Origin of the sequence: Shewanella aquimarina (assembly GCF_023349185.1) — a bacterium.
Lineage (GTDB): Bacteria > Pseudomonadota > Gammaproteobacteria > Enterobacterales > Shewanellaceae > Shewanella > Shewanella aquimarina.
This window is the reverse complement of sequence record NZ_JAKIKY010000006.1, coordinates 171,852-229,522: the sequence shown is the minus strand read 5'-3', so window position 1 is coordinate 229,522 and position 57,671 is coordinate 171,852. Positions and strand designations below refer to the sequence as shown.

Sequence of the window (57,671 nt, the reverse complement as noted above, 5' to 3'; positions counted from 1 at the left end):
CGTTGGCATATGGGAGGTTATCAAACACCGCTCGCCAGTCGTCTGATACTGACTGAGGGTCCTCTTGATAGGCTTCATACATCTCTTCTACATAGGTCGAATTAGCCCCGTTTAAATGAGACGATTCGAGCCAGGCTTTCATGATGCCTTGGTGCATTTCTATTCCTTTCAAACTTTATACACGTGTTTTTAGCCAAAGTATTGAAAATGCAATTCAGTCAAATGTACTGTAATTGCAAAATATCTGCCGCCCCTAGAGTCCAGATTTCACGGCATGTGTAGTTCCATTACATAAAAGAGCCACTTCTCACATAGAAGAAGTGACTCTCAAAAGAGCTATATAATTATTAAAATCAGCTCAGTGTGTTGCATTTAGACAGCTCGCTTAAGCAGCATAGACTTGATGTGTCCAATTGCTTTAGTCGGGTTGAGTCCTTTAGGACAAACGTCAACACAGTTCATGATGCCATGGCAACGGAATACGCTGTAAGCATCATCGAGCTCAGACAGACGCTCTTCGGTGGCGGTATCGCGGCTATCGATAAGGAAACGATAGGCGTGCAACAAACCGCTTGGACCGATGAACTTGTCTGGGTTCCACCAGAATGATGGACAAGCCGTTGAACAACAAGCACACATGATACATTCATACAGACCGTCCAGGTGCGCACGCTCTTCTGGCGATTGCAGATGTTCACGGGCCGGTGTCTTGTCGTCGTTGATCAGGTAAGGCTTGATCTTCTCGTACTGCTTGTAGAACTGAGTCAGGTCAACAATCAGGTCGCGAACCACAGGCATACCAGGTAGTGGACGTATCTCCAGCTTCTTACCCTTGAAAGTAGAAATAGGCGTGATACAGGCCAGACCGTTCTTACCGTTCATGTTAACGCCATCGCTACCACATACACCTTCACGGCATGAGCGACGGAACGCCAACGTTGGGTCTTGTATCTTTAGCTGCATCAGGACATCCAGCACCATCATATCGGTACCGTCTGCCACTTCCAGCGTGTAATCCTTCATGTAAGGCTTAGCGTCTACTTCAGGATTATAGCGATAAATAGCAATCTTCAAATTCATCTTATCTTCCTTAGTAGGTACGCTTGATCGGCGGGAAGGCTTCACGAAGCTTAGGCTCCATGTTCACCGCACGCTTGGTCATCTGCTCAGTCTCAGGATTGAACAGACTGTGGCACAACCAGTTCTCATCATCACGCTCGAGGAAGTCTTCACGTGAATGCGCACCACGACTCTCTTGACGGAAGTTCGCAGCATAAGCTGTTGCAATCGCTGTCGCCATCAGGTTGTCTAGCTCTAAACACTCGATACGCTGAGTATTGAACTCTTTCGAGTTGTCAGACAGCTTGGCGTTAGCCAGACGCTCACGAATCGCCTTAAGCTCTTCGAGGCCTTCTGCCATCGCCTCACCGGTACGGAATACCGAGAAGTTAAGCTGCATACAAAGCTGAAGATCTTTACGGATCTGCGCAGGGTCTTCGCCGTCTTTGTTGCTTTCCCAACGATTGAGACGCTCAAGTGACTTAGCGATGTCGGCATCGCTCGCATCTTTCGGTGTTGCAGTCTCATCCAACGCCTTACCCAGGTGCTGACCGGCTGCCCGGCCGAAGACCACGAGGTCGAGTAGTGAGTTACCACCCAGGCGGTTCGCACCGTGTACCGATACACAGGCAATCTCACCCACGGCAAACAGACCAACCACATCGCTTTCGCTGCCATCTTCGTTCTTACGGATCACCTGACCGCTAACTTTAGCAGGCAGACCACCCATCATGTAGTGACAGGTTGGCAGTACAGGGATTGGACCGTCGGCCGGATCGATGTGCGCGAAGGTACGAGACAGTTCGCAAACGCCTGGTAGACGTGCTTCTAGGGTCTCTTTACCTAAGTGATCTAGCTTAAGTAGACAGTGAGGGCCTAGTGGACCGTCAAGGCCGCGACCTTCACGGATCTCGGTCATCATAGAACGTGCTACCACGTCACGTGATGCCAGATCTTTCGCGTTTGGCGCATAACGCTCCATGAAGCGCTCGCCATCTTTGTTCAGCAGGTATCCGCCTTCACCACGACAACCTTCGGTTACCAGTACACCCGCGCCGGCGATACCGGTTGGGTGGAACTGCCACATCTCCATGTCTTGCATCTGCACGCCAGCGCGCATCGCCATACCAACACCGTCACCGGTATTAATGTGAGCGTTGGTAGTAGAGGCGTAAATACGACCCGCACCACCAGTAGCCAGAATAGTGGCCTTAGACTTGAAGTAAACGATCTCGCCGGTTTCGATTTCGATTGCAGTACAACCTACGATGGCGCCGTCTTCGTTCTTCACTAGATCAAGTGCATACCACTCAGAGAAAACTTCAGTCTTATGCTTAACGTTCTGCTGGTATAGGCAGTGCAGCAAGGCGTGTCCGGTACGGTCAGCCGCCGCAGCGGTACGTGCCGCCTGCTCGCCACCGAAGTTTTTCGATTGGCCGCCGAAAGGACGCTGATAAATTTTACCGTTTTCGAAACGAGAGAATGGCAGACCCATATGCTCTAGTTCGATAATGGCTTCAGGACCGGTTTGACACATAAATTCGATCGCGTCTTGGTCGCCGATGAAATCGGAACCCTTAACGGTATCGTACATGTGTTGTTCCCAATGGTCTTCATGGGCGTTGCCTAGGGCGACGGTAATACCCCCCTGGGCCGAAACCGTATGAGAACGGGTTGGGAATACTTTAGATAACAGCGCGCAGCTCTTACCTTCTTTAGAAATCTGTAGTGCAGCTCGCATACCCGCGCCACCGGCGCCAATTACGACTGCATCAAACTCACGTACTGGAATACTCACTTAAACACCCCACACAATAACAATGCCAGCAGCCAAGTAAGAAAGTGCTGCTACGACGAAGACGAATTGGAGTACGCCACGAAGGGCTACCGGCTTAACATAGTCGGTAAGCACCTGCCAGATACCGATCCAGGCGTGAACCAGGATGGCCACCAGGGCAAGAAGCGTAAACACTTTCATCGGCAAAGCACTGAACAAACCGTGCCATACGTCATAAGTGAGAGGCGAACTAGCTGCGATGAATCCTACTAAGAAAATGGTGTAACAAGTAAGGATCACGGCACTAGCACGAAGAAGAATAAAATCATGAACGCCACTGCGTCCAAGACTCGCTGCATTTGTTACCATACCCAAATCCCCGCAATGATTGACCATGCCGCAGCAATAACGAAGGCGGCTTTCGCTGAAGCGTTACCCGATTCCAACTCTTCCCAACGACCGGTATCCATGATCAGATGGCGTACGCCAACAATCAGGTGGTAACCCAGTGCGGTCAGAATTCCCCAGACAACGAACTTAACGATAAAGGTATCAAATAGAGATTGAATGCCTGCGAAACTCTCAGCAGATGCGAGTGATTCACTCAACATCCAGATAAGAATGCCGACGGCAAACAGCATGATGACACCGGAGACACGGTGTAGGATTGACGCAATCGCTGTTGCAGGAAAGCGAATGGTCTGCAGATCTAGATGGACAGGTCTTTGCTTTTTCACGTTCTGCTCACTCTGCTCCATTGAGCATTATTTTTGTTATTGAACCTCTTTCGAACGAAATTTGACCAGCAAGCAAACTTACCACCTCCTCTCGCCTCAAAAGGAAAGTTGAAACAAACAGTTAACTAATTCAAAAATCACTAAATAAGTATGTAAATAATGGTCTTCGAATTGGTTTGTTTGCAGCTCTTTCGAGCCGAAGCAAGTATACGCCCCACAAATGTCAAATACAAACATCACATTATGCAAATTTTGTTTTTTTGGTAAAAAAATCTGCCAAGTCGCTGTATTGGCGGGCACTTACGTCAAATTAAGACCATGGTCTAACGAATTTAAACGCTTATTTAAATTGAAATGTGATCTAGATTCACTGTAAAGTATTGGCGTTTGACAAAGCCGCACTCACATAAGAATGAAGTAAGGAGAACGGGGTATGGCTGATAATATAGCCAAATTGGAACTACCAGGGAACGATTCGATTGACCTGCCTATCAAGAAAGGAACGGCGGGATTTGATGTTATCGACATCAGCAAACTCGGTAGCAAAGGTCATTTTACATTTGACCCAGGATTCCTAGCGACAGCATCCTGCGAATCAGCTATCACTTACATTGATGGCGCCCAAGGTATACTTTTACACCGTGGTTACGCGATCGACGAACTTGCCGTCGATTCAGACTATTTAGATCTTTGTTATCTACTGCTTTACGGTGAGTTACCTAACAAGGCTCAATACGACAAATTTGTTTACACGGTTAAGACTCACACTATGGTTAACGAGCAACTGGCTTCGTTCTTCCGTGGTTTCCGCCGTGACGCACACCCAATGGCCATGCTGTGTGGTGTGACAGGCGCATTGTCTGCATTCTACCAAGACTCTCTTGACGTTAACGACGAACATCACCGCGAAATTGCGGCGTTTCGTTTAGTCTCTAAGATGCCGACTATCGCCGCTATGTGTTACAAGTATTCAATTGGTCAGCCATTTGTATACCCACGTAACGACCTAAGCTATGCGGGCAACTTCCTAAGCATGATGTTTGCGGTACCTTGTGAAGAGTACAAGGTTAACCCAATCATCGAGCGCGCCATGGACCGTATCTTTATTCTGCACGCGGATCACGAGCAAAACGCCTCGACTTCTACCGTGCGTCTAGCCGGTTCATCGGGTGCCAACCCATTTGCATGTATCGCAGCGGGTATCGCTTCACTATGGGGCCCTGCACACGGCGGCGCTAACGAAGCTTGCCTGAACATGCTGGAAGAGATCGGTACTGTCGATCGTATTCCTGAGTTCATCGCTCGTGCTAAAGATAAGGAAGACCCTTTCCGTCTGATGGGCTTCGGTCACCGGGTCTACAAGAACTTCGACCCTCGCGCCAAGGTTATGCGCGAAACCTGTCACGAAGTACTTGCAGAGCTTAAGGTTAATGACCCACTACTGGATGTGGCGATGGAACTTGAGCGTATCGCACTGGAAGATGAGTACTTCGTATCGAAGAAGCTCTATCCAAACGTCGATTTCTACTCGGGCATCATCATGAAGGCTATCGGCATTCCAACCAGCATGTTCACCGTACTGTTCGCCCTTGCGCGTACCGTTGGTTGGATTGCTCACTGGAAAGAGATGCTGGATCAGCCTGGTCACAAGATCAGCCGTCCACGCCAGCTCTACACAGGTTCGGCAGAACGCGACTTCGTCAAACTGGACCAGCGTTAATCACTGCGGCCTAATCTTAAAAAGCATCCCTAGGGGTGCTTTTTTTATGCCTCTCTTTCATCCCTCCTTCTTCCATTTCATCCCACATCGTTCTGACTTCCGCGCCTTCTGATGCCGACCCTTCTGTCGCTGACCTTTTATATCCAGCCTTAAACGCCGAAGCTTATATGAGGAGTGTTAACCCCCCTACTTTATATGACTAAAGTTATATGACTAAAGTTTGGTGCCTTGAGTTTTTATCGACGACCGACTCCCTTGCGCCCTTTGGTTTGTGTCATCGTCGCCATGCAAGATAGGGTTAATACTTGAGATACATTTTGTATCAAATCCAATTTGCACTGACCTTGGCAATAGGTCTTAACTGTAGATTAGTCAAAAGCATCACATGTTAAACATTTTCGCTACAAACCAGTTAACAAACTCACCGCGCCCGGGCAGGATTTGATGTAAGCAACTGATATAAATAGGTTTAACTTTTTGGCACGCGTTGTGCTTACTAAGGCTAATTGGATAAATAACATAGGTATCTTCACATGGAATCTTTTTCAAAGTTTAAGTTGGCACTCCCCCTACTTTTTGTTGCCGTACTCAGTGCATGTGGCAATGAGGAAACAAAGAAAGAAGAAGAAAAGTACGCCGTCCCCGTCGAAACCACGACCGTCATACAAGGTGATGTTTCCTCTTTTTATAGCACTACAGCTACCCTGGAAGCCCCTCAGGAAGCAGACGTGGTCAGTCGCATTGCCGGGCTTATCGAATCCATTAAGGTAGAAGAAGGCGATCGCGTCACCAAGGGACAGCTGTTAGCGGTTATCGATGCCAAGCGCCAACGCTACGACTTAGCCCGTTCGCAGGCCGAAGTGGAGATCATCGAGCAGGAGCTCAACCGTTTGAAGAAGATGAGCAATAAAGAGTTCATCAGCGCCGACTCCATGGCCAAACTCGAATATAACCTACAAGCGGCGATTGCCAAGCGCGACCTTGCCGCGCTGCAAGTTCAGGAGAGCATGGTGCGCTCCCCTATCGACGGTGTGGTCGCCAAGCGCTACGTGAAGGCCGGCAACATGGCTAAAGAGTTTGAACAGCTATTCTATGTGGTCAATCAAGACGAGCTATACGGCATAGTGCACCTGCCAGAGGCACAGCTTCAGAGCCTGCGTTTAGGCCAGGAGGCCGAGCTTTATGCCAACAAGCATACCAAAGAGACCATACATGCCAAGGTGCTGCGGATCAGCCCCATAGTGGATCCCCAAAGCGGTACCTTTAAGGTCACGCTATCGGTTCCCAACCAAAACGCACAGCTTAAGGCGGGTATGTTTACTCGCGTAGAGCTGAGATACGACACCCACAGCAATGTGATCACAGTGCCCTACAACGCCGTAGTCAATCAGGACAACCAATACGCCCTGTATGTCGTCCAGGGTGAAAATGCCCTGCGCCGCGAAGTTGCCCTAGGTTATCGCGAGGCCGATACCGTTGAGGTAGTCTCAGGGCTAGAGCCGGGCGAGCAGATAGTGATCCGCGGTCAACAAAACCTGAAAGATCAATCCTTAGTTGAAGTGATCAGCCAACTAGACGTTGCTCGCGCACAACAATAACGGGAACTTAACTTATGTCGATTATTAATACTTCCGTTAAACGGCCGGTATCCGTGTGGATGTTTATGCTGGCGGTGATCCTGTTTGGCATGGTGGGCTTCTCTCGCCTGGCGGTGAAACTCCTGCCGGATCTCAGCTACCCCACCATCACCATACGCACCCAATATGAAGGCGCGGCACCGGTAGAGGTAGAGCAGCTGGTCTCTAAGCCTATCGAAGAAGCCGCCGGTATAGTGAAGGGGCTGCGCAAGATTAGCTCCATCTCCCGCTCAGGCATGTCCGACGTGGTGCTCGAGTTTGAATGGGGCACTGACATGGATATGGCCAGCCTGGAGGTCAGGGAAAAGCTAGATACCATAGAGCTACCACTGGATGTCAAGAAGCCACTCTTGCTACGCTTTAACCCTAACTTAGACCCAATCGTGCGTCTGGCGCTCTCCCTGCCCGACGCCGATGATCAGTCACTCAAGCAGATGCGCACCTTTGCCGAGGAGGAGCTTAAGCGTCAGCTGGAGTCACTCAGCGGTGTCGCCGCCGTCAGGCTCTCGGGCGGTCTGGAGCAAGAGGTGCATATTCAGCTGAACCAGGAGAAGCTGACTCAGCTTAACCTGAACGCCGACAAGATCCGCGAGCGTATCGCCGCCGAAAACATCAACCTCTCTGCCGGTAAGGTAGTACAGGGCGAGAAAGAGTACCTGGTTCGTACTCTGAACCAGTTCAACTCCTTAGATGAATTGGGTCAGATCATCGTCTATCGCGATAACCAGACCCTGGTACGTCTGTTCGAGGTGGCGGACATCATCGACGCCCATAAGGAGCGCAACGACATCACCCGTATCGGCTCGGCCGAGTCTATCGAGCTGGCCATCTATAAGGAAGGCGATGCCAACACGGTTGCCGTGGCCCGCAAAGTCACCGCTAAGCTCGATACCCTGAAGAAGCTAAACGAGAAGGCGGAGCTTAAGGTGATCTATGACCAGTCAGAGTTTATCGAGAGCGCCGTGAGCGAGGTGACCTCGGCGGCGCTGATAGGTAGTCTGCTGTCTATGCTGGTGATCTACCTGTTCCTCAGGGACATAGTGCCGACCCTTATCATCTCCATCTCGATCCCGTTCTCGGTTATCGCTACCTTTAACATGATGTATTTCGCCGACATCAGTCTCAACATCATGTCGCTGGGCGGTATCGCGCTGGCGGTGGGCCTTTTGGTGGATAATGCCATCGTGGTGCTGGAAAACATCGACCGCTGCCGCAAGCTGGGCATGAACAAGCTCGACGCCGCGGTGACAGGCACTAAAGAGGTGGCTGGGGCTATCTTCGCCTCCACCATGACGACGCTGGCGGTATTTGTACCACTGGTATTTGTCGACGGTGTTGCCGGCGCCCTCTTCTCTGACCAAGCCTTAACAGTGACCTTTGCCCTACTCGCCTCGCTGCTGGTTGCGCTCACCACGATTCCTATGTTGGCATCGCGAGAAGGCTTTAAGGCCCTGCCACATCTGGTGCAGAAACGCGAAAAGCCGGTTCTCGACACTAAGTTTGCCAAGGTAAAGCACTATGGCGCCACCGTCTGCTCTTTCCCCTTCGTGCTATTGTTTAGCTACTTGCCATCACTGCTGCTGACACTGGTATTAATGCTTAGCCGCGCATTATCCTGGCTTGCGGGCCTGATCATGCGCCCCATCAGCGCGGTATTTAACTGGTTCTATAAGTTGCTCGAGAGGGTTTATCACAAGCTGCTGCGCCAGGCGCTGAAATTCAGCTGGCTAACAATGGCCATCGCCCTCACTCTCACTATAGGTACCATGAGCCTAGTGCCAAGACTGGGCATGGAGCTGATTCCGCCGATGAACCAGGGTGAGTTTTATGTCGAGGTCTTGTTGCCTCCGGGCACTGAGGTGAGTGAAACCGACAGAGTCCTACAGAAGCTGGCCTTGTCCATCAAGGACAGAGAAGATGTTAAACATGCCTACAGCCAAGCCGGTAGCGGCGGCCTGATGACCTCAGATACATCGCGCGGCGGCGAAAACTGGGGCCGTCTGCAGGTGGTACTCGCCGATCATCAAGCCTTCGATGCGGTCACCCGAGTGCTGCGCATCACGGCTATGCGTATCCCTGAGCTGGAGGCCAAGATCCAACATCCGGAGTTGTTTAGTTTCAAGACACCACTGGAGATTGAAGTGATTGGTTATGATCTGGCCCAACTTAAACAGACCGCGGATAACCTCATCAGCGCCCTGTCGGACTCAGATCGTTTCGCCGACCTCAACACCAGCCTGCGTGATGGCCAGCCAGAGCTTAGCATCCGCTTCGATCATGCTCGTCTCGCCGCGTTGGGCATGGACGCGCCAACCGTCGCTAACCGCATCGCCCAGCGCATCGGTGGCACTGTGGCCAGCCAATACACGGTACGCGACAGAAAGATCGACATCCTGGTGCGCAGCGAACTCGAGGAGCGCGACCAGATAAGCGATATCGATTCGATGATCATCAACCCCAACAGCAATCAGCCTATTCCACTGAGCGCCGTTGCCGATGTCTCCTTGAATCTGGGCCCCTCTGCCATCAACCGTATCAGCCAGCAACGCGTGGCTATCGTGTCAGCTAACCTCGCCTATGGCGATCTTAACGACGCCGTGCTGGAGGCGAGAAGCATCATAGACCAGCAGAATCTGCCTAGCTCGATTCAGGTGCGCTTCGGCGGCCAGAATGAAGAGATGGAGCACTCGTTCCAGTCGCTGCAGATCGCCCTGATCTTGGCCGTCTTCCTGGTGTACCTGGTTATGGCGAGTCAGTTCGAGTCCCTGGTGCATCCGCTGCTTATTCTTATCGCCGTACCTATGGCGGTAGGCGGCAGCATCTTTGGCCTGTTCATTACTCAGACCCACCTGAGTGTAGTGGTCTTCATCGGGCTTATCATGCTGGCGGGTATCGTCGTTAACAACGCCATCGTCCTGGTCGATCGCATCAATCAGCTGCGTCAACAAGGCATCGAAAAACTCAGCGCCATCGAAGAGGCCGCCAAGTCACGTCTGCGCCCTATCGTCATGACCACGATGACGACGGCTCTGGGTCTGGCGCCGATGGCACTGGGCTTAGGCGATGGCAGCGAGGTACGTGCGCCCATGGCGATCACCGTTATCTTCGGTCTGTCATTGGCCACCCTGCTGACACTCGTGGTGATCCCAGCGCTATACGCCCTGTTCGATCGCAAGGCCTTTAACGCGCCGGCCGAAGTGGCTCATGAGGGAGAATCAGCATGAATATCACCCGGTTAGCCCTTGCCAGACCCGTGACCACCAGCATGTTCTTCGTGGCCATACTGCTCTTTGGTCTGGCCTCGAGTCGCCTGTTGCCGCTTGAGATGTTTCCCGGCATCGAGATGCCCCAGGTGTTGATTGAAGTCCCCTACAAGGGCTCAACCCCTGCCGAGGTGGAGCGTGAGATCACCAACGTCCTAGAAGAGTCCCTCGCCACCATGGGGGGGATCGAGGAGTTGAGATCCCGCTCGTCGCAAAACGGCGCCGAGATCGAGCTTAGAATGAAGTGGGGCGAGAATGTCTCCACCAAGAGCCTGGAGGCCAGGGAAAAGGTGGATGCGGTGCGCCACCTGCTGCCTAAAGATGTCGAACGCGTCTTTATCCGTCAGTTCTCGACCGCCGACATGCCTGTGCTGACAATACGTATCTCAAGTGAACGAGAGCTCTCTGGCGCCTTCGATCTGCTGGATAAACAGCTGAAGAAGCCGTTAGAGCGAGTCGAAGGTGTCTCTCAGGTGACCCTGTATGGCGTCGAGCAGAAGCAGATAGAGATAAGAATCGATGCCGATAAGCTCAGTGCCACAGGAATAAGTAGTGCCATGCTGCAGCAAAGATTGGGACAGGAGAACTTCATCGTCAGCGCGGGGACACTCAGGGCGAACACCCGAGTGTATCAGGTATCGCCAAAGGGTGAGTTTCGCGATCTCGACGATATTTCTGCCCTAGTGCTGATCCCTGGCGTCACCCTGGGCGATATCGCCAGCATTCGCTATGCCCTGCCCGAGCGCCTAGACGGTCGACACTTAGATCAAAAGTACGCAGTTGGCCTGGATGTGTTCAAAGAGTCTGGTGCCAACCTGGTGGATGTCTCTGAGCGTGTGCTCAAGGTGATCGAGGCGGCCAAACAAGATCAGCAATTCAACGGCATCAAGCTGTTTATCATGGAAGATCAGGCCTATGGGGTGAAATCCTCGCTATCGGACCTGCTAGCGGCAGGTCTTATCGGCGCCCTGCTCTCCTTTGCCGTGCTCTACCTGTTTTTACGCAACCTTAAGATGACCCTGGTTGTGGTCTCTTCTGTGCCCATCTCCCTGTGTATGACACTGGCGGGCATGTATTTCTTAGGTTACAGCCTGAACATCCTCTCCATGATGGGGCTACTGCTTGCGGTGGGCATGCTGATAGACAATGCGGTGGTGGTCAGTGAGAGCGTGCTGCAGGAGAAACAGCATCAAGGCAAGGCCTCGACATCCGAAGCCGTACTCACAGGGGTGAACAAGGTTGCCCTGGCGGTACTGGCCGGTACACTCACCACGGCGATTGTGTTTCTGCCCAATATCTTCGGCGTCAAGGTAGAGCTAACCATCTTCCTGGAGCATGTGGCCATCGCCATCTGTATCTCGCTGGCGGCATCGCTGTTAGTGGCGAAAACATTGATCCCCTTGATGTTAACTAAGCTGCATTTCGACATCGACACTAACCCAAAGCAGAGCAAGCTCGAGTCTTTCTACGAACGCAGCCTGGCGTGGATCTTACACAGACCCAAACGCTCAGGGCTGATTGCCGTGATCATCCTGGCCTCGACGGCACTGCCGCTGAGCATGGTCCAACAAGATCAAAACGACGGCGAGGGCAACAACCGTCTCTACATCAACTACCAGGTGGAGGGGCGTCATAGCCTAGATGTCACCGAGGCGATGATTAACCGCATGGAAGATTACCTCTACGCCAATAAAGAGGAATTCTATATCGATTCTGTCTACAGCTACTTCTCGGCCGACAGAGGCCAATCAACCCTGCTGCTACAGGAAGATTCCGACATAGATATCAAGGCGCTTAAGCGCAAGATCCGCGACGGTTTCCCCAAGTTCTCCATCGCCAAGCCACAATTTGGCTGGGGTAACGACAACAACGGCATACGTGTCACCCTCACAGGCCGTTCCACCAGCGAACTGATCACCATCAGTGAGCAGGTGGTGCCGCTGCTGGCCAAGATAGACGGTCTTATCGATGTGCGCTCTGAGCTTAACAGCACACAGCAGGAGGTGATCATCGAGCTGGATCGCACCATGGCAGCGAGACTGGATCTCAGCCTGAGTGAGCTTGCCCGCAGCGTGTCCATGGCTCTTAGGGGGTCGCCGCTGCGCTCCTTCAGACACGATCCCAGCGGTGAGCTACGTATCGAGCTGGCCTACGATAAACAGTGGCGTGAGTCGCTCGAAAGACTGAAAGAGCTGCCCATAGTGCGTCAGGACAATCGCGTCTATACCTTGCAGAGTCTGGCCGAGATCTCGATTCGTCCGCGCTTCGATACTATCCGTCACTATGATCGTCAGACCGCGCTTTCTATCGGTGCCAACCTGGATGAGATGACCACGGAAGAGGCCCAAAAAGCAATCACCCAGGTGATGGATGCGGTGCAGTTCCCCGCAGGCTATGGTTACTCGCTACGGGGCGGTTTCCAGCGTCAGGATGAAGATCAGGCCATCATGGCAACCAATATGATCTTGGCCATCGCCATGATCTATATCGTCATGGCCGCCCTGTTCGAATCCCTGCTGCTGCCAACGGCCATCATCACCTCTATCCTCTTCTCCATCACTGGGGTGTTCTGGGCGCTGCTGCTGACGGGCACCAATATGTCGATCATGGCGATGATAGGGATTCTGATCTTGATGGGTATCGTAGTGAACAACGGCATAGTGTTAGTCGACCAGATCAACCAGAAGACACCCGAGCTGGATCGCCTGTCGGCCACCATAGAAGCCGTGTGTATCACCCGTCTGCGTCCCGTACTCATGACTGTAGGTACCACGGTGCTGGGCCTTATCCCTCTGGCCATGGGTGATACCCAGATTGGAGGCGGTGGCCCACCCTATTCGCCTATGGCGATCGCCATCATTGGCGGCTTGAGCTTCTCGACGCTTACCAGTCTATACCTGGTGCCACTCTGCTATCAGGCCTTGTATCGCATGCGCCATCAGGCGGCGATCAAGCTAGGCAACGCCGACAGGTTCACCCGGCGCATCATGCCCTGGGCACACTAAAGACTCCCCAAATCAAAGGCTGCATCTTGCAGCCTTTTTATTATGCAACTATATAAACTGAATCGGTAATAAAGAAGAAGGTCCACTTATGAACAACATCTTACGTCTCGCCCTTGCAGGCTTGCTCATCGGCAATTACGGCACAAGCCTAGGCTGCCTGGCCGCCGATGATAAATTTGCCGAGGTCGAAATCACAGCAACTAAACTGACTGAACAGGTCTACATGCTAAGTGGCGCGGGCGGCAACATAGGCGTATCGGCGGGGGAAGATGGCCTGCTGATCATCGACGATCAATTTGCGCCACTGGCAGATAAAATCAGCGCTGCTCTGGCCAACATTCAGCCCGGTAAGCCCAAATATATCGTCAATACCCACTACCATGGGGATCATACAGGCGGTAACAGCATCTTTGGCCAACAAGGCATTATTTTCGCCCATGACAATGTGCTCAAACGGCTAGCAAGTGACGAAGACTATAGCAAACAGGCCTTACCCAGCATCACTTATGATCAGGGCATTAAGATCCACTTCAATGACGACACCCTCTCCCTGATGTATCTGCCAGCGGGCCATACAGATGGTGATAGCGTGATCTTCTGGCGTGATGCCCCAGTGGTACATATGGGTGACCTCTTCTTTAAGGACAGATTCCCCTTTATCGATCTCAAGGCCGGCGGCTCTGTGGGCGGTTTTCGCGACAACGTTGCCACACTCCTCGCCAAGATCGATGACGAGGCTAAAATCATCCCAGGCCACGGCGGTCTCGCCAACAAGCAGGATCTCATCAAGTTCAAGCAGATGTTAGACACCTCTATCGACTGGATGAACACCCAGCTGAAATCGGGCAAGTCGCTCGGCGCGATCAAGCAACAAGGCCTACCCGAGGCACTCAAGCAATGGGAGTGGCAATTTATCTCTCAGGAAACCTGGATAGAGACTCTCTATAACGGCCTTAAGGCGAACTAACCTATAAGAGGTAGTAGTTCTGGCAACAGCAAACCAGTCCCAACCTGACAAATTAAAGCGCAGCTGTAAGGGCTGCGCTTTTTCATGGTAAAACCTGCCACCACTTCATGAGCCAACATAATTCCACCTCAATAACAGCGCAGTTATCAAGACACACAATGCACCCATTCTAGGAAAAAACACATAAAAACAAGCACACATGAGCTTGATGAGAACTCGGAGCAAAGCGCCATTAAAACCAGGCTGATAATCCCCGCGATTCTACGCACCACAAGGCATCTTCGGTGGCATTGACTGCACATGGAAATAATCATAATTAGATACACTATCAACTTGCGTTCGCACCAAGCTTTCCTAAAATTTAAGCATCCTATATAGCAAATGCATTGGCTGTCTTGGGGCCCCGGCTAAGGATTCAGCGTGAGTAACCGTAAGAGGAATTTAACTCACAAGGAACGTAACATATTGGTATTAAACCTCACGGATGAGGCATGTCTTGCCGATAAACAAACTAACGCTTCCCAGTGGCATTTCAATCATGCTGGCACCCTTAGTGCGGCCTACAAGGCGCTAGAGTCGTTCCCTTGCCAAATCGCCATCGCCATCATAGATCTCCCCCATCAGCAGGTTGTGCTGCGCGCAATAGAACTACTCTCAGCGCGCCAACCCGGCTTACTCTGGCTGGCGATCTCCTTAGACAGTCCTAAGAAGATGGATAATCTGTGTTTCTGTTTTACAGATTACTTCCTGGATTTTCATCACCTTCCTATAGATTGGCAACGACTCAACCACACCTTGGGCCACCTGTGTGGCATGGCTCAGTTAAATGAACGTTGGAGCAAAGAGCAGACTACACACCAGTCAAAATCTTTCTTCTTTGGTGAATCTAAGGTCATGCAAACCCTGCGTGACAACCTTTATAAGATCGCCAAGTCAGATGAAACTGTGTTGATAGGTGGCGAAACCGGTACGGGAAAAGGCCTGTGCGCCAACTTAATCCACTCACTCTCGTCTCGTAAAAATGGCCCCTTTATCACGGTTAACTGTGGCGCCCTGCCGCCAACGCTGATCCATTCAGAGCTGTTTGGTCACGAGAAAGGCGCCTTCACCGGCGCCGACCGGCAATACATAGGCCGAATCGAGCGCGCCAACAAAGGCACTCTGTTTTTAGATGAGATTGGTGATCTGTCACTCGAATTGCAAATCAATCTGCTGCAGTTTCTTGAAGAGCACTACATCGAGCGTATCGGTGGTCAAAAGACCACAGAAGTGGATTGCCGCATCATATTCGCGACCCATGTTAATCTCGAGAATGCCGTCGAAGAGGGCAAATTCAGAGAGGATTTGTTTTACCGAATCAATATCATACAAATTGAGTTACCCAGCCTGAGAGAACATAAGCAAGATATTCCTCTCTTGGCTCAAGACTACTTAACTAAACTTGCTCCACCCAATCGTCAATTTCAGTTTCACCAGGACGCATTACTCGCCATGACCAACTACCAATGGCCGGGCAATGTGCGCGAACTTAAAAACCGCATTCAACGCGCCATCATCATGACCGAAAGCGACATCATCACCGAAGCCAACCTGGGCATTAAATTCGCATGTTCGGCAAACGATGACTCCGATGTGGTCGATCTGGCGCAACACAGAACCGAAATTGATACCGAACTGCTATTGGCCGCCATTAAGCGCAATAACCACAACATCTCGGCGGCGGCCCGTGAACTCAACATCTCCCGAACGACTTTCTATCGCCTCATCAAGAAGTGCAAGATTAAGCTATAGCCAAGTCAGTGGCACCAAACGAGGATCGACTTATGCCATCAACTCATTCGACAGTGATAGTCTGCCTATCTTTACTGTTTTTCGCTGCAGCCTGTCAGCAAACAAATGATGACAAACAAGAACAGGAGATTGCCTATCTGAAACAAGAGGTTGGCCAACTTCAACAACAAGTGGCCATCATGGGCAGTCAGATCAAAGAGATACACACAGTAGTCATGAGAGGCCAGAAGCTGCAACATCGCAATCTACCGACACAAAACAACCCAGATGAGGATGGTAAACTCCCCTCCATAGGAAAAGCCACGGCTCGAATAGCCATCATTGAATTTTCAGATTTTCAATGCCCCTACTGCAAGCGATATATGGACAATACCTTCACCAAGATCAAGAGCGACTATATCGACACCGGCATGGTGAAGTATATTGCTAGGGACTTCCCTTTAGGTTTTCACCCTAAGGCCAAAGGGGCTGCCATTGCCGCCAACTGTAGCCTGCAACAAGACGCCTATTGGCCTATGCGCGATGCGCTGTTTAAAAACATGCGACAGCTAGGGGAAAAACTCTACCAAGACACGGCGACACAGCTCTCTCTGGACATGACTAAATTCACTGCCTGCCTGAAAGATCAAGCCATCATGAATAAGATTAAGCAAGATATAAGCTATGGCTCATCGGTAGGTGTTCGTGGCACCCCAAGCTTCCTCATAGGAAGACTGGAGAACAATCGGCTGCTCAAACCTAAGCTTCTTATCGGGGCGCAAAGTTTTGACGTCTTTAAAGCCAGCATAGATGCCCTGGAACCGTCTCCCCAAGCCAACTAACTCAAATAAATCGCCGCAAAGTGTTTTTGAACGAAGGACCTTTAATTTGCTCACTTTTCAACTTTGCGGCGCAACAACCAGGCTCGCACAATATCTCTCATTTAGCTTTGCCAAAAATTGACGAATCCGAAACTCTTTTCGCCCATCACTAGGCTCTTGTCCACCTCAAGTTTGAACTTTGCACTGTGTTCCACATTTGTAACACACCGGCTCCCCCACCTAAACCATAAACCACACAAAGCACTGAATATCATTGACTTACCCTTTTGGCCTAATGCTTGCTGTTAATAGAACATCGATTTGGATACTGCATATGGACAGCCTTTTTTTCACATCCTCTGCAGTTACTAAAAAGCGGCATACGCCGAACAAGTAAGTCTAAGTAAACACTTTTGAGAAAATGATCCTGGTTTTGATGGCAGAAGTTAAGCCATAGCAACAAGGAACAGAAGTCATCAAATTTGTAGGAGATACGACAATGAGATTCAATAAACTTGCAATCATGTGTTGTGCAGCCTGCTTTACCGCTGCGAGCGCATTTGCCGCCGACGATCAACTCGAACTCGACGGTAACGTAAAATATGACAATATGAATGACTGGGAGCAAGTCATTGAGAACGGCGCTGGAGCAATAGCAATTTCAGTCGATAGAGAAACAGGTCAAGCAGGCGTTATACCGGATCTGCCACCCAAGACAATCTTCTGGAAAGGGGGCTCGAAAGATATCAACGATGTCACCGAGTGGTGGTACAAGGACGGTTCCGTCCCCGATAAAGATGATATTAGAAACGGTATCGCCGCGGCCTATCGTGACGGTAATAACGATCTCATCTTCTATTTTGGCGCCGACCGTTATGCCAACAGTGGTGACGCGATCTTCGGTTTCTGGTTCTTCCAGGCCGATGTTGGCCCTGACGGAGCCAATCGATTTACCGGTCAACATACAGATGGCGACCTATTTATTGTGATGGAGTATCCACAAGGCAGTAATGCAGAACCCTTCGTCCAAGTCATGGAATGGCTTGAAGGCGGCGGTGATGTGTCAGACAACCTGAAAGTGCTCTACAACTCTGAGGCCGATGCAGCCACCAGTGCTAAATGTGACGCGCTAAATGTGGCGGAAGAAGCCTGTGCGATCACCAACGAAGACGACTCACAGATGACAGTGTGGGACTATATGGCCAAAGATGGCTCAACAGCTACTTATCCCCACGAATCATTCTTTGAGGGTCGAGTGAACGTTAGTGAGATCTTGGGAGATAATATCCCATGTTTTAGCAGCTTCTTAATTGAAACGCGTTCCTCACGTTCTGAAACCGCTCAGCTTAAAGACTTCATCGGTGGTGAATTCCCACTATGTAGTATCATGGTCACTAAAACCTGTAAGGTAGAAAGACTAGCGCTAGCCAGTGACAACACAACGAAAACCTATGTCGCTTCATTCGAAGCAACCGTTACCAATGACGGTTCGGGTGCTTATGATGCTGACTTCCCACTCATGCTAGTGGATGATGCTGGTACACCTCTAGACACAAGCGATGATGTTGTCATTGACGAAACAGTTGGTTATTTCAACGGCGGACTAGGACTCCCAGGTGGAGAATCGTTCACCTATTCAGGCACTTTCTTTACCGATGACAATCCACCAATGAACACCATAGAGGCAACTGTAGACTTTGGTAGCTCCTCAGCTAGCGACGAATATACTATCGAATGTAGCTCTTTGGATCTCAACCCAGCGATTGATTTAACCAAAGTCTGTACATCAGAGCTGGTTGAAGATGGTGGCGAGGTAATATTGAGTGTCGACTACGATATCGTCTCTTGTAACTTAGGTGATGTCCCACTAGACGCAACCATTACTGATGCGACCGTTGATCTATTGGCATCTTATACATTAGACATAGCACAAGCCTGTGAACTCGATACAGACTGTGCAGTCGGTAGTTGTGACAATGGTCTATGTCTAGAAGCACCGGGCCTAGTCAATGGCGATCCAGTTTGTGCAATAATATCTGATACTTACAGACCTAGCACGCTACCTACTGGCAATAGACTGAATTCTCAAAATACAGTCACTGTTTCTGCATACTCAATATTTGATGTAAATGAAACTGAAGAATTGACAGATGAGGTAACGGCAACCTGTCCATTATGCCCAATACAACCTGAACCTCAACCTGAATAGAGATTTATTCGGAGTAATGACACAGCCACCTGCTTTCGCAGGTGGCTTTTTTTAGCCAGCATGATAAAAGACGTGTTGGCATTGGTGATAATAATCGTAAAGGCTTAGACTTAGTCGAGTCTTTGTCTCCCCAAGGTATTACCATTCACCTCGACGAAATCATCTCTCGACCAATATCCACCTAACAGGCGAAATGTCACTCTGCCACTCTCGATTTCCCATCCTCGGCACCTCAAGAATGGGCACTTTAGGTAACGGATTCTGGGATGCATAGCAAATAGCGGCGGCAAGCCATAAAGCCCTGAAAGAAATCACAGCACAATTGCAGGAAGCCTTGTTGTGACTACTTGTCAACGCCAACAAAAAAGGGCCTTATGGCCCTTTTTTGTTAAGAATACACTCTAAAACTATTTGTTCTTGCCTTTACCACCAGGCTTTCCACCACCGTCGCCAGAACTAGTTGTCAGGCTGACTTTAACGGTTGCCGTGGCCTGCAACTCACCATCGCTTATCGTATAAGTAAAGCTATCGCTCGACTTAAATGACTTAGCAGGTATGTAAGTGATAGTGTTATCGCTATTAATCACCACACTTCCCTTAGCCGGTGCGCTAACCGTAACAACAGTAAGCTGATCACCCTCGGCATCGCTATCATTGCCTAATACGCTAATAATGCCACTTGTCTTACTACTGAGTGTCAGTGTATCTGCCAGGGCAACTGGTGCCGTGTTAACACTCGTCGCTTCTACCGTGATAGTTTGCAACAGTTCAGCATTCGTCTTACCGTTACTAGGTGTTGCAACCAAGGCGAGCTGCTGAGCACCTACATCACCATTAACTGTCAGGGTATAATTAACGGTAACAGTCTGCTGTGGTGCCAGCGTCATGGCAGATTGCTCCCACTGACCAGTCCATCCTGTTGGCAGAGTCGCGGCAAGTGACACATTGGTGCTTGGACAATCTGCAGAATCGTTGTTAGTCAGGCTATAACTTAAGCTTTTTTGCTCCCAGGTTTGCATACTACCCGAAGACATAGCGGTTAAACTTGGCGCCTTGGCGATACAAGTGGTTGCGCTTGAGTGACTAATGCCTACTGTTGCCTGATAGCCGTCAACTGCCAGCAGCTCAATTGTCACACCATTATCTGCATCATAAAAAGTCTGGCCAACACCTATGGTACTATCGGTCCAATCGCTGCTGGTGCTCATGGGCGTACTATCGAGTAGGTAGCTGCTACCAGGCGTGTTTTCAGTCCCCTCACGCAGAATAATTGAATCTGCTAGGTTGGCATATTTGTCGAATAAAAATGCATCAAATCCCGTTGGAGTGCGATATTCCAAGTAGTAGTAGCGTGCATTACCATTCGCGTCGTTACCAAGATAGACTTTTGCAGCAAGGGTGCTGTTGCTTTCTAAAGATTCGTAATAATCTAAGGTGATCACTTGGTCACTGGTCACAGTGGTAACTTGATTATTTAACCAACCCAGGCGTTCCTTTTGGAATGCATTGAAATGGGCTCCCTCATCGGCTCCCCCCATTGCATCGTAGATATCACCGTACTCAGTTGTTGAACAAGTCCCTTCACTAACAGACTCACCACAATCTTTGCTGTGCGAGTGATGTAACCCAAGGTTGTGGCCAAGTTCATGTACAACTGTCTTAATCTGGAAATTTTTAATCCAGGTACGCCCTGGGTAACCTGCCACAGTGCCCTGACCAGACCAACGACAACCCAGATTTGCTTCGATCACATACATCACGTGATCATAGTCATTTGGCTCAAAGCCTTGATCACGGGCTATTATGTCGGCTTCGTTACCGATAGCTGTGGTATCACATACAAATTTATCAAGCGGAAGGGTCAAATATCCTATGGTATCGCCGCTCAAACTGACGTTCCCATTTGAGTTTTCCAGATAGAATGCATTACCTTGATTAAAAACCAAGTCATTCGCTTGTTCGACACTTGCATATTCACTCGAAGAGTTTTCAAATTTCACCAGCATCACTAGCACGCTGCGGTCACCGGTCACGGTGATGGCATCTAAACTGCTAGTCGTCGAAGTCGCAGAGCTGACTCCGCCGTCAAATAAGGTAATTTGCTCAGGATAGAGATTAGGATTTTTAAGCACGCTATTTGGCAGCGTAACTTCCTGGCCATTTCTCAGCTCGAGGTTTTTCCCAACAAGATTGAAAGGCACGACACTGCCGTCGTCCAGCGTCAACTTATGATGTAATTCTGGGAGTTCTCCATCCTGATAGTCGGTATAGGCAACACTCAAGACACCTTTTAGTTGATGTTCACCGACTTCGCTTTGAGCAACTGATATAGATGAATGAGTATCAGCATGAACAGGCATAATAGCTGACGCAGACAGTAAGCCAGCCCCCATTAAGCCAAAACCGAGGGTTTTCAGGAAAGTAGATGTAGAATTGGTACGCGCAACAGCGCAATGAACTGAACTCATAGCTAGGACCTCTCAAAGTCAACATCACTTCGAAAGCTCCAAGTACAAGTACAAGGCTCTATCAACGCTCATTCGGTAGCCCAGCCACCCTTTTGCTATGCAATTAGGGCCTGTGGCTTTGCGTACATTAATTACTTAATGCTTGCCGTTTCGAGAGTGCTTTCGAACTAAACCTCCAGGCTGCTTCAGCCCAGAGAATTCGGGCATTCTAGCAATTAATCTCAGTCAATCTCAACCAAAAATTGATCATTTTTTAATCAATTTTTAAAACCCCATGAAAATCAATGCGCAACGAATAGCTAAAAGTTGTCAAAACAACAAACCTTGGTGTAAAACTCGACGCAGAATTACATAAAAAGTTGATTGCACCAAATTATCAACGAAGCTCAGAATTAAAACCCAAGACAGCAAGTTTTACCTCATCATGCACAAGCGATCGCGTCGTTCTGACATAGAATTGACTGCTGGAGGGATGAAAAGCGGGAGAAAGCTTAGGGTCTGTTTATCTTTTGAGAACAAATTTTGTTCTAATTGAGCACGTTCAAATCGCGGCATGAGGCTTGAAGTATAGTTATTCTATATAAAAGCCGAGTAACAAAGAGTTGAACGTACTCAAGACGAACCCTGCGGGCAGCGTCTGTATCATTTTTCTACTGGGTTATCACTCATTGATGTAGTGCACTACATTACAATCGCTCTGCCTTATATAAAAGCGATACAGAATGCTGCAAAAATGAACGCGAAAGATAAACAGGCCCTAGTAATTAATGGGTCTGTTTAAAGTGACGCAGAAGCCAATAGACAGGACGAAGATCCTTTCCACCGATAGATTTTAGCGGCGCAATAAGATAGTTAAGCCACTGCCACTTCTTCATCTCTTGCTTTGAAGCCTGCCAGAGCGACTCTCCCCCCGCAGCACGGTAGGCAGCAATCACAGGTTCAACAATCTCTGGATGGGGTCCTATGTAGCGATACAGGCTATGGATATAGACGAGGAGATCTCTGATCTGCTGCCTATGCATATCGCAGTCTTGCTGATTTGCCTCGAAATCGATAAAGGAAACATTACCCGCTTGCCAACAAATATCCCTTAGGGCAGGCCTGCCGTGAGCCAAACCTTTTAGATGCAATTGAGCCAACCCGGTTGCACTATCTTGTAAAATCTTGAGCTTCTCGGCCTCATCGATCTCAGCATTTAACCAAGCATTAATCGGCATGCCTACGTCGGCCACGACCAGAAACCCTTCACCGCTGGCAACCAGTTCGGGCACGGGAGCCCCTTTCTTGGCGAGTTGAGTAAGGGTTGCTATCTCAAGCTGCAGTGCCGCCTGGGGCTGGGACTTTAGCCAGCGCATGGCGCCGGTGAGACGCTCTGCCTGTTTAAGCCAATACTTGCGACCTTGGTATTCGAAACTAACTATTCGTTCGCCCTGATGTTCGACAAGCAGTTTATCAATCACATGTTGAAGGCTAGAAACAGTCACACAAGATACTCCGGTAAAAGTGAAAGGGGATTATGTGTGCAAGCTTGCGCAAATGCAATCTTCAGGGGCGTAAGCGGGGAAACTATGAGCGGCACCAGACTGACTGATAGGTGGCGCCTATGAGGAGAAAGCGAGAGACGTATCGACCGACACGTCTCAAGAATGCCACGCGATAAACAGCGACACTTTTTACACCAAGCGGCTTAAGCTTCTTCGTTCCAAGGGGTCGCCTTGTTTTCAAGCAATACGGGGATCCCTTCGTTAATCGCATAGACCAAACGGTCTGCCTTACAGATAAGCTGCTGATTAGCCTTGTCATATTCAAGCTTCCCCTTACATACAGGGCAGGCAACTATCTCTAAAAGTTTCTTATCAAACGCCATGTTAATTTCCTTGTTGTACGTTTTAGCGCCGCTCAAGCAGCGTTAACAATTGCTGTTCAAATTCTGGTGCTATCTTGGCATCTACCGGCAGATACCACCAGTTAGACTTTGCAAAATCGCGACATTTAACCGCATCTTTCTCTGTCATTAGCACGCCTCGCCCCGCCGCGACCGTCTCTATGGCTGCTAGGCTGTAGGCCTGATGATCGTCAAAGGCATGTTGGTGAACGGGATGAACCCCAAGTTGGGTTAGGGTATCGAAAAATCGCTGTGGATTGCCTATCCCGGCGATAGCCACATTGTCAGAAAGCGGATTATCGGCTAGGCTCTCAGTTAAATTAGCTGAGACCAGCTCGCCGTCGGCCACCCTGCGCCAATTGCCGGGGGACAGCGCCATCTCAAACTCTTCCGAATGGGCTCTCTCACCATTGACTAAGGTAAAATCGACTGTGCGCTGACGCCAGCGTCCCTCTCGCAGGGGGCCTGCAGGTAACAGCAGACCATTACCGAAACGGCGCTTGCCATCGAGCACTAAGATCTCGACATCTCGCTCGAGTCGATAATGCTGCAGTCCGTCATCGCTGATGATGACGTCCACCGCTTGCCATTCGAGCAGGGCTTGACCCGCGGCCACACGATCGCAGCCTATCACCATAGGCACCTGAGTTCGCGCTACTATCATGGCAGGTTCATCGCCGACTTCACTCGCTGGCATACCAGCAATAACCCGCTTGCAGCCGGAAAACTCGACGCCGTAGGCGCGGCTGATCACCCCAGGGCGATAGCCATTACGGCGAAGCAGTTCGATGAGATAGATGACCGTGGGGGTCTTGCCGCTGCCACCGACCGTGATGTTGCCCACCACAATCACAGGCACATCGAGCCGCGCGCTTGCCTTAAGCCCCAAACGAAACAGCTGTCGTCTGAGGCTCGTCAATAGATAAAACAAGCCACTGAGTGGCAGAAGCAGCAGTACAAGCAACCAGTGAACACCGGGCAGCCTGTCATACCAGAGACGATTAACCAACGCCTGCATTGTGCTTAGCTACCAAACTGCATCTGGTACAGGTTGTAATAGATCCCCTGCTTGGTCAGTAGCTCGCTATGGGTGCCGCGCTCGACCACCTTGCCCTGATCGACCACCAAGATCTGGTTGGCATTTTCAACCGTCGACAAACGGTGAGCGATCACGATCGAGGTGCGGTTCTGCCTGAGGTTATCCAGCCCCGTCTGAATCGCCTTCTCCGATTCGGTGTCCAGCGCCGAGGTCGCTTCATCGAGTATCAACAGGGGCGCATCTCGCAGTATCGCCCTGGCAATGGCGATACGCTGACGCTGACCACCTGAGAGCATGACGCCGTTCTCCCCGACCTGGGTATAGATCCCCTCGGGCATGTTACTGATAAACTCCCAGGCATTGGCGAGCTTAGCGGCATCTATGATCTGCTCCTCACTCACCTCACCCGGGTAGGCATAGGCAATGTTAGCTGCAATGGTATCATTGATTAGGGTGACCTGCTGGGACACCAGTGCCACCTGACGACGCAATGACGCCAGCTTATAGTCTCTCAGGCTCACATCATCCAGGCGAATATCACCGCTTTCGAGATCCGAGTAGAAGCGGGTGATCAGGCTGGCTATGGTCGACTTACCGGAACCGCTGCGCCCCACCAGGGCCAGTGTCTCGCCAGGATTGACCTGAAAATCTACATCTTTCAATGCCAAGCCTTCCTGATTGTCATAGCGGAAGTTAACCTTGTCGAAGCTCAGCCGTCCCGCCACTCTTTGCGTCTCATAGGTGCCATTGTCCACCTCGGCCGGCGTGTCTAACACCGCAAAGATGGTACTACAGGCGGCGATCCCCCGCTGAAACTCGGCGTTGACACGGGTCAGGCTCTTAATTGGCTGCAACATGGCGAGCATGGCCGCCAAGATGGTCGCAAAGGTACCTGCGGTAAGATCTGCACGCATGCTCTCAAGGCTTGACGCATAGAGCACGAAGGCCAGCGCCAGGGAGCCTATCACCATCACCAAAGGCTGGCTGATTGCCTGGGCCAGGGCCAGTTTCATGGTGCGCGAGCGGTTATCGTCGTTCACTTTGGCAAAACGCTGGGACTCGGCCTGCTGACCACCGAAGACCAACACATTCTTATGGCCTTTAATCATCTGCTCGGTGACCGAGGTCACCCCACCCATGGCGGTCTGGATCTGTTTAGAGACCTTACGGAATTTACGGCTGACCACGGCAATCACCAGGCCAATCAAGGGCCCGACAATCAGGATACAGAGCGAGAGTTTCCAGGAGTTGTAAAACATCACCCCCAACATACCAATCACAGTAATACCGTCACGCACTATGGTGATCAACGCACTGCCGGACGCTCTGGCGATCTGCTCGGTATCGAAGGTGACCCGGGAGATCAAATTACCGCTGCTCTCGGCATCGATATAGCTGACGGGCAGCTTGAGATAATGTTCAAACACCTGCTGACGCATATCCATGATCATGCGCGCGCTGATGTAGGAGATGCCGTAGGTAGATAAAAAGTTAGCCAGTCCCCTGAGGGTAAACAGGCCAATCACCACAAAGGGCGCGGTTTTTAACACATCACTGTCGGAGTTAAAGCCGCCACTCATGCCGAGATCGACGCCTTCCACCAAACCGGGAGTGGTCGGTACATTGCTGGCAAAGCCCTGATCGATAAAGGGTTTAATTGAATAAATAAAGGTTGCGTCCACCAAGCCATAAAGCACTAGGCCGAACACAGACAGAAATAACACCCCTTTAAGCGGGACAAGATAGGTCAGCAGTCTAAGAAAAACGCTGCTAACTTCACTTTTCGAAGCATTTGTCATTCGGGATTCTATCAATAGATGCAAAAAAGCGTATTCTACTCTGGATTGCCAAACTCACCAAATTCAAAGCGTTGATTATACCAAAATGGCGCCAAATCCCGGCGATAACCCGAGACTAAAACGCCCTCTTCGTCCAGCGTTAAACTGAGCTGACCATTGTCTCCAGTGCTGTATTGGCGCGCCTTTGTCTCGCTGAAGCGCCTAACCACATCGGCCTTGGGAAAGCCATAACGATTGTTGAACCCAGCCGCATAGAGCACTATGTCTGGCGCACTTGCCTGAATAAAGGTGCTGCTCGATGAGGTATTGCTGCCGTGATGCGCAGCGATCAACACGGTACTGGTCACCTCTGGCGTCTGCGTCAGGAGCGACTGCTCACCCTCACGCTCGATATCCCCGGGGATAAGCACGCTTCGACTGCCGTCACTTATCCGAACTATGCAGGAAGCATTGTTGCCAACGCCAGCCTCTCGCGGCCCCAGTAGCTCGACGGTTAGTCCCCGCCAGTGCATGCTCTTGGGGCGACAGTCCATGGCACCAGGATAGTCGAGGTCAGTCACAAGCTTGACCTCAGGATGCTGGGACAACAAATAGTTGGCGCCGCCGGCGTGGTCGTTATCCCCATGGCTCAACACCAAGTAATCAAGCTTGCCTATACCACGGTAATGCAAGAAGGGCTGGATCACCCTTTCTGCGTAGCTAAAGTGCTCACCGAAGGCGGCGCCGGTATCATAGATTAATCCATGCCCCTGTTTCTCGACCACCAGGCTCAGCCCCTGCCCCACATCTAACAGATGGACCTGCCAACGGCGAGGATCTGTCATCCCTTGAGGTAAACACCACAGACAGAGTGGCATGAGAAGCACCAAGGGCATCCAGCGCCAGGCGCCTGAGGCAAGTCGCCAACAGATAAAAGCAAGCAGGCTAAACAGTAGGGCCGAAACAAGCTGCATCGAGGCTGGCAACCAGTGAACAGGAAGTTTGCCTAACCAGTCGAAAGCTAAGGTCATGGGTGAAATGGCAAGATCTAGCAGATAGAGGGGTAAGCTCACGGGCATGCCGATATAGATGCTAGTTATCCATGTTATCAAGGCCAAGAAGCTTAGCGGGATCACCACCAGACTAAACCAGGGTACGAAGATTAGGTTAAATATCAGGGCGTAGGGCGCAAAGCCGCCAAACAGCAGCCCCTGCAAAAGACCCAAGGATAAACTTAACCGCCACTGAATCTGCCACAACTGGCCAAGGCGGTATGTCAGCTTCTGCAAAGACGATAAGCGCTCATCAGGCTCGGACGCTGATTGGCCGAACCAGAGAATGATCGCCAGCGCGCCGAAGGAGAGCCAGAGCCCGGCACCGAGAATACTCAAGGGGTCCAGCAACAATACGATGAAGAGCGCCCATAGCAGCCGCTCGAATGGCGAGGCATAGCGCCTGATAAGCCCAAGCCAAATCACCATAACCAACATGATAAGCGCTCGCTGGGTCGGCAACCCCAGTCCGGCAAGAAAGGCATAGAGGCCGCAACAAACCAAGGCCACTAAGGCGATGGCTTGGCGATTGCCAAGTCCCAGACGAGGACGCAAGCACCCTAAAAGATAGCCTCCCAGCCCCATAACCCAGAGCGCCAGTACGGACAGATGCAGCCCGGAGATGGTCACCAGATGGCCGGTTCCACTCTGCCTTAGCCCCTGCCAATGCGCCTCGCTTATCTGCTGCTTATCCCCCAGCATGAGCGCCAGCATCAGATCGCCATTGGCGAATGTGGCCACGGCCTGCCGCAATGGTGTCAGTAGCCCTGCCCGCATCCCCCGCGGCGGCGATAGACGCTTGGCCGCTATTACCCTGCCCTTGCCTATGATGTGCTTAGACAACAGATAGGCCTGCTGATTAAATCCCCCCTGATTAAGCACGCTGGTGATCGGCTTAGGGGCAAGCGTGAATAGCCACACCTCACCTATGGCGACTTTTTGTTCGCTTTGCCAGCGCAAGCGCAAATATTTATCAGGAAATTGAAGAGGATGGTCGGTCAAAATACGAATATCGGCATTTATCCAGTCGCCGTTTCGATAAACTAGTGATATGATTTCGCCCCTTACTGTTGGCGGCTCGCTGGAATTTTCAGGCGTAAAAACCAAAAGTTGGTGGCAAAATAGACTCATCCAAGCTATAGCCAGAAGGCAACCAGCCAATAATTTTGACCATTTCAGCATGATGACGGCAATGACTAACACCACACATGCAAGTGAAAGGGTCGGCAAGGCGGGCCAGAGCAGCGCGGAGATGAGGGTGGCACAATAGCCAAACATGAATCGATTCATAATGAATAATTTAAGACTGCAACACTAAGCTATGCCAAAAAAATTCATTCAACGATATATGCCCAAACCCGAGACGCTGCAGAATCATAAACACCTGCAGATGTTCGGTAAGCTGCTACACAAACCTAACCTCTGGGCACTGAATCGACGCTCCGCTCCCCTCGCCTTTGCGGTCGGCCTGTTTGTCGCTTGGATCCCCATGCCGTTTCAGATGGTATTAGCCGCGGCGTTAGCCATACTGTTTAACTGTAACTTACCTGTCGCCGTCGCGCTGGTGTGGGTCACCAATCCTGTTACCATGCCCTTTATGTTCTACGCCGCCTACCTCTTTGGCGCCAAACTACTCGGCCACCCCCCCCAAGAATTTGCCTTCGAAGCCAGCTGGCAATGGATAGAGGCCTCACTCTTCACCATAGGCCCACCATTCTTGCTGGGTTGCCTGGTGTTTGGGATCATCTTTGCGGCCTCGGGTTACTTTGTCGTTCACAACCTGTGGAAGTACTCGATCCTGTTTAAGTGGAAGAATCGCGCCAAATAGTGATGTTTCATATTGCATTGCTAACCCAGCACTAGTCGCCCGGCATTAGTCACCGGGCAGTAGATCTATGCCTCTTAAACCTCGCGACCTATTGCCTTGAGTTGTGACCCGGGCTTAGCTCACTTGATCACACAAGCAGTTAGCCTGGTAAGCAGCTAGCCACGTATGCAGTCAGTCAATTAAGCATTCACTTAACTAAATCATTACCCCGATATCGACGATCACACTGGGTTAATCATCACCCACAGCATAAGCTGCTGAAATTGCCCCTTCGCATCTCATAGAAACTTAAGATAGAATGAACAAATTGATCACAAGGTTAACGCTTTGTATCTACCTAAATGACATGCCCTAGATGAAGTCGCTCGTTAGAATAATCACAATAAATGCAGGAAGGCCATGCACTTAAATTCAAATAGAAAACATGTCGCGATCTTCGCATTGCTCTCCTGCTTATTTCTGCTCGCCGCAGTGATCACCATAAGTGCGCTAACAAAGTACTTTGTTAACAATGAGATCCAGCAAGAAGAGGAAAACCTGCGCAAAAACCTGGCGCTGCTTCGCTTCAACTTCGAGGCCACCATCTATAAAGACACCTATCTGGCCGATAGTCTGGCCACAGTGGTGACAATAGACCCCGATTTTGCCATGAAAAACTGGCATGTGATCGCCGCTAAACTGCTCGACAAGGCGCAGTACGTACGCAATGTCGCCATCGCACCAAACAATATCATCTCCTTAGTCTATCCCCTCAAGGGCAACGAAAAGGCGGTGGGCTTCGATTTTCGCACTCAGCCAAATCAGCTTAAGACAGTGCTACTGGCCAAGGAGCAACAATCGGTGTTTATTGCCGGACCGGTGAATCTGGTGCAAGGTGGGCTGGGCCTTATCGCCCGCTACCCTATCTTCAAAGACTATCCCCAAAACACCCAATATTGGGGCGGGGTGAGCGTGGTGATGAACTATAACCAGTTACTGCATGATACGGGGATCACGCAATTTCAGGGCGGCGATATCGCCATCAAGAAACAGCTAAACGCTAACGAAGCGGAACAGGTTTTCTATGGCGACCCCAATATTTTTGAAGATGCCGATGTGATCTATCCCATCAAGTTGCCCAGTGCAACCTGGAACCTGGCCGCCAAATTTCATGTTGAAAATCTCTCCCGCATCAATCATCTGCGCCTAGGCATAGTCGGCACGGGCACGGTCGCAGCCTTTACCCTGTATATGCTGATGCTGCTGCTGTTTCGGAACTATCAGCACACCCATAGGGCGGCCCTGCACGATGAATTAACCCATCTCCCCAACCGACGCTTCATCATCAATGAGCTCGACCGCGTGATGAACAAGCATAACCAGCCATCTTTTACCTTGCTCAACATAGATCTGAACGACTTTAAAAGGGTAAATGACGAGCTGGGACATGAAGCGGGCGACGAGTTGCTAAAATATGTCGCCAATCGTCTAGTGACAGAGGTGGGGATTAAGGGATCGGTCGCGCGATTTGGCGGCGATGAATTTCTCATCTTGCTCTATGACGTTACCGACGGGCAGGAGATTGAAGCCATCATGGCTCACATCACCCAGGCGATAGAGTCCCAGCCTTTCTGCTGGCAATCACAGCAACTGACGCCTTCGCTCAGCATAGGCTACGCCACTTTTGATGGGCAAAATGCCGACATCAAAGAGTTACTCTCCGATGCCGACAGGCGGATGTATCAACAAAAACGCGCCTACCGAGAAAGTCGTTAACAGCCTTCCCGGTTATCAGCTGAAGCTAGCGTCCAGCCAGTGCCTCGGCGGGATGGATACGGCTCGCCTTCCAGGCCGGATAGAGGGTAGCCAGCAGGCTCATCACCAAAGCAAGTGACACCACCAGCATCACATCCAACAGATGCAGCTGTGATGGCAAGAAATCGATGAAATAGACGTCGGCCGACAATAGCTGCACACCAAATAGCTGCTCAATCCCGCTGGCAATGGCGCTAAGATTCAAGGCCAGGGTGATCCCCAATGCCCCACCGATAAAACAGCCTAACAAACCATTCAAGGCCCCCTGGACCACAAAGATCCCCATGATGGTGGCTTTGGCCATTCCCATGGTCAGCAAGATAGCTATCTCGGACTGTTTGTCGCGCACCGCCATCACTAAGGTGGAGACGATATTGAAACAGGCCACGGCAATCACCAGCGCCAGCACTAGGTACATCACGGCGCGCACCAACTGAATATCCTGATAGAGATGCCCCTGGGTGCGTGTCCAGTCCGACAGATACATATACTGCGACTGACTATAGCCCAAGGTGCGGATCAGCTGCGGCGCGGCGAAGACATCGTCGACCTTGATGCGGATCCCGCTTACGCCCTCACCCAGCCCCAACAGTTCGGCGCCGTAATCCAGAGAGATATAGGCCGTCGTCTGATCTAGCTCGCCGCCGAGCTCAAAGATACCCGCCACCTTAAATTGATGACTCTTGGCCGAGCCCAGACCTCGACCCGCAGACTTACCCGCGAGGTTCGGCGTGTAGAGACTCAGAGTATTGCCAAGCGACAACCCCAGGGCATCGGCGAGCCCCTTACCCAGCACTATGTTGTTCTCTTTAGTGGCCAGCGCCTGCCAGGCAGGTTCTGGCATAAAGTCGTCGATGTTTGACACCTTGGCCTCTAACGCGGGCGTGATGCCGATAACCGTGAGCCCTTGAAAGCCACCTGGCTTCTGAATCAGCCCCTGAATGCGCACAAAGGGTGCGCTGGCCAGAATGCCTGGGATCTTCTTGGCATCCTCGGCTATCTGGGGCCAGTCATGAAGCGGCTCATTCACCCCGGTCAACTCTCCATGGGGCACGACCCCCAGCAGACGCTGCTCAAGCTCCTGCTCGAAGCCGTTCATGGCCGACAGTACTGTGATCAACACGGCTACCCCAAGGGCGATCCCCGCCGTCGAGGCAAAGGAGATGAAACTGATGAATCGATTCGACTGACGCGCCATGTAGAAGCGCCAGCCTACCCAGAAGGCGAGTCTCTCTCTCATGCCATCTCCCAGGCGCTTAACTGTCCATCTTGCATCTTAAGTTGTCTGTCCATGCGCGCGGCCAGCTTAGGATCATGGGTCACCACCACAAAGGCGGTACCCAGCTGGCTGCCCAGCTCGCGGATAAGCTCATAGACGGTATCGCCGCTCGCAGCGTCCAGGTTTCCGGTAGGCTCGTCGGCCAACACCAGTTTCGGGCGATTGATCAGCGCCCTGGCTATCGCCGTGCGCTGGCGTTCACCACCCGACATCTCAGCCGGTGTATGATGCAGCCTGTGCCCAAGGCCCACGCGATTAAGCAGCTCTGTCGCCTCCTGCTCAACTTCTTGGCGCGGCCGCTTCTGGATAAGTCCAGGCATGGCCACATTTTCAAGCGCGGTAAACTCGGGTAAAAGGTGGTGAAACTGGTAGATGAACCCCAGCTCCTGATTGCGGATAGCCGCCTGACGTGATGGTGACAGCCGATAGAGATCTTCGCCGTCAAACTCCACCTCACCACTGCTCGGTTTATCTAAGGTGCCCATGATATGCAGCAAGGTACTCTTACCCGATCCAGAACTGCCAACGATAGCCACCTGTTCGCCCTTGGCGATACTGAGGTTAACACCGCTGAGCACCTGGGTGTCTATGCTGCCTTCGTGATAGCGCTTGCTAACGTTATTGACTTGAAGTAACAAAGATTTTTCCTGTTGGGTCATAGATCATTCGTACCTTAAAGCTGTGGCTGGTTGCACGCTTGCCGCCCGCAGCGCGGGATAAACGGTCGCCAAAAATGTGATTGCCAGGGTGCCGACCACGATGAGGGACAACTGCCCCCACTCGAGTTGCACCGGCAGGCGTTGACCAGCCCCAAGCACATGAATGCCGAGCGCCGAAAAGAGGGTGTTAATATTCAAAGTTGCCAGTACGCCGATAACCAGGCCGCCCACCAAGCCTAAGACGGCATTGAGGGAGCCCTGGATCATGAAGATCCCCATGATGCTCCCTGTGGTCAGGCCCTGGGTTTTCAGCACGGCAACATCTGTGGTCTTATCCACCACCATCATCACCAGGGCCGAGACGATATTGAAGGCAGCCACGGCGATGATGAGACTCAGCATCAGCGACATCATGTTTTTCTCCATCTTCACCGCCGAAAACAGATGCCCATAGCTCTCACGCCAATCGCTGGTAGTGACGCTATCACCCGCGGCCTCAAACGCGGCCTTGACCTTAGGCGCCAGTTTGCTTGCCTTGAAGGGGTCGGCCAGATAGAGGCGCAGCGACTTGATCTCATTTGGGGATTTGCGCATCAGGCGCAGCGCATCCTCGTGATGCACGTAAGCCAGGCTCGCATCCACCTGGGAGCCCATCTCGAAGACGCCGGCCACGGTAAACTTACGCTGACTCGGTACCGGCCCCAGCGGAGAATAGACCACGCCATCGCCGCTCAACACACGAAGCCTGTCGCCGGGCTTCACATCCAGGCGGCGCGCCAGCTCGGCGCCTATAACAATGCGGTATTTACCCGCCTCGAGACTATCGAGGGAGCCATTGAAATGGCGGTTAAGCCGCGCGAGATTGTCTTGCTCAAGTTCGGGATAGATGCCATAGATCTGCACCGCGCTGATGCTACCCGGTGCCTGCAACATGGCCTGGGTGGCCACGCTCGGGCTCATGGCCAAGATCTGCTTGCCATCGACAAGGCTGAATGCGACAGACTGCCAGTCACCAAGATGCTGCTCACTGTGCACCGTCAGTTGCGGCACCGCGCCCAAAATGCGCTGCTTGAGCTGTCCCTCTAGGCCATTCATCACTGAACTGACAATGATCAGCGCCGCCACCCCGAGCAAGATCCCCGACACGGCAAACAGGGTAATAAATGAGGCAAATGGATTGGCCTTACGTGCTCGCCAGTACCGATAACCTATGGTCCAAGATAACGCTAAATTCATGTTTGGCAGGGTCTCTTTATATCAGAGCCTTGATAAATCATTAAGATGGGCACGATAATAGGGGGAATAGCCCCCTAAAAACAAGAGGCAATCCGTTGAACAGCCAATCAAACTCCTATTTTAGCGTCGCGCATGGGTTCGCCGCTTACCTATCGCCCTGGCCTAAGGAGCAGCCGCTGCCCAACGACCATGAACTCAGAGCCATGCTGCCGCTCGGCATGCAGCTCATCAGCCAAGTGAAGGCGATGGAAGCCGATTGTCTGCTCCAGCTCAGGCACCTTGATGATGAGGCGCGCACCGTAATCGACTACCTCAAACTACAGTCGCGCAAAATCGATCTTGTGCTGCAGCATGTGCTGGAGCAGCAGACCCACGAGGGTGAAAGGTGCAGTGGCCTGCATTTTGGCGGCAGCGGTATACATATCTTAAGCCCAACAAAGCTTGTGCCCGGCGAGGCCTATCGCATCACCCTACATATCAGGGAGGCGCTTATCGCCATTCTCTGCATCGGTGAGTGTACCCGCTGCGAAGACGAAGCCTCTGAGGGCGGTTTCGATTGTGAGCTCAGCTTTATCGAAATTCTCGATGAGGACGTCGAGCAACTGGTGAAAGCCAGCCTAAATATTCAACAAAAACAATTACAACAACGTAAAAAGCAGCAACAAACCCCAAGGTAGTTTTCACTAGCACTGACGGGGCTAAGTCTCTACAATGACCGCATCATTGTCGATTGTTGGCCTTAGTCTGTTTTCATGAATGCTTTCTCCATCCTCACACCACCTAAAGTCAAAGGGGTCAAATCCCCACAAACTCTGAGCCAGTTAACCGGCGCCGCCCAGGCGATCAGCCTGGCTAAATTGTGCGAGCAGCACAGTGGCCTGACCTTAGTGGTGACGCCAGATACGCCCAGCGCGCTCAGGCTAGAGGCCGAGCTAGGCTACCTGTTGGCGCCACAAGACGTGCCTGTCATGCTCTTCCCTGACCGGGAGACCTTGCCCTATGACAGCTTCTCGCCTCACCAGGACTTGGTTTCCCAGAGGCTAGAGACTTTATCCAGGATCCCGAGCGCAGGCCATAGCCTGGTGATAGTGCCCATGAGCACCCTGATGGTGAAGTTGCCGCCACAGTCTTTCTTAACCGGCAATGTTCTGCTTCTCAGCAAGGGGGACAACTATCCATTAGAGGCGGTGCGCAGCCAGCTGGTCAACACCGGCTATCATCATGTAGAGCAGGTTTACGAGCATGGCGAGTTTGCCGTGCGCGGCTCTATCATAGATCTCTTTCCCATGGGGGCCCAGAGTCCATACCGCATAGAGCTGTTCGATGACGAGGTCGAATCCATCCGCGAATTTGACCCTGAGACTCAGCGCTCCAGCGGCGAGATCCAATCGATTCGCCTGCTACCGGCCAAAGAGTTTCCCACCCATGACGCCGCCATCGAGGGTTTTAGGCAGCGCTACCGCCGCCAATTCGAGGTTGTGGTCAAGGAGCCCGAGTCCATCTATCAGATGGTGAGCCGCAAGGTGATGCCCGCAGGGATTGAGAGCTACCTGCCGCTGTTCTTCGATGAGACGGCCAGCCTGTTCGACTATCTACCGGGTGAGTGTCAACTGGTGCAGGTAGGCGATCTCGAAGGTGCGGCTAGGCACCACCTGCAGGAGATCCACCAGCGTTATGAGAATCGCCGGGTCGATCCCCTCAGACCACTGCTGCCGCCAAAAGACCTCTACCTGCTGACCGAGCAAGTCTTCGAAGCCTTTAAGCAGATGCCACGCTTCCTAGTCAAGGGCAATGAGGCAACGGGCACCAGCATCGCCGCACAGGTCGAGCCATTACCTGACATCACCGCTAACCACAAGCTAAAGCAACCGCTCATTAGCCTTAAAGCATTTGCCGATGGCGGCATGCCAATCCTGTTCTGCGTCGAATCAGAGGGCCGCCGCGAGGCGCTGCTGGAACTGCTGACCAAGATAGAGATAAAACCAGCACTGGTGGACCATCTGGATAGCTTCAGCCAAAAGCCTCAGCCCTTTGGTTTGATTGTCGCGCCGCTGGCTCAGGGCGCCATCTATCACCCTAAGAAGGGTCAAAGCTGGGCCCTGGTGTGTGAAACCGAGCTGTTTGGTCAGCGCATCGCCCAGCAACGTAGGCGCGATAAACAGCGTCAGGTCAGCCAGGATGCCCTGATTAAAGATCTGGCGGAACTCAAGGTCGGCCAGCCCATAGTCCATCTTGATCACGGCGTCGCCCTCTATCAGGGGCTGGAGACCTTAGACACCGGCGGCCTGGTGGCCGAGTATCTCAAACTGGAATACGCCGGCGGCGACAAGCTCTATGTGCCTGTCGCCTCCCTCAATCTCATCAGCCAATACAGCGTCGGCGCCGATGATTCGCCACAGCTCAATAAGCTGGGCAACGAGAGTTGGACCAAGGCCAAGCGTAAGGCAATTGAGAAGATCCGCGATGTGGCCGCCGAGCTGTTAGACGTTTACGCCCGCCGTCAGGCTCGTCCCGGTGAGGCCTGCAAGCTAGATAGAGAAGAGTACGCCCAGTTTGCCGGCAGCTTCCCCTTCGAAGAAACCGTGGATCAGGAAACCGCCATCGATGCCGTGCTCACCGACATGTGCAGCCCCATCTCGATGGACAGACTAGTGTGTGGCGATGTGGGCTTTGGTAAGACTGAGGTGGCCATGCGCGCCGCTTTCGTTGCGGTCAACGACGGCAAACAGGTGGCCATCTTGGTACCTACCACTCTGCTGGCCCAGCAGCACTATGAGAACTTCAAAGACAGATTTGCCGACTGGCCAATCAAGATAGAGGTGATGTCTCGCTTTAAGACCGCCAAGGAACAACAGGCGGTACTCAAGCAACTGGAACTCGGCCAGGTGGATATCGTCATAGGTACCCACAAGCTGCTCCAGTCCGAGGCTAAATTTGAAAACCTCGGCCTGCTCATTATCGACGAGGAACACAGGTTCGGCGTGCGTCAGAAGGAGAAGATCAAGGCGCTGCGCGCCAATATCGACATCCTCACCCTGACGGCGACCCCTATTCCGCGCACCCTCAACATGGCGATGTCCGGCATGCGGGATCTCTCCATCATTGCCACACCGCCGGCCAAGCGCCTGGCGGTTAAGACCTTTGTGCGTGAGTATGACGACGCCACTGTACGCGAGGCGCTACTGCGTGAGATCTTAAGGGGCGGCCAGGTCTATTTTCTGCACAACAGCGTCGAAACCATAGAGAAGCGCGCCCGTGAAATCGAGGCTTTGCTGCCCGAGGCGAGAGTGATCACCGCCCATGGCCAGATGCGCGAGCGCGAGCTGGAAAAGGTGATGTCAGATTTCTATCACCAGAAATACAATGTGTTGGTATGTACCACCATCATAGAGACCGGCATCGATGTGCCGACTGCCAACACCATCATCATAGAGCGCGCCGACAACTTCGGCCTGGCACAGCTACATCAGCTGAGGGGACGAGTCGGACGCTCCCATCACCAAGCCTATGCCTACCTGATGACACCGCATCCTAAACGCATGACCAAGGATGCCGTCAAGCGCCTGGAAGCCATCGGCGTACTGGAAGATCTCGGCGCAGGCTTCATGTTGGCGACCCAAGATCTTGAGATCCGCGGCGCCGGGGAACTCTTGGGTGATGAGCAGAGCGGCCACATCTCCAAGATAGGATTTACCCTCTACATGGAGATGCTCGAAGATGCGGTGAAATCCCTCAAGGAGGGCAAGGAGCCGTCACTTGATCAGATGCTCAGAGGACAGTGCGAGATTGACCTGCGCATCCCTGCCCTGCTGCCGGAAGACTATGTGGGCGACGTCAACATCCGCCTGTCACTCTATAAGCGTATCGCCAACTGCGCCACGGCGCAGGCACTGGACGAGTTAAAGGTCGAGCTTATCGACCGCTTCGGCCTCTTGCCACAGGCAACCAAGAACCTGATGGAAGTCTCCCTGTTCAAACACCAGGCGACGGCACTCGGCATCGCCAAGATAGAGATGCATGCCAAGGGCGGCAGCCTGGAATTTAATAACGACCACTGTGTCGATCCTGGCTTTATCATAGGGCTATTACAGAGTCAGCCACAAAATTATCGTATGGACGGCCCAAGTAAGTTAAAATTCTTGATGCCAACAGAGACAGACAAGGATAGGTTAGCCCTGTTATCCCTGATCATCTCTCAACTCATGCAAAATCGCCTTGGAGAACCCCGTGCTTAAAAAGAGTCTTTTATTGGTGACCACCCTCGCCTCACTATCCGGCGCCGCTTGGGCAGACAATGAGCGCTGGTTTGAGGTAGAAGTTTACCTATTTGAGCGTCAGGGAAGTCAATTAGAAGAAACCTTGGCAAGCCCTGGCAATCGCCATACGCGTCAACCGATAGACATGATCTCGCCGCTATTTGCCACAGATATTACCGGCGCCAGCCTAGGCCTTGAGGGCTGCAACGCACAGCAGTGGCTGGAAACGCCCGAAGAATGCGACAAGCAGCTTCAACAGGCACAGGTGACTCACCCAAGCCAGATCCCTGCAACCATAGGCGCCCCGACACCGCAATACGCCACCCTGGGCGCGGGCACAGTCTTATTGGCCGACTCTCAGTCGCAGTTTGGTGCGATGATCGACACCTTAAAGCGCGAGGCAGGACACAAGAGTCTGCTACACATGACTTGGCAACAGTCTATGCTACCTCGTCATCAGGCCAAGCCTGTGCGCCTCTATGGCGGCGAAGATTTCTCAGATCGCTTCAATGAGGATGGCTACGCGGTGAATGCTGCGCCCCAGCTCGATAACAGCGACATTCCCCAGTTTAATTTCGATTTGAATTTCGAGGAAAAGCAGGCGGAGCCTATTTGGGCACTCGACGGCACGCTCAACATCTACCTGAATCACTACCTCTATGTGGAAACGGCGTTAACCCTGCATAGAGCAGGTAGTAAAACACAGCCTCAACCTGAGGATGAAACCCTTGTGAGCCAGATACCTTATCTGCACAACATCTATATGACACAGAATAAGCGAGTGAAGAGCGACGAAATCCATTATTTCGATCACCCTAACATGGGCATGATTTTACAGATCAGAAAGATGGAACAGCCAGGTGAGCGTCCCACAGAGGTGAGCCAACCGAGCGTCATTCCGCAAAACTAGCTTAATAGCCATAAGCTAATAGTAGAAACTAACTCTTAGAGAAGAGGTAGAGCCAGAAGAAGTAACGCTCATCTACCTCATCCTGTACCAAGGTCTATTAGTCACCGAGTGGGCAGCGACTCACCTCAATAGACAGAAAAATCGAGGTAGATCTCATCTGCCTCGTCTTCCTCCACCAGCACATTGTCCACCACAGACTGTGGCGACCCCTGCTCACTCCAGGCGATAAAACGATCGACAGCTAAGCCGCCTCCCTGCAATAAAATCAGTACCCTGCCATCTTCCAGGTTTTTGGCATATCCCGTCAGCCCCAATTCATTGGCCTTCAGCTGACTGTATCGCCTGAAACATACGCCCTGAACCTTTCCCGATATTGTCAATAATACCCGCTTCATCTGCGCCTCGTTCTTCTTATCGATCTAACCCTTTGAAGATAACCTAAACTTGGTGGATGGGCAAAAAATAGACAAAAAAAACAGCTAACTAATAAAGTGGTTAGCTGCATCGGGCGACATACGCAAACTGGGAAAAGGTCGTTAAGACCATCATGTAGCAATATGTATCACTTTGTATCACAAAATGGATAAGCTATGCTAGATTTGAATAACAAAATTTGTTGACCACTTACGCTCAGCAATGGGCTAAATTCAGGATATTCAACCATTTTTTATCATTTAATCGCCATAAGCCCCTGAAAAATGGTACTCTCTATGACTCGAAAAATACCGGCATTTTCCCTCTTAAACCAACAAGGCTTAGGGAAGGCGACTTGACCCTGAGCCACTTATCCCAAAACCTCTATGCCAGCTAAGCCAATTAAGCCAGCATCAACAGCCAAGCGGCTTGACGCATAATCACTCAGCCTGCCTCTGTGTTGTCAGTATGGTTCGCCCATAAAAAAGGAGCCTGCAGGCTCCTTTTTGGACTAAACATTGTTACTGCCGCTCTTTAAAGGCCTTTATCTCGCCAAGGTGCGCCGCCAGCGATGGAAACTTATGGCGCTGCTCCTCATCCCAAACGATGGGATAGAAAGGCGCTAAGGTACTGGCCACCGCTTGGTTGTCATGCACCTCATCCTGGCGGGACAAGATACACATGCCACGGCCCTTATGCTTCTCCCTAAACTGACTGACACACTTGTTAGCGATATCGGCATACTCCTCGGGCCTGTCTATCTTGCCGAGCATATTGTCTTCCGGATGCAGGTTGGGATTGATCATCACGGTTTTGAGCCCATTGAGAAAACCGATGCGCTCGGCCCAATAGCCACCGAGACCGACGCCTATCGCCAGGGGCGCGGGATCATCACTCTGGTTCAGCTGACGACTCACCTCGTTCAATAGATACTGCATATCATATTTGGGGTGGAGCGTGCTGTAGCTCACCAGACGCACGTCAGGATCGACAAACTGCAGCTGGCGCATTTTTTCATGATTACCCGGACTGGTGGCGTCAAAACCGTGGAAATAGAGGATCATCCTGTTACCTGCTAACTGTAAGTGAATATTAACTTTAGCTAACTCATCATTGCCTGTTGTTGCGCTACATCAAATTTAGCCCATACAGATCTGCTCTGCTATGCTTCTTGCCGCCAGATAACGAGATTCATCCTCTAACGCCTTGGCGACCTGAGGCCTATTAGCCAGTAGTTTACGCGCCGGCACCTGTGGACCCTGCTCTGGCCACTCGAACGAGGTTAACAGCTCGCTGACTCCCTGGCTGTCGTTACACAGCAATATCATGTCACAACCAGCCTCTATGGCCGCCTTTGCCCGCTCGGGATAGCCGCCGACCACGCCGGCGCCCTTCATGCCAAGGTCGTCTGAAAAGATCACCCCATCGAATTTCAACTCTTCGCGCAGCACCTTCTTGAGCCAATAGGATGAGAAGCCCGCCGGATTAGCATCCACCTTAGGGTAGATCACGTGAGCCGGCATCACCCCCTGCAGTCTCTTAACCCCCATGAGGTGTTGAAATGGCACCATATCCAGGGCGCGGATCTCGGCTTCGCTGCGCTCATCGACCGGCTTGGCGATGTGAGAATCTGCCGCCACGCTGCCATGGCCGGGGAAGTGTTTGCCCACCGCCGCCATCCCGGCATCCTGCATCCCTTGAATGAAGGCGTCGGCCAAGGCGATCACCTCATCAGTTTTATCGCTAAAGGCCCGGGTGCCTATCACCTGACTGATGCCGTTCAGATCCAGCACAGGCGCGAAACTTAAATCGATATCACAACTCAGTAGCTCGACGGCCATGAGGAAGCCAAGCTCGGTCGCCCACTCCTTGGCCAATGGAAGATCTTGCTTGGCTGCCGGCAATATGTCGCCCATCGCGGGGATCTTACTAAAGCCGTCGATAAATCTTTGTACCCGGCCTCCCTCATGGTCTACTGCGATAAGCAGTTCGGGTCTTAGGGCACGCACGGAGGCCACCAAGGCGCAGAGCTGGTCGCGATCTTGGTAGTTGCGGGAAAACAATATCAGCCCACCGACCATGGGATGCATCAACTGCGCTTGCTCCTGCGCATTCATCTCGGTGGATAATAAATCCATCATTAAATAACTCACAACTCCCCCTAGAAAAACTGTTAAATCAGTTTAATTGACGCTAACGCTAAACAAACACTCAGAAAGGCGAAATCACCTAAGTTTTTGTATACAATTGATAAAACCACAAATCATCGAGCAGCTCTCCTCAAGCCTCCGCGGTTAGCAATAGTATGCCTAATGCGAAACTTTTTCTTGAAAAAAACTAATGCGAAAGCTGCGACTAAAGTATGGGATACTTAATAATTGACGATCTTAATGTGCTCGCAAGATTAGCACAACGGGGCCACATTAACGCCCCCTCAGGCATGAATAAATAAATTGGCCTAAAATCACTGAGATTGCATAACGAAAATAATGATTACAACAGGGTTTTATAATGATTAGCGTTTTTGACATGTTTAAAATTGGTATCGGGCCCTCAAGCTCCCATACCGTTGGCCCGATGAAAGCGGGTAATGTCTTCATTCAAGATTTAGAAAAACATGGTCATCTAGCAGACACAGATGAGCTGAGATCAGAGCTGTTTGGCTCACTCGGCCAAACCGGTAAGGGCCACGGCACAGGCAAGGCGGTGATCTTAGGCCTGATGGGCGAAGCCCCTGAAACCGTGGATACCGACAAAATCGACGCCACCCTGGCGCAGGTACACGACACACAAACCTTAACCATGCCCAACAACAAGGTGGTGCGCTTCAGCCGTGAAGATGGCATCACCTACCACAGACGCAAGAGTCTGCCGGCCCACGCCAACGCCATGACCCTTTACGCCTATGCCAAGGGAAACTGTATCTACCAGCGCACCTACTACTCTGTTGGTGGTGGCTTCATCTTAGATGAGGATGAGATCCAGGCGCAGGATGCCTCGCCCGCCTCTCCTATCGAAGCGGCGCCCTATGACTTTAACAGCGCGGCCGAGCTGCTGGACATGTGCGTCGAGAACGGTCTGAGTATCTCTGCGCTGATGATGGAGAACGAGCTGTCTATCGCCAGCGAGAAGGACATCAAGGAGCGCCTGTGGACCATCTGGCAGACCATGAAGACCTGTGTCGAGCGTGGCTATCAGAAGGAGGGCATACTCCCTGGCGGCCTGAAACTCAGACGCCGGGCACCGGCGCTGTATCGACGCCTTAAGGCCGAGAGCAAGACGGTGGTTGATCCGCTGACCGCCATGGATTGGGTCGATCTGTTTGCCCTGGCGGTTAACGAACAAAACGCCGCCGGCGATCGCGTGGTGACGGCACCGACCAACGGCGCCGCCGGCATCATTCCGGCCGTGCTCTGCTATTACGATACCTTCGTTCAAGAGGTGGATCTGGATATCTGTTGCCAATACCTGCTGACCGCGGCCGCCATTGGCATCCTCTATAAGAAGAACGCCTCAATCTCGGGGGCCGAAGTGGGCTGTCAGGGCGAAGTGGGCGTGGCTTGTTCCATGGCCGCCGCTGCACTCACTGAGATAATGGGTGGCACAGTAGAGCATGTGGAAAACGCCGCCGAGATCGGCATGGAGCACAACCTGGGCCTCACCTGCGACCCTGTTGGCGGCCTAGTTCAGGTGCCTTGCATCGAGCGTAATGCCATGGGCGCGGTAAAGGCAATCAACGCCTCACGCCTAGCGATGCGCGGCGACGGCAACCACAAGGTCTCCCTGGATAAGGTGATCAAGACCATGATGGATACCGGCAAAGATATGCGCAGCAAGTACAAGGAAACCGCTAAGGGCGGCCTGGCCGTTAACATAGTCGAGTGTTAATCGGCAATGAATGAAACATAAAAAAACTCGCCCTAGGGCGAGTTTTTTTATGGCTAAACATCTGCTTATCTTAGTTAAGCTCAAACGCTCGCCTTAACGGATCGGCAGCTCCACATCCGCAAACAGGTTCTCGATAAGCTGAGGGTCTCTTAACGCCACCGCCTTCTCCACAATATCCTTGGTCAGATGCGGCGCGAAATGCTCGATAAACTCATACATATAATTACGCAGGAAATTGCCCTTCCTAAAGCCAATCTTAGTGGTGCTGTGGGCAAACAGATGGCTGGCATCTATGGCCACCAGATCTTTGTCTATCACAGGATCGATCGCCATGGAGGCGATCACCCCAACCCCTAAGCCCAACCTGACATAGGTCTTGAGCACATCGGCACTGGTGGCGGTAAACACCACCCTAGGGTCGATACCGGCGCGGTTGAAGGCCTTCTCGATTTCTGATTCTCTATCGAAGCCAAACACATAGGTGACTAGCGGGAAACGGCCCAAGTCTTCGATGCTGATCTGAGTGCGTGAGGCCAAAGGATGATCTTTGGTGACCACTATGGAGCGATTCCAGTGATAGCATGGCAACATGATGAGATCCGTATACAGATGCATCCCTTCTGTTGCGATGGCAAAGTCAGCATCTCCCCGCGCCGCCAGCTCGCTTATCTGCGAAGGCGTCCCCTGATGCATATGCAGGTTTACCTTGGGATAGCGGTCGATAAAGGCGCGGATGATCCCCGGCAAGGCATATCGCGCCTGAGTATCAGTGGTGGCTATGTTGAGCTCACCCTGATCCGGCTTGGTATATTCTTCGGCAACCTTCTTGATGCTCTCCACCTTGCCCAGTATGTCGTTGGCAATATTGATCACCTGCTGACCGGCCGGTGTCACATGGGTTAGATGCTTACCGCTACGGCCAAAGATCTGGATGCCCAGCTCATCTTCAAGCATGCGCACCTGTTTACTGATCCCAGGCTGAGAGGTGTAAAGGTTCTCAGCGGTCGCCGACACGTTAAGGTTGTGATTCACCACTTCGGCAATGTATCTGAGTTGTTGCAGCTTCATCGTCTTTCCTTTGCAAAGGTCGGTCTCTTAGTGAGCGCCACGGCCTGAAATCGGTACCCTAATCATAAGAGTTACTATAATAATTAGTTATAGTACAGGCGAAAAATTAAATCAAAGGGGAATATAGCATAGAGGTGAGATGAATCACACGACATAACGATAAAGCTAGTCTAAGATAACTATGCTAGCGTGTTGATTTATAGTAGCATTAATGGAATTGCATAAAAATTGGTAGATCTATGATTTTTACTTTGGTTCTGATCCTCATCGGTGCATTGTTGCTATTGGTTATTGGCATCAATGTCATCCAACAACAAAAAGAACGTGCCGAGGCCGAGCGAAGAACAGAATTAGCCAGACAAAGAGCCATCATCGATGAAACCGAAAACGTGCTTTCATGCACAGGAATGTTTCCCTGCTCTACCAATCTGGTGCTCATCCTCTATAAGCGAGTACAAGACGCCTTAAGCCAGTCTGTCACCTTAGGCGGCCCTCAGGCGGGCGACTACCAGCGTCGTCTCACCGATCTTACTGGCCAGATAGAGAACCTGAACAACGCCCAGAAACAGACCCCAGCCATAGAGAGCTTTCGCCTGCCGGACACAGACAAACAGATCCTGGATCTGGTTAAGGTGTTAAAGAAACTCAAGGCCATCTTGCGCGCCGAACACAACAAGGGCAAGGTCGACCCTAACGTTTTCGCCCAGGAAGAGGCTCGTGTAGATAGCCTGCAGCTGAGGATCAATGTAGATTCTATGTTGTCCCGCGCCCGCACCGCCTGCTTCATGAAGCAATATGGTTCCTCCAAGCAGATGGTAACCAAGGCATTGGCGACCCTGCACACCATTAAGGCGCTGACGCCAAACGATCCTTTTATCACCAAGAAGGTGGATGAAGCCAAGTTGCTCCTCGATGAGATCATGGGAGCGCAGAAGATGGCCCAGCCTAATGCCCCACAACAGAAGAGCGAAGAAGACGATATCGATGTGCTGTTCCAGCCGAAGAAGAAATGGTAACCACAGGCATCACTTAAAACAAAAAACCACCGCAAGCGGTGGTTTTTTATTATTAAAGCATCTCTTTAACGAAAAACACTTAAGGCGCCAGACGGTCGATATTCCAGCCACTATCCAGGCGGCTAGCGTCTTGACGCGTATAGAGAAAGCGATCGTGCAGTCGATATTCACCGCCCTGCCAGAACTCTATGCTGCTGGGCCGCACACGATAACCACCCCAGAACTTAGGCAGTGGCACCTCACCCTGGCTGAACTTGGCCTTCATCTCGGCAAACTTGCTTTCAAGCGCCTGACGCGCAGAGATCTTACTGGATTGTTTAGACACCCAGGCGGCGATCTGACTCTCCTTGGGACGCGTAACAAAGTACTTAAGCACCTCGGTGGTGGACAGCTGCTCCGCCACGCCCGTTACCGCCACCTGACGCTCTAGGGCGTGCCAGGGAAACAGCAGGCTCACCTTGTTGTTTTGCGCTATCTGCTCCGCCTTGCGACTGGCCAGGTTAGTGAAAAACACAAAGCCATCGTCATCGAAGCGTTTTAGCAGCACGATGCGCTGAAACGGCTGACCTTCGGCATCGACGGTCGCCACCGACATGGCGGTGGGATCCGGCAGGATCTCCGCATCACGGATCTGCTCTATCCACTTCTCAAACAACACCATGGGATTGTCGGGCAGCTCCTCTCGGTGCAGCCCGCCCAGGGTGTATTCTCGTCTAATATCACTTAAGTTCGACATCTGCTTCCTTACCCTGTCCCGTTTAGTTTACTTCTTATGGGCACAAGCCCAAACGTGTAGCATCTCAAGGCCTAACGTCGCGCCGGCCAATGCGGTGATCTCGGCACTATCATAGGCTGGCGCCACCTCTACCACGTCCATGCCCACCACGTTCATGCCGCGCAGACCGCGAATGATCTTCATCGCCTTGTCGCTGGTGAGGCCACCACATACAGGCGTACCCGTGCCCGGCGCGAAGGCTGGATCCAGACAGTCGATGTCGAAGGTGACGTACAAAGGCATGTCGCCGACACGGTCTTTAATCTGGGCGATAATCTCATCAGCGCTTAACTCGTTGGCCGCGGCGGCGTCGATCACCTTAAACAGGTGGCTTGGCTTGTCATACTCGGTACGGATCCCCACCTGCACAGAGTGAGAGGCATCGATGATCCCTTCATTTGGCGCGTGGAAGAACATGGTGCCATGGTCGTACTTGCTGCCCTGGCTATAGGTGTCTGTGTGGGCATCGAAATGCAGCAGCGCCATCTTGCCATGCTTCTTGTAGTGGGCACGCAGTAGCGGCAGGGTCACAAAGTGATCGCCACCGAAGCTGAGTAGTGCCTTACCAGAGTCGAGAATGGCCGTCGCGAAGTCTTCGACACGCTGGGTAAAATCGGCTGCATCGCCACAATCGAAGACCAGATCGCCCGCATCGACCATTTTAAGGTGATCGGACAACTTAAAATCCCATGGCCAACGGCACTCTTCCCAGGCCAGGTTTACCGATGCCTGACGTATGGCGCCAGGGCCCATACGACCACCCGAGCGGCCCGTAGTCGCCATATCAAACGGCAAGCCCAGTACCACCACATCGGCATCGCTCTCGAGCGGTTTAAAGTCTAGTGGCTGTCTTAAATAACCAAATGCATTTGAGTAAAGCGAGTAATCAGGCTTATCTGCAATAGTGGTCATATATGCTCCAAATCATAGAAGTAAAGATCACAACGTAACGGGCAACAACTGCTCACAATCACGCTGTTTATAGTGTTTTATATATAAACCTTGACCATCAGCCAAGGCAAGTTCGCCGCGAGCCTGCAGACTATACTGCTCGGGGCAATATCCTGGCTCCTCGGCCTCAAATCCTGCAATGTCCCAGCTGAGAGGATTCAAGCGCTTGAGTAACTCAACTACTATACCGTCAAGACCGGCGCCGAGCGACAAATTCGTTTCAAGACTCACATAGGAACTCGTCTCTTGGGGGGTAATGTGCAGGGTGAAATAGTCCTCACCGCGCAGGGCATTGAGCGAATAGCCAAGGGGCGAAAACAGGTGCGCATCTAAATCAAACCCAGACAAAAGCAGGGATAAATTCAGTCTGCTGGCGATCGCTTGAGTCGATTGCTTATCGCTCAGCAGAAAGTCGGCCACATCGCCGCGAATATGGTACATCTGCACCACTTGCACGGGCTTGAGCCGCGCCATTTTTCCCGAAAAGAACAGTTGATGATAATGACCATCCAAATGGCCGATACGATAGGCATTACCCCTTAGCATGCCACTCAGACGGGCGATATCTTCCTCGAAGCGACTGCTCTGCAAGGCGGGTAAGATCTCGCTCTTACGCTGAAAACTCAGGCTGGCAAGTTGCTTGCCACCTAATGAATCGACCAGAAACAGTACCGTCTCGATAAGCCGGGTGTTGCCACAGGTGATGAGCACCAGGCTATCGTGCCAGACGAACAGGCTGGACTCGCTCAGCAGGTATGCGTCGCATTGCTCACTGCTTAGCTTAGAGAGGATCTCTGTATCACTCTTTAAAAGGGCGCGGCGCCAATAGGCATCGCCCAAGGCCCTGAGCGACGGACAACCCGGCGCCAGCGTCAGCGATAAGCGCTTCTCCGCCCCTTCAAAATACATCTACCCGCTCCTCATCGTCTTAAAGGATCCCGGCATAAATCAGCCGAGATCCCAGGCGAAACAGGCTAGCCTGCCAATCAGGAAAAATCTTCCAGATAGGTGTAGCCCTTCAGTCCAATCTGCAGCTCTTCAAGAATGTTGGCCCGCTCATCTTCCTGAATGTGCAGGTTCACCAACTCCTCATAGGTACGCATGAAAGAGACGGCATCGAGATTAACGTAGCGCAGCACGTCGGCAACCGTATCACCGGCCAGTACCGATTCGATATTCACCAGGCCATCATCGTCTAACCTGACCACGGCCGAGTTAGTGTCACCGAACAGGTTGTGCATATCGCCAAGGATCTCCTGGTAGGCACCCACCAGGAAGAAACCGATAAGGTATGGGCTCTCTGCGCTCCAGGCCGGAACCGGCAGCGTGGTTTCGATACCCTGACCGTCGACGTACTGATCCACAGTACCGTCTGAGTCACAGGTGATGTCCAGCATTACGGCGCGGCGCTCGGGCGCCTTATCCAGACCGCTTAGTGGCATCACAGGGAACACCTGATCGATACCCCAGGCATCGGGCAGCGACTGGAACAGCGAGAAGTTGACGAAGAACTTGTCCGCCAGCTTCTCGTTGAGCTCGTCGATCACCGGACGGTGGAAACGGTACTTACCACTCATCACGCCCTTCAGCTCGTAACAGACGCGCAGATTCATCTGCTCCGCCCAGGCCCTGTCGGACAGGCTCATCTGACCTAGCGCAAACAGTGAGTGCACCTCGGCCAGATCGCTCTGTACGTCATGGTAGATCTCGATCAGGGCGCGTTGATCGGCGCGGCCACTCACCTCACCCCATGAATCCCACATGTTCTTCAGTTGCTGCGGTGCCTCTTCGTCCGGCGCCTGCAGATCTTCAGGCTTATAGGCCTCGGTGCCAATCACATCGGTGATCAACACGGCGTGGTGCGCCGTGAGATAGCGACCAGACTCAGAGATGAGACGCGGCATAGGCTGATCGTACTCGCGGCACATATCATTCAGCACGCTGACGATGTTATTGGCGTATTCGGTCAGGCCATAGTTCATCGAGTTGCTGCTCTGGCTACGAGTACCGTCATAGTCCACCGCCAGGCCGCCGCCCACGTCGAAGCACTTAACGTTAGCGCCCATCTTCTGCAGTTCACAGTAGAAGCGTCCCGCCTCACTCACACCGCTACGGATATCGCGAATGTTGGCGATTTGCGAGCCCAGGTGGAAGTGCAGCAGCTGCAGGCTGTCGAGCATGTCCTGCGCTTTGAGTGAGTCGATAACGTTCAGCACCTGAGCCGCAGACAGACCAAATTTAGACTTCTCACCGCCACTGGCTTGCCACTTGCCCTTGCCCTGGAAGGCCAGACGCACACGCAGACCAAGACGCGGAGTCACGCCCAGCTTCTTGGCTTCTTCGAGGACGACCTTTAGCTCTGAGAGCTTCTCCAGCACGATATAGACCTGGTGACCCAGTTTTTCGCCGATCAGCGCCAGGCGAATATATTCCACATCTTTGTAGCCATTACAGATGATCACCGAGCTGGCCTTCTGCGCCATGGCGAGTACCGCCATCAGCTCAGGCTTACTACCGGCCTCTAGGCCAAGCTGCGGCACCTCTTTAGAGACCTGGCTCGCCAGGATCTCTTCGACCACAGTTTGCTGTTGGTTCACCTTGATGGGATAGACAAGCAGATAATCTGACTGATAGTCATAACGGGTGATCGCCTGATTGAAGGCGTTACACAGGCTATTGACTCTGTGATGCAGGATCTGCGGGAAGCGCACCAATACAGGCAAGGCCACGCCGGATTTGACCATATCCTTAGCGAGTTCATTTAACCCTATAGTGTGCTCAGGATGATTAGGATCCGGGGACACCGTCACCTCACCGGCCTCGCTTATGCCGTAGAGCCCTGAGCTCCAGTAATTAACGTTATAACCAACATAAGCATCTTTAATAGACCAATTACTCATATTCTCTCAACCTGTCTATTTACATTCATATTCGGCAGCTGCTTTGTCTGCCAACACATTAATGTTACTTACTATCGCACCTATCAGGTAAATAAGCCGCAACATCAACACCGTTTTTGGGTGTCAGATATCGAAGTTATCCTTCGAGTCCCCGCCATATTAGTTAACTCAATTTATACTTGTCTAAAGTAAAAAAAGGCGCGCAATTAAACCCCTGAATTTAACTAAATGCAAGTATCATTATCACATTAATTTATTACAAGGTTTTTTGCATTCAAACACGCGGCCAGACTGCCTTTTATCCCTTACGGGTGTTCAGCGTTTTTTACAGTAAATGCCGTCTTCAGCCCGCTAGCGTTAGGTTATCGACTGGACCACCTAACGAGATTCCACTCGGCCCAGCATTCGAGTCGAAAGCCTTCATCCACCGCTTGGCCGAAATTAATGTCATTTACGCCAGAATAAACAACTTAGGCTAAAGCATCTTGGCAAGATTTCCACTATAATCGCCACATTTAACGTCTAAGCCATTAGCTATAGAGAACCAGATGATAGAGATAGGAAAACGCTGCACCTTAGAGATCGTCAAACGCGTCGATTTTGGTGTGTACTTAAATGCCCATGAATTCGGCCAGGTATTACTGCCTAATAAGGTTGCCCCACAAGGCTGCGAGATAGGCGACAGCGTCGAGGTTTTTCTCTATCTGGACTCTGAAGATATGGTGATCGCCACCACCAAACGCCCCAAGGCGCAGGTGGGCCAGTTTGCCTACCTTAAGGCGGTCGCGACCGGTCCTTACGGCGCCTTCCTAGACTGGGGCCTGGATAAAGATCTGATGTTGCCCTTTGGTGAGCAGCACAGGGAGATAGAGGTGGGACGCTCCTATCTAGTCTATGTCTATGTCAACAGCGCCGACGACCGTATCGTCGCCTCATCTAAGATAGACAAGTTCCTCGATAAAACGCCGCCACCATACAAGAACGGCCAAGAGGTGAGCCTCATCATCGCCGGCACGACAGATCTTGGCTACAAGGCCATCGTAGATAACGCCCACTGGGGCGTGCTCTATAAGAATGAGGTGTATCAGCCCCTCAGATTTGGCCAGCGTATCAAAGGCTTCATCAAGCGGGTCAGAAGTGACGACAAGATAGATCTGATTTTGCAGCGCGGCGCCAAAGAAGAGTTGGACAAGCACGCCACCGCTATCTTGATGAAACTCAACCAGGCTGGCGGCTTCCTGCCCCTGACCGACAAGACGGATGCCGAGGTGATCTACGCCGAGCTCGCCATGAGCAAGAAGGCCTTCAAGAAGAGTATCGGCGGCCTCTACAAGCGCCAGCAGATCGCCATCGAAGCCGACGGTATCCGCCTGACTGAATAGAAGTTAAGCAGCAAAGGTTACCAAGCCTCTGATTGTCTTTGCATAAAAGCATGGCTCTGTTATAACAGGGCTATGCTTTTTTTATCCGAGTACCTAAATCATGAAACTCACCTCCCATGAAGCACGTGTGATCGGTTGTCTGCTGGAAAAAGAAAAAACCACGCCAGAGCAATATCCCCTCTCCCTGAACGGGCTCACCCTGGCCTGTAATCAAAAATCGAGCCGCGAGCCTGTGATGAATTTGTCGGAGTCTGATACCCAGGCCGCACTGGATTCATTGGCGAAGAAACGCCTGGTGGCCGAGCAGAGTGGTTTCGGCTCTCGAGTCGTCAAATACAAGCATAGATTTTGCAATACCGAGTTTAGCGATCTCCAGCTGAGCGAAGATAAGGTCGCGATAATCTGTCTACTCCTGTTGAGAGGACCGCAGACCGCAGGTGAGCTAAGAACTCGTAGCAACCGGCTACACGCCTTTAGCGATGTCAGTCAGGTCGAGCAAGCCCTCACTAGCCTGTCTCAGATGGAGCCCCCCTTGGTGCGCCAGCTTGCCAGAGAGCCGGGCAAGCGGGAGTCACGCTTCATCGAACTCTTCAGCGAAGTCGATGAGCAACTAGCGACTCAGTCAGCCCCTCAAGCTGTGCCTCAAGCCTCGCCAGGGCAAGGGATTATGCCGCCGCCAAACGATGAGCTTGTCGGTCGCGTCGCGCAACTCGAGCAGGAAGTCGCCGAGCTAAAACAACAAGTTGCCGAACTCTTAGGTAAAATTTAACAACAATCTGAAACATTTAGACAAACAGATGAGTGTTAGGCTGAGCCTTCAACCATATGATAAAGGAATCATCTTTGGATAATCTTACTCCACGCAGTTCATGGAACGCAGCCTCGGTATTGGCCAGGTTCGAACTGAAAAAAATTCTCTTTAGCACCCGAGGCGTGATAGGCCTGGCCACCTTCGCGCTAACCTGGTTCCTCATCCTCTGGTACCCCATCAGGCAGGCTTCTATCTATCTGTTTTCACCAGACTTTAAAAACTTACTCGAGGGCGTATTTGGTGCCGCTAATGTGGGCGAGTTGCTCTCATGGGACGTGGCCGAGATGGCCATTTTATGGGTCGCCGCCCTTTACTTGTTCCCCATCTTCAGCCTGTTTGTCGGAGCCGATCAGTTTGCCTCCGACAAGGCCAGGGGCAGCTTCCGCTTCCTCACCCTAAGAGTCAGCCGCGACACCCTGTTCTTCGGTCGGGTAACGGGTTACTTGTTGATCCAGGCGATACTGCTCATCCTCACCCTGATGGCGACCATACTTCTGGTGGCCTATCGCGACACGGCTTTAGTGTGGACCGCCATGGGTTCGGGCGCCTTAGTGTTTATCAATATCATGATAGTGCTGACCCCCTTTACCGCCATGATGGCTATCCTGTCACTGCACGCCAATTCGGCCAGACAGGCCAGCATCTATGCCGTGTTGATTTTAGCCGGCAGCACCATAGTCAACGGCATCATCTCCTATTATCTGCCTGGGCTCAGCAATATTCTGCAGTGGCTAGTGCCCGGTGCCCAGCTCGATATGATGATTAATACCAAAGGCCTGAGCAGCTTAGCCGTGGCAGCGATTCCTCTGCTTCAGGCCGGTGTACTCCTGCTATTAGGAAGAAGTTATATGGCGAGGATCGCACTATGAAGCTAATCACCTGCAAGTCGCTGAGCAAGCAGTTCGGCAGTAAACATGCACTCACGGATATCAACCTGGAACTCGATGCTGGCCAGCCTATCGCCTTGGTTGGCCCCAATGGTGCGGGCAAGACCACACTGTTTTCACTCCTGTGTGGCTATATTCGCCCGACACAGGGCGCAGTAGAGATCTTAGGGCATGCGCCTGGCAGCTCGGCGCTGTTAGGCAAGGTGGCCGCCCTGCCCCAGGATGCACGGCTCGATCCTAACCTTACCATTGCCGCCCAACTGGAGCTATTTGCCCAGCTGCAGGGCTTTAACGCTGCTGCCGCGCGGCAGGAATGCCTGCGAGTATTGGCCTTAGTGGATTTGGCCGATGTCGCCCCGCAAAAGCCCTCTTCCCTGAGCCATGGTATGAGCAAGCGCGTCTCGATTGCTCAGGCCCTGATCGGCTCCCCCGAGCTGGTATTATTAGATGAGCCGACCGCAGGACTGGATCCGGCCAACGCCAAGGCGATACGCGAATTGGTGCGCGCTCAGGTGGGTAAGACCACCTTCGTCATCAGCTCGCACAACCTGGCCGAGCTTGAGAAGCTGTGTGACAAGGTGCTTTACCTCGACAAGGGCGTGTTGAATCAATCTATCTCGATTCAGGACGATCTCGCCGATGAGTATCTCACCCTTACCATGCAAGCTTGCGACGATGAGGCGCTGATGTCTGAGCTTGAGGCACTGCCTCAGGTGCTTTCGGTGAAATCCAGTCAGAGCAAGGAGTTTGTGATCCAATATCAGCTCACCGCTGGCTTTGGGCTGGAAACCGAGCTGTTTGCCCTCTTCAATCGCCAGGACTGGCGCTACAAGGCGATTCAGCGAGGCCGCACCTTGGAAGACAAGCTATTTTCACAGGCTTAAGCCTAATGACAATCATAATAAATAATTGCTCATGCCAGCTTGTTCAAACGCTCGATAACAGGCCCTAGTGTTTTTAAATGTAGAATAACTACTTATCTAAAAATCCTGCTTTGTTCTCGAGCGTTTTTCCTGCACTATTTCTGATCACATACTTACTATGATTGGTATTAGATACCATTGCGGGCAAGGCGCTTACGCCGTGCCCGCAAATTCACCTGTTGGCCTCTTTACTTAAGCTTCTTTCTCCACACTCTCTTTAGTCTTCTACTCCTAAGCCTTGCGCCTTGTCGTCTCGGCCCTGTGGCTAGCGACAAATCAAGAGTAGAGGCTTAACCTCTACTATCTTCAAAACCTCGACCAAGCCCTTTTAAGGGCCGACTCAGCAAAAACAATTTGGCATAGCGTGATGTGGCATAAAGCGACTCTGCATAAATCGATATTGCAGAGAACTCTGATGGGGCTTGAAGGGAAATTACAGGCAAAAAAAGAGCCGTGATACTCATCACGGCTCTTGGAATTCTGTTTTTAGGTAACCTTGGGTTACCCAAAGGTCAGCTTAGATAACAGTTACGTTCTCAGCTTGTGGACCTTTTTGACCTTGAGTCACAGTGAACTGCACTTTCTGACCTTCGTCTAGAGTTTTGAAACCGTCAGAGTTGATCGCACGGAAGTGTACGAAAACGTCTGGGCCAGACTCTTGCTCGATAAAACCAAAACCTTTGTCAGAGTTGAACCACTTAACAACGCCAGTAACTTGAGACATGATATAAATCCTGTAACTAAATAAAATAAAGCCTTAAACGGCAGTAGAGCTGGAAAATGCCGGTATTACTTATGTTAACAGGACGAACTGGTCGTATTGAACACATAAAGTTAAGCCCAACCTTCAAGCTGAGTTCACTATAAATCATTCTGACCGTATGTCAACAAACATTAAAAGGCGCAAATCCTATTTTTTACTTACATATCTGTCAGTTGTTACAAAAAAACCTTCTAAAACTTCGTGTAAAAACACTAAGTTTTTTTAAGCGGATAAAAAACACAAATTAAACAAGGATTAACCAGCTAGCAGACCCGAAAGACCTCAAGCTTAAAATCCAGCTCACAGCTCAAGGGCTTGGATGTCAGCATGGCGCGCTGCGCATCGGTAAATTTCCAATTGTAGGGAGTCATCGCCAGAAAATGGCCAATATCCGCACTGTCGCTGATGGTCATAGATTGCGTCAGTCGCTCGCTGTGCAGGCGCTCGAACCCCGCTATTTGGCTGTCCACCTCGGGATTTGGCCTTGGCTGGTCATAGATCACCTGCTTAAGGGCAAAGTGATGCTGGGGGCCCGCCGAGACGGTGATCAGTATGGCGCCCGGTTTAGCGACACGTCTTAGCTCAGCATCTTGTGACGGCGCATAAATACGCAACATGAAATCGAAACTCTGCTCGGCAAACGGCATCTCGAAACTGCTCGCCACACAAAACTGAATATCAGGATAACGCTTCGCCGCATATTTCAGCGCCGATTTTGAGATATCCAGCCCACTAAGGCTAAAGGCCTCGGCCTTGTTCATCGCCTGTTGTAGTCTATGGGTGTAATACCCCTCACCGCATCCTATATCGAGCCCATTTCGAGCCTCACTGGCAAACTCCAATGCCAAGGCGTTCACCCTATCGCTCATCGCCTCATAGTAGCCCTTGTTGAGAAACTCCCGCCGGGCAAACATCATCTCTTTATTGTCGCCGGGATCTTTAGAGCGTTTCTTCTGCACCGGCAGCAGGTTAACGTAACCCTCTTTGGCGCAGTCGAACCTATGATTCGCTTCACAGCACCAGGTGCGATCTATGAGTGACAGCGTGCGCTGACAGATAGGACAAAGGTAATTCATTGCAATATTCCAATCCTAGTCGGGCTTGATCCGACTAGTCGTCTAAAAACATCTGCTCAACCATGAGGTTAAGTTCGGGTGGTGCCAGCAGCTGATAGGACTCCAGCTTGCGCTGCAGCGCCTCGAGATCCTCATGCTGATTGGCGGCATGCTGCCAGTTAGGGCGCTGTACCTTCTGGTAATAATGATGGGACAACAGCTGCTTCTTGCGCAGCAGTTGCTCATCCACCTTGGTCACCTCACTTAAGATAAGCCCATGCTGCTTCACATCGCCATGATTGGCAAAATGGGCCAACTCTTGACGAACCAGCTCTATCTCACCTATCTCCAGCAGCAGCGCCTCGGCGTTTTGGCTAAGGTCTTCTGCCCGAGCCAGCACCGCCTTGGCCCGGCGTAGCTCCAAGGGGCCGCCGAAGAGCCGCAGATCTCGCTCTAGAGTCACCAGCAACCACTTCTGATCAAACTGTGGCGTAAAACTCACAGTACTGCCCTGCACCTCAAGGTCAATCACCAGGCCTTTTCGTAAGCGCTCGGCGCACATCACAGGTGAGATCCCAAGCGCACTAAACAGCCGCCAACCCTGGCCGTGGGAGCGATGTAAGACCTCTGTTTGGGAGCCTTTGGCATCGATAGTAGGCACTTCTATAGGCGCCAACTCACAGATGAGATATGGATGGAGTCTTAAGATCAAGCCATTGTCACTCGATGCCTGGGTCACCACGCATTCGAGCAGGTGTCCGCCCATGGTCTGCAGCAGGCTAAAATCGCTTACCGACTCACGCAAACGCAGATGCAACTGACACCTTTGGGTCAGTTCGATAAATTGTGGTTGAGTCAGTAAAGGTTCGAACATAGGGCTATTCCTCGTTAGCCGAACATTGTAACTGGCCAATAGCGGGGCTGCCAACTTCAAAATGGCGCGATTTCAATCAAATAGGGAAAATAAACCGTTAAATTAGTGCAGGCGTAATCTAGGGTGCTATGATAACTGCCACTATTCACAGGCTAACTTACGCTATGGCTGCAAATAATCTTCCCAGCATTTTTTGGCACGACTACGAGACCTTCGGTGCAAACCCGGCCAAAGACAGGCCGTCTCAGTTTGCCGGCATTCGAACCGACATGGATCTCAACATCATCTCAGAGCCAGTCACCTTCTACTGCAAATTGGCCAGCGACTATCTGCCCTCACCGGAGGCTATCCTCATTACCGGGATCACGCCGCAGTTCGCCAATCTCAAAGGCATGCCGGAAGCGGAATTCATGGCCAAGATCAACGCCGAGTTTTCTCAGCCCAACACCTGTGTGGCCGGCTATAACTCGCTGCGATTCGACGATGAGGTGACCCGTTACGGTTTCTACCGTAATTTTTTTGACCCCTATGCGCGAGAATGGCAGAACGGCAACAGCCGCTGGGACATTATCGATCTGGTGCGCGCCTGTTACGCCCTGAGACCAGAGGGAATAAACTGGCCCGAGAAAGAAGATGGCAGCCCCAGCTTTAAACTCGAACACCTCACTCAAGCCAACAACCTAAGCCATGACAAGGCCCACGATGCCATGTCGGACGTGTACGCCACCATCGCTATGGCCAAATTGATCAAACAGCGCCAGCCTAAGCTGTTCGAATACTACTTCAATCTGCGTAAGAAGAACGAAGTAAGCAAG

General features: G+C 51.7%; 45 protein-coding genes and 1 riboswitch (2 of these 46 cut by a window edge). Of the genes, 20 read left to right on the top strand and 25 right to left on the bottom strand.

The window, feature by feature from the left end:
• From sucA to sdhC, 5 genes are all read right to left on the bottom strand, one after another.
• Nucleotides 1–157 carry the 5' portion of a 2-oxoglutarate dehydrogenase E1 component gene (gene sucA / locus L2731_RS09705; protein WP_249252909.1) on the bottom strand. Its footprint begins 2,666 nt before the window's first position, so the window shows 157 of its 2,823 coding nt (coding positions 1–157); its start codon is at nucleotides 155–157; its stop codon lies beyond the left edge, outside the window.
• A 215-nt stretch (nucleotides 158–372) separates the two neighbouring features.
• Complete coding sequence (locus tag L2731_RS09700) at nucleotides 373–1,080, bottom strand: succinate dehydrogenase iron-sulfur subunit (protein WP_239850295.1); 708 nt, start codon at nucleotides 1,078–1,080, stop codon at nucleotides 373–375.
• Nucleotides 1,081–1,090: 10 nt separating this feature from the next.
• Entirely contained in the window at nucleotides 1,091–2,857 is a 1,767-nt protein-coding gene (sdhA, locus tag L2731_RS09695; RefSeq protein WP_041511548.1) for a succinate dehydrogenase flavoprotein subunit, read from the bottom strand.
• Complete coding sequence (sdhD, locus tag L2731_RS09690) at nucleotides 2,858–3,205, bottom strand: succinate dehydrogenase, hydrophobic membrane anchor protein (RefSeq protein WP_041511549.1); 348 nt, start codon at nucleotides 3,203–3,205, stop codon at nucleotides 2,858–2,860.
• Entirely contained in the window at nucleotides 3,199–3,594 is a 396-nt protein-coding gene (gene sdhC, locus L2731_RS09685) for a succinate dehydrogenase cytochrome b556 subunit (protein ID WP_041511550.1), read from the bottom strand. The genes sdhD and sdhC overlap by 7 nt, the downstream gene beginning before the upstream one ends.
• A 412-nt stretch (nucleotides 3,595–4,006) precedes the next feature.
• Here sdhC and L2731_RS09680 point away from each other — a divergent pair, with 412 nt between their 5' ends.
• From L2731_RS09680 to L2731_RS09645, 8 genes are all read left to right on the top strand, one after another.
• Nucleotides 4,007–5,293, top strand: coding sequence for a citrate synthase (locus L2731_RS09680; protein ID WP_041511551.1), 1,287 nt, complete (start codon nucleotides 4,007–4,009; stop codon nucleotides 5,291–5,293).
• A gap of 533 nt (nucleotides 5,294–5,826) precedes the next feature.
• Nucleotides 5,827–6,891 (top strand): efflux RND transporter periplasmic adaptor subunit, encoded by a 1,065-nt coding sequence (locus L2731_RS09675; protein ID WP_041511552.1) that lies wholly within the window; start codon nucleotides 5,827–5,829, stop codon nucleotides 6,889–6,891.
• 14 nt (nucleotides 6,892–6,905) lie between these two features.
• Complete coding sequence (locus L2731_RS09670) at nucleotides 6,906–10,154, top strand: efflux RND transporter permease subunit (RefSeq protein WP_249252907.1); 3,249 nt, start codon at nucleotides 6,906–6,908, stop codon at nucleotides 10,152–10,154.
• Nucleotides 10,151–13,198, top strand: coding sequence for an efflux RND transporter permease subunit (locus tag L2731_RS09665; protein ID WP_249252905.1), 3,048 nt, complete (start codon nucleotides 10,151–10,153; stop codon nucleotides 13,196–13,198). Before L2731_RS09670 ends, L2731_RS09665 begins: the two co-directional genes overlap by 4 nt.
• Nucleotides 13,199–13,286: 88 nt before the next feature.
• Nucleotides 13,287–14,165 (top strand): MBL fold metallo-hydrolase, encoded by an 879-nt coding sequence (locus tag L2731_RS09660; protein ID WP_249252903.1) that lies wholly within the window; start codon nucleotides 13,287–13,289, stop codon nucleotides 14,163–14,165.
• A 420-nt stretch (nucleotides 14,166–14,585) separates the two neighbouring features.
• On the top strand, nucleotides 14,586–15,956 hold the full coding sequence (locus tag L2731_RS09655; RefSeq protein ID WP_239850289.1) for a sigma-54 dependent transcriptional regulator: 1,371 nt from the start codon (nucleotides 14,586–14,588) through the stop codon (nucleotides 15,954–15,956).
• Between the two features lie 32 nt (nucleotides 15,957–15,988).
• The gene (locus L2731_RS09650) at nucleotides 15,989–16,777 is read left to right on the top strand and encodes a DsbA family protein (RefSeq protein ID WP_249252901.1); all 789 of its coding nucleotides are present in this window, start codon (nucleotides 15,989–15,991) and stop codon (nucleotides 16,775–16,777) included.
• A gap of 478 nt (nucleotides 16,778–17,255) precedes the next feature.
• A complete protein-coding gene (locus L2731_RS09645) occupies nucleotides 17,256–18,965 on the top strand; it encodes a hypothetical protein (protein WP_249252899.1) in 1,710 nt (569 codons plus the stop codon).
• A gap of 407 nt (nucleotides 18,966–19,372) precedes the next feature.
• Here the strand turns inward: L2731_RS09645 and L2731_RS09640 are convergent, their stop codons facing one another.
• The 6 genes from L2731_RS09640 to L2731_RS09615 all read right to left on the bottom strand — a co-directional run bounded on the left by L2731_RS09640 (nucleotide 19,373) and on the right by L2731_RS09615 (nucleotide 28,465).
• The gene (locus tag L2731_RS09640) at nucleotides 19,373–21,433 is read right to left on the bottom strand and encodes an Ig-like domain-containing protein (RefSeq protein ID WP_249252897.1); all 2,061 of its coding nucleotides are present in this window, start codon (nucleotides 21,431–21,433) and stop codon (nucleotides 19,373–19,375) included.
• Nucleotides 21,434–21,504: 71 nt separating this feature from the next.
• A riboswitch (cyclic di-GMP riboswitch) is annotated at nucleotides 21,505–21,590 on the bottom strand.
• Nucleotides 21,591–22,197: 607 nt separating this feature from the next.
• Nucleotides 22,198–22,917, bottom strand: a complete 720-nt coding sequence (locus tag L2731_RS09635; protein WP_249252895.1) for a lipopolysaccharide kinase InaA family protein — start codon at nucleotides 22,915–22,917, stop codon at nucleotides 22,198–22,200.
• Between the two features lie 203 nt (nucleotides 22,918–23,120).
• Nucleotides 23,121–23,300: a Trm112 family protein gene (locus L2731_RS09630; protein WP_041511559.1), complete on the bottom strand. Its 180-nt coding sequence runs from the start codon at nucleotides 23,298–23,300 to the stop codon at nucleotides 23,121–23,123.
• 22 nt (nucleotides 23,301–23,322) lie between these two features.
• Nucleotides 23,323–24,336: a tetraacyldisaccharide 4'-kinase gene (gene lpxK / locus L2731_RS09625; protein WP_249252893.1), complete on the bottom strand. Its 1,014-nt coding sequence runs from the start codon at nucleotides 24,334–24,336 to the stop codon at nucleotides 23,323–23,325.
• Between the two features lie 5 nt (nucleotides 24,337–24,341).
• Nucleotides 24,342–26,156, bottom strand: coding sequence for a lipid A export permease/ATP-binding protein MsbA (gene msbA, locus L2731_RS09620; RefSeq protein ID WP_249252891.1), 1,815 nt, complete (start codon nucleotides 26,154–26,156; stop codon nucleotides 24,342–24,344).
• A gap of 35 nt (nucleotides 26,157–26,191) precedes the next feature.
• On the bottom strand, nucleotides 26,192–28,465 hold the full coding sequence (locus tag L2731_RS09615) for a DNA internalization-related competence protein ComEC/Rec2 (RefSeq protein ID WP_275659052.1): 2,274 nt from the start codon (nucleotides 28,463–28,465) through the stop codon (nucleotides 26,192–26,194).
• 43 nt (nucleotides 28,466–28,508) lie between these two features.
• Here L2731_RS09615 and L2731_RS09610 point away from each other — a divergent pair, with 43 nt between their 5' ends.
• Complete coding sequence (locus L2731_RS09610) at nucleotides 28,509–29,015, top strand: DUF2062 domain-containing protein (protein ID WP_041511563.1); 507 nt, start codon at nucleotides 28,509–28,511, stop codon at nucleotides 29,013–29,015.
• Between the two features lie 399 nt (nucleotides 29,016–29,414).
• Complete coding sequence (locus tag L2731_RS09605) at nucleotides 29,415–30,770, top strand: diguanylate cyclase domain-containing protein (RefSeq protein WP_249252889.1); 1,356 nt, start codon at nucleotides 29,415–29,417, stop codon at nucleotides 30,768–30,770.
• A gap of 25 nt (nucleotides 30,771–30,795) precedes the next feature.
• Here the strand turns inward: L2731_RS09605 and lolE are convergent, their stop codons facing one another.
• From lolE to L2731_RS09590, 3 genes are read right to left on the bottom strand one after another with little or no spacing between them, the layout of a single operon-like run.
• Complete coding sequence (gene lolE / locus L2731_RS09600; RefSeq protein ID WP_249252887.1) at nucleotides 30,796–32,049, bottom strand: lipoprotein-releasing ABC transporter permease subunit LolE; 1,254 nt, start codon at nucleotides 32,047–32,049, stop codon at nucleotides 30,796–30,798.
• Nucleotides 32,046–32,747 carry a lipoprotein-releasing ABC transporter ATP-binding protein LolD gene (gene lolD, locus L2731_RS09595; RefSeq protein WP_249252884.1) on the bottom strand — a complete coding sequence of 234 codons (702 nt, stop codon included), beginning with the start codon at nucleotides 32,745–32,747 and terminating at the stop codon, nucleotides 32,046–32,048. Before lolD ends, lolE begins: the two co-directional genes overlap by 4 nt.
• A 3-nt stretch (nucleotides 32,748–32,750) precedes the next feature.
• Entirely contained in the window at nucleotides 32,751–33,983 is a 1,233-nt protein-coding gene (locus L2731_RS09590) for a lipoprotein-releasing ABC transporter permease subunit (protein ID WP_249252882.1), read from the bottom strand.
• Between the two features lie 95 nt (nucleotides 33,984–34,078).
• On the opposite strand from L2731_RS09590, the gene L2731_RS09585 reads away from it, so the two are divergent.
• The 3 genes from L2731_RS09585 (at nucleotide 34,079) to L2731_RS09575 (ending at nucleotide 39,149) form a co-directional block, all read left to right on the top strand.
• Nucleotides 34,079–34,660, top strand: coding sequence for a hypothetical protein (locus L2731_RS09585; RefSeq protein WP_249252879.1), 582 nt, complete (start codon nucleotides 34,079–34,081; stop codon nucleotides 34,658–34,660).
• 75 nt (nucleotides 34,661–34,735) lie between these two features.
• Nucleotides 34,736–38,218 carry a transcription-repair coupling factor gene (gene mfd, locus L2731_RS09580; RefSeq protein ID WP_249252877.1) on the top strand — a complete coding sequence of 1,161 codons (3,483 nt, stop codon included), beginning with the start codon at nucleotides 34,736–34,738 and terminating at the stop codon, nucleotides 38,216–38,218.
• Nucleotides 38,211–39,149, top strand: a complete 939-nt coding sequence (locus L2731_RS09575) for a peptidoglycan binding protein CsiV (RefSeq protein WP_249252875.1) — start codon at nucleotides 38,211–38,213, stop codon at nucleotides 39,147–39,149. The genes mfd and L2731_RS09575 overlap by 8 nt, the downstream gene beginning before the upstream one ends.
• Nucleotides 39,150–39,274: 125 nt before the next feature.
• Here the strand turns inward: L2731_RS09575 and L2731_RS09570 are convergent, their stop codons facing one another.
• The 3 genes from L2731_RS09570 to nagZ form a co-directional block, all read right to left on the bottom strand.
• On the bottom strand, nucleotides 39,275–39,544 hold the full coding sequence (locus L2731_RS09570) for an acylphosphatase (RefSeq protein WP_011865427.1): 270 nt from the start codon (nucleotides 39,542–39,544) through the stop codon (nucleotides 39,275–39,277).
• A 540-nt stretch (nucleotides 39,545–40,084) separates the two neighbouring features.
• Nucleotides 40,085–40,627 (bottom strand): alpha/beta hydrolase YcfP, encoded by a 543-nt coding sequence (gene ycfP, locus L2731_RS09565; protein ID WP_239850275.1) that lies wholly within the window; start codon nucleotides 40,625–40,627, stop codon nucleotides 40,085–40,087.
• A 75-nt stretch (nucleotides 40,628–40,702) separates the two neighbouring features.
• A complete protein-coding gene (gene nagZ, locus L2731_RS09560; protein WP_239850274.1) occupies nucleotides 40,703–41,716 on the bottom strand; it encodes a beta-N-acetylhexosaminidase in 1,014 nt (337 codons plus the stop codon).
• Nucleotides 41,717–42,074: 358 nt separating this feature from the next.
• On the opposite strand from nagZ, the gene L2731_RS09555 reads away from it, so the two are divergent.
• Entirely contained in the window at nucleotides 42,075–43,451 is a 1,377-nt protein-coding gene (locus tag L2731_RS09555) for an L-serine ammonia-lyase (protein ID WP_041511572.1), read from the top strand.
• A 93-nt stretch (nucleotides 43,452–43,544) separates the two neighbouring features.
• Here L2731_RS09555 and cysB read toward each other — a convergent pair whose 3' ends face one another.
• A complete protein-coding gene (gene cysB / locus L2731_RS09550) occupies nucleotides 43,545–44,519 on the bottom strand; it encodes an HTH-type transcriptional regulator CysB (RefSeq protein ID WP_239850273.1) in 975 nt (324 codons plus the stop codon).
• A 239-nt stretch (nucleotides 44,520–44,758) separates the two neighbouring features.
• Between cysB and L2731_RS09545 the strand changes: the two genes are divergently transcribed.
• Entirely contained in the window at nucleotides 44,759–45,535 is a 777-nt protein-coding gene (locus tag L2731_RS09545) for a hypothetical protein (protein ID WP_249252873.1), read from the top strand.
• A gap of 79 nt (nucleotides 45,536–45,614) precedes the next feature.
• Here the strand turns inward: L2731_RS09545 and pdxH are convergent, their stop codons facing one another.
• The 4 genes from pdxH to speA form a co-directional block, all read right to left on the bottom strand.
• On the bottom strand, nucleotides 45,615–46,271 hold the full coding sequence (pdxH, locus tag L2731_RS09540) for a pyridoxamine 5'-phosphate oxidase (RefSeq protein ID WP_249252871.1): 657 nt from the start codon (nucleotides 46,269–46,271) through the stop codon (nucleotides 45,615–45,617).
• Nucleotides 46,272–46,298: 27 nt separating this feature from the next.
• Nucleotides 46,299–47,222 (bottom strand): agmatinase, encoded by a 924-nt coding sequence (speB, locus tag L2731_RS09535; RefSeq protein WP_249252870.1) that lies wholly within the window; start codon nucleotides 47,220–47,222, stop codon nucleotides 46,299–46,301.
• Nucleotides 47,223–47,249: 27 nt separating this feature from the next.
• Complete coding sequence (locus L2731_RS09530; RefSeq protein WP_249252869.1) at nucleotides 47,250–48,170, bottom strand: S-adenosylmethionine decarboxylase proenzyme; 921 nt, start codon at nucleotides 48,168–48,170, stop codon at nucleotides 47,250–47,252.
• 77 nt (nucleotides 48,171–48,247) lie between these two features.
• Nucleotides 48,248–50,161, bottom strand: coding sequence for a biosynthetic arginine decarboxylase (gene speA, locus L2731_RS09525; protein ID WP_239850268.1), 1,914 nt, complete (start codon nucleotides 50,159–50,161; stop codon nucleotides 48,248–48,250).
• Nucleotides 50,162–50,709: 548 nt separating this feature from the next.
• On the opposite strand from speA, the gene L2731_RS09520 reads away from it, so the two are divergent.
• The 4 genes from L2731_RS09520 to L2731_RS09505 all read left to right on the top strand — a co-directional run bounded on the left by L2731_RS09520 (nucleotide 50,710) and on the right by L2731_RS09505 (nucleotide 54,125).
• The gene (locus L2731_RS09520; protein ID WP_041511578.1) at nucleotides 50,710–51,543 is read left to right on the top strand and encodes a CvfB family protein; all 834 of its coding nucleotides are present in this window, start codon (nucleotides 50,710–50,712) and stop codon (nucleotides 51,541–51,543) included.
• A gap of 100 nt (nucleotides 51,544–51,643) precedes the next feature.
• The gene (locus L2731_RS09515) at nucleotides 51,644–52,312 is read left to right on the top strand and encodes a YceH family protein (protein WP_239850266.1); all 669 of its coding nucleotides are present in this window, start codon (nucleotides 51,644–51,646) and stop codon (nucleotides 52,310–52,312) included.
• Between the two features lie 74 nt (nucleotides 52,313–52,386).
• Nucleotides 52,387–53,223 (top strand): ABC transporter permease subunit, encoded by an 837-nt coding sequence (locus tag L2731_RS09510; protein ID WP_415837070.1) that lies wholly within the window; start codon nucleotides 52,387–52,389, stop codon nucleotides 53,221–53,223.
• On the top strand, nucleotides 53,220–54,125 hold the full coding sequence (locus L2731_RS09505; RefSeq protein WP_249252868.1) for an ABC transporter ATP-binding protein: 906 nt from the start codon (nucleotides 53,220–53,222) through the stop codon (nucleotides 54,123–54,125). Before L2731_RS09510 ends, L2731_RS09505 begins: the two co-directional genes overlap by 4 nt.
• Before the next feature lie 556 nt (nucleotides 54,126–54,681).
• Here the strand turns inward: L2731_RS09505 and L2731_RS09500 are convergent.
• The 3 genes from L2731_RS09500 to L2731_RS09490 form a co-directional block, all read right to left on the bottom strand.
• Nucleotides 54,682–54,888, bottom strand: coding sequence for a cold-shock protein (locus tag L2731_RS09500; RefSeq protein WP_011865413.1), 207 nt, complete (start codon nucleotides 54,886–54,888; stop codon nucleotides 54,682–54,684).
• A 302-nt stretch (nucleotides 54,889–55,190) separates the two neighbouring features.
• On the bottom strand, nucleotides 55,191–56,003 hold the full coding sequence (gene rlmA / locus L2731_RS09495) for a 23S rRNA (guanine(745)-N(1))-methyltransferase (RefSeq protein WP_249252867.1): 813 nt from the start codon (nucleotides 56,001–56,003) through the stop codon (nucleotides 55,191–55,193).
• Nucleotides 56,004–56,037: 34 nt separating this feature from the next.
• The gene (locus L2731_RS09490; RefSeq protein ID WP_249252866.1) at nucleotides 56,038–56,856 is read right to left on the bottom strand and encodes a hypothetical protein; all 819 of its coding nucleotides are present in this window, start codon (nucleotides 56,854–56,856) and stop codon (nucleotides 56,038–56,040) included.
• A 164-nt stretch (nucleotides 56,857–57,020) separates the two neighbouring features.
• Here L2731_RS09490 and sbcB point away from each other — a divergent pair, with 164 nt between their 5' ends.
• Nucleotides 57,021–57,671: the start of an exodeoxyribonuclease I gene (gene sbcB, locus L2731_RS09485; RefSeq protein WP_249252865.1), read on the top strand. 762 nt of this gene lie beyond the right edge of the window; only the first 651 of its 1,413 coding nucleotides appear in the window; its start codon is at nucleotides 57,021–57,023; its stop codon lies beyond the right edge, outside the window.

Coding starts and splice junctions, on each gene's coding strand:
- L2731_RS09700 (WP_239850295.1), bottom strand. CDS start 1,080: ATGAATTTGAAGATTGCTATTTATCGCTATAATCCTGAAGTAGACGCT.
- sdhD (WP_041511549.1), bottom strand. CDS start 3,205: ATGGTAACAAATGCAGCGAGTCTTGGACGCAGTGGCGTTCATGATTTT.
- sdhC (WP_041511550.1), bottom strand. CDS start 3,594: ATGGAGCAGAGTGAGCAGAACGTGAAAAAGCAAAGACCTGTCCATCTA.
- L2731_RS09680 (WP_041511551.1), top strand. CDS start 4,007: ATGGCTGATAATATAGCCAAATTGGAACTACCAGGGAACGATTCGATT.
- L2731_RS09675 (WP_041511552.1), top strand. CDS start 5,827: ATGGAATCTTTTTCAAAGTTTAAGTTGGCACTCCCCCTACTTTTTGTT.
- L2731_RS09670 (WP_249252907.1), top strand. CDS start 6,906: ATGTCGATTATTAATACTTCCGTTAAACGGCCGGTATCCGTGTGGATG.
- L2731_RS09665 (WP_249252905.1), top strand. CDS start 10,151: ATGAATATCACCCGGTTAGCCCTTGCCAGACCCGTGACCACCAGCATG.
- L2731_RS09660 (WP_249252903.1), top strand. CDS start 13,287: ATGAACAACATCTTACGTCTCGCCCTTGCAGGCTTGCTCATCGGCAAT.
- L2731_RS09650 (WP_249252901.1), top strand. CDS start 15,989: ATGCCATCAACTCATTCGACAGTGATAGTCTGCCTATCTTTACTGTTT.
- L2731_RS09645 (WP_249252899.1), top strand. CDS start 17,256: ATGAGATTCAATAAACTTGCAATCATGTGTTGTGCAGCCTGCTTTACC.
- L2731_RS09640 (WP_249252897.1), bottom strand. CDS start 21,433: ATGAGTTCAGTTCATTGCGCTGTTGCGCGTACCAATTCTACATCTACT.
- L2731_RS09630 (WP_041511559.1), bottom strand. CDS start 23,300: ATGGCGTTTGATAAGAAACTTTTAGAGATAGTTGCCTGCCCTGTATGT.
- lpxK (WP_249252893.1), bottom strand. CDS start 24,336: ATGCAGGCGTTGGTTAATCGTCTCTGGTATGACAGGCTGCCCGGTGTT.
- msbA (WP_249252891.1), bottom strand. CDS start 26,156: ATGACAAATGCTTCGAAAAGTGAAGTTAGCAGCGTTTTTCTTAGACTG.
- L2731_RS09615 (WP_275659052.1), bottom strand. CDS start 28,465: ATGTTTGGCTATTGTGCCACCCTCATCTCCGCGCTGCTCTGGCCCGCC.
- L2731_RS09610 (WP_041511563.1), top strand. CDS start 28,509: ATGCCAAAAAAATTCATTCAACGATATATGCCCAAACCCGAGACGCTG.
- L2731_RS09605 (WP_249252889.1), top strand. CDS start 29,415: ATGCACTTAAATTCAAATAGAAAACATGTCGCGATCTTCGCATTGCTC.
- lolE (WP_249252887.1), bottom strand. CDS start 32,049: ATGAGAGAGAGACTCGCCTTCTGGGTAGGCTGGCGCTTCTACATGGCG.
- lolD (WP_249252884.1), bottom strand. CDS start 32,747: ATGACCCAACAGGAAAAATCTTTGTTACTTCAAGTCAATAACGTTAGC.
- L2731_RS09590 (WP_249252882.1), bottom strand. CDS start 33,983: ATGAATTTAGCGTTATCTTGGACCATAGGTTATCGGTACTGGCGAGCA.
- mfd (WP_249252877.1), top strand. CDS start 34,736: ATGAATGCTTTCTCCATCCTCACACCACCTAAAGTCAAAGGGGTCAAA.
- L2731_RS09570 (WP_011865427.1), bottom strand. CDS start 39,544: ATGAAGCGGGTATTATTGACAATATCGGGAAAGGTTCAGGGCGTATGT.
- ycfP (WP_239850275.1), bottom strand. CDS start 40,627: ATGATCCTCTATTTCCACGGTTTTGACGCCACCAGTCCGGGTAATCAT.
- L2731_RS09555 (WP_041511572.1), top strand. CDS start 42,075: ATGATTAGCGTTTTTGACATGTTTAAAATTGGTATCGGGCCCTCAAGC.
- cysB (WP_239850273.1), bottom strand. CDS start 44,519: ATGAAGCTGCAACAACTCAGATACATTGCCGAAGTGGTGAATCACAAC.
- L2731_RS09545 (WP_249252873.1), top strand. CDS start 44,759: ATGATTTTTACTTTGGTTCTGATCCTCATCGGTGCATTGTTGCTATTG.
- pdxH (WP_249252871.1), bottom strand. CDS start 46,271: ATGTCGAACTTAAGTGATATTAGACGAGAATACACCCTGGGCGGGCTG.
- speB (WP_249252870.1), bottom strand. CDS start 47,222: ATGACCACTATTGCAGATAAGCCTGATTACTCGCTTTACTCAAATGCA.
- L2731_RS09530 (WP_249252869.1), bottom strand. CDS start 48,170: ATGTATTTTGAAGGGGCGGAGAAGCGCTTATCGCTGACGCTGGCGCCG.
- speA (WP_239850268.1), bottom strand. CDS start 50,161: ATGAGTAATTGGTCTATTAAAGATGCTTATGTTGGTTATAACGTTAAT.
- L2731_RS09520 (WP_041511578.1), top strand. CDS start 50,710: ATGATAGAGATAGGAAAACGCTGCACCTTAGAGATCGTCAAACGCGTC.
- L2731_RS09515 (WP_239850266.1), top strand. CDS start 51,644: ATGAAACTCACCTCCCATGAAGCACGTGTGATCGGTTGTCTGCTGGAA.
- L2731_RS09505 (WP_249252868.1), top strand. CDS start 53,220: ATGAAGCTAATCACCTGCAAGTCGCTGAGCAAGCAGTTCGGCAGTAAA.
- L2731_RS09500 (WP_011865413.1), bottom strand. CDS start 54,888: ATGTCTCAAGTTACTGGCGTTGTTAAGTGGTTCAACTCTGACAAAGGT.
- rlmA (WP_249252867.1), bottom strand. CDS start 56,003: ATGAATTACCTTTGTCCTATCTGTCAGCGCACGCTGTCACTCATAGAT.
- L2731_RS09490 (WP_249252866.1), bottom strand. CDS start 56,856: ATGTTCGAACCTTTACTGACTCAACCACAATTTATCGAACTGACCCAA.